The following is a 57,671-nucleotide window of genomic DNA, read 5'->3' as shown; positions in this document are numbered from 1 at the left end:
TCGCGGCGGATCTCCGCGATCACCCCGGTCACCGGGCTCACCAGGTGGCCGTAGCGCTCGTACACCCGCTCCGGCGTCTCGGCGCGGTGGCAGTCGGCGCCGGCCGCCTTCGGGCGGGCCACCGGGACGACCGGGCGGGCCAGTTGGGCCGCCATCAGGCCCGGGTCGCCGCACTCGGGGCACTGCGGGCGGCGGCGCACCTGGTGGCCGTTGACGGCCAGGCCGAGGCTGTCCAGCACCCGGATCTCCCGCTGGCCCGCGTGCCGGTAGCCGGCCAGCCACTTGGCGGCCTCCAGGGCGGCGAGCTGCGCGCCGAGCGCCCGGACGGCCGGCACCGAGGTGTCCGGCCGGGCCACCGGGCCGACCAGGCCCAGCGCCCGCTGCACCGGCACCTCGGAGCGCCGGTGGGCGCGCAGCCGGTGCGCCAGGCAGGTCCAGCAGGGGCCGTCGGCCTCGCCGAAGACCGGGCCCACCCAGGGGCTGGAACCACCCGGCTTGACCGCCAGCCAGGCCCGCCCGGCGGCCCGGTGGGCGGCGTCGATCTCCCGCAGGGCCGGGTCGAGGTAGTCGCCGCAGACCACGACCGACAGCGCCCCGGCGCCCGCGGTGGCGGCGACCGGCAGGCCGTTGTTCCGGCAGGCCTGCTCGACCTCCCCGGCGTCGGCACCGCCGACCGCGAGCACCGCGGCGCCCGCACCGACCCGCCCGAGCGCGGCGGCGCCGTCCAGGCCCGCCAGCTCCCAGTACGCCCGGGCCGAGCGGTGCGCCGGTTCGACGGCGGTCTCACCGTGGTAGCCGATCAGCCCGGCCCGGGCGAGCCGGGCGATCAGCTGCCGGGCCCGCCCGTCGGCGAGCCAGGGCGCGGCGTCCCGCAGCACGCCGGCGAGGTCGCGGGTGCCGTCGAGCAGCGGCACCAGCCGTTCGACGCCCTCCCCTTGCAGGGCGGTCACACCCTGGTCGGAGACCAGGTAGGCCGCGTCGCCGGGCACCACTTCGGTGCGCAGATGGCTGCGGAAGCCGATCAGGCGGGTGTCGGCGGCGGATGCGGCGGTCGAGGCGGCTCTGCGGGTCACCGGAAGACCCCCTACAGGCTGTCGGTCGAGAAGCAGACGCAGAGGTCGACCCGCCCGGCGGCGGCGTGGTCGAGGTCCACGATCGTCAGGTCCAGGTCCTGGTCCCCGGTCGCGGACATCAGGTCGGCCAGGTCCAGCGAGTCGACAAGAGCAGTTCCGAACACGTTTTCCCCCAGGTGTCGTGAATGGCCGTCAGATCTCGTGGCTCCGCTGCGGGGCGTCCCGGAGCGGCACGAGGATTCTGGGCTCACGACCGGAGCCGGGGACAGTGCCGCGCTCATCTCTCGCTCGTGAAATCCTCATGCCTCGGGCCGTTCTTGAGTCATCCTCGATCGGTGAGGCCGGCACTGGGTTCCGGACCGCCCCGGATGCCAAGGTGAAGACGCTGCGAGGCGCATCCCCGCTCCTGGGGTCCACGAGGCCCGAAGGCCTTCGTGAGCAGCGAGTTCGCGACCCACCTCGGTCGCGGCACCAGCGCCTTCGCAACGCAGCACGGAGCACGGAGCACGAAGGGAGACTCCGGTGGAGATCGGCATCCTGGGCCCACTGACCGCCAGGCTCGGACGGACGTCGGTGGTGCCGAGCGCGGGGAAGCCTAGACAGGTTCTCGCCCTGCTCGCCCTCCGATCCGGCACCAAAGTGCCGGTGGAGACGCTCTTCCACGAGTTGTGGTCGTACGACCCGCCGCGCAGCGCGGCCACCACCCTGCAGACCTACATCCTGCAGTTGCGCCGCATGCTGGCCAAGGGCCTCGCGCCGGACGGCGCCTGCCCCAAGTCGCTGTTGCGCACCCAGTACAACGGCTATCTGCTCGACATCCCGATGGAGCAGACGGACGCGGCCCGGTTCGACCGGCTGCGGGAGGCCGGCCAGTCGGCACTGCGGGCCGGCGACTGCGCGACCGCGGCGATCCAGCTGCGCGCCGCGCTCGACCTGTGGCGCGGGCCGGCCATGGCCGACCTGCAGCTCGGCGAGATCCTCTCGATCGAGGCCATCCAACTGGAGGAGAACCGGCTGAGCACCGTCGACGACCGGATCAGCGCCGACCTGGGCCTGGGCCGGCACGCCAGCCTGATCGGCGAGTTGGCCTCGCTGACGGCCCGCTATCCGATGCACCAGAACCTGCACGCGCACTACATGCTGGCGCTCTACCGCTGCGGGCGGGCCTCCAACGCGCTGGACGTCTACCGGCGGCTGCACGGCACGCTGGTCGAGTCGATCGGGCTGGAGCCCTCTCCCAAGCTGCAGCGGCTGCACCACGCGATGCTCAACGCCGATCCCCAACTGGACGTCGTCGAGCGCAAGCCGGACCTCGCCCGGGCGTAGGCGAGGCGGACACGGCGACGACCGCTGCCGAGGGGGCTCCGGCAGCGGTCGTCCGTCTTGAGGAGCCGGTAAGGGCCCGTCTCTTGGGTTGTGTCGGATCAGGCAAGGACCCGGGAGACAGGCCCTAGACCGGCTGGTTGCCGTGCTTGCGGCGGGGCAGCTCCGCGTGCTTGGAGCGGAGCACCGCCAGCGAGCGGATCAGTATCCGGCGGGTCTCGGCCGGGTCGATGACGTCGTCCACCAGGCCGCGTTCGGCCGCGTAGTACGGGTGCATCAACTCCTCGCGGTACTCCTGGATCAGCAGGTCGCGGGTGGTCACCGGGTCGGTGGAGCCGGCGATCTCCCGGCGGAAGATCACGCTCACCGCGCCCTCCGCGCCCATCACCGCGATCTCGTTGGTGGGCCAGGCGAAGGACAGGTCGGCGCCCACCGAGCGGGAGTCCATCACGATGTACGCGCCGCCGTAGGCCTTGCGCAGGATCAGCTGGATCCGCGGCACGGTGGCGTTGCAGTACGCGTACAGCAGCTTGGCGCCGTGCCGGATGATGCCGCCGTGCTCCTGGTCCACGCCGGGCAGGAAGCCCGGCACGTCGAGCATGGTCACCAGCGGGATGTTGAAGGCGTCGCAGAGCTGGACGAAGCGCGCGGCCTTCTCCGAGGAGTGGATGTCCAGCACCCCGGCCAGCGACTGCGGCTGGTTGGCGACGATGCCGACCACCGAGCCGTTCAGCCGGGTCAGCGCGCAGATCACGCTGTTCGCCCAGCGCTCCTGGAGCTCCAGGTACTCGCCGTCGTCGGCGATCGCCGCGATCACCCGGCGCATGTCGTACGGCTGGTTGCCGTTGACCGGCACCAGGTCGAGCAGCTCCTCGCAGCGGCGGTCGGCAGGGTCGCCGGAGAGCTCGACCGGCGGCATCTCCATGTTGTTCTGCGGCAGCAGCGAGAGCAGGTAGCGGACCTCCTCCAGACAGGTCTGCTCGTCGTCGTAGGCGAAGTGCGCCACCCCGGAGACCTCGGCGTGCACGTCGGCGCCGCCCAGGCCGTTCTGGCTCACCTTCTCGCCGGTCACCGCCTGGACCACGTCCGGGCCGGTGATGAACATCTGCGAGGTCTCGCGGACCATGAACACGAAGTCGGTCAGCGCCGGCGAGTACGCGGCGCCGCCGGCGCACGGGCCGAGCATCACCGAGATCTGCGGGATCACCCCCGAGGCCTTGGTGTTGCGCTGGAAGATGCCGCCGTAGCCGGCCAGGGCGGTGACGCCCTCCTGGATGCGGGCGCCGGCGCCGTCGTTCAGCGACACCAGCGGCGCACCGGCGGCCAGGGCCATGTCCATGATCTTGTGGATCTTCTGCGCGTGGGCCTCGCCCAGCGCGCCGCCGAAGATCCGGAAGTCGTGCGCGTAGACGAAGACCGTCCGGCCGTGCACCTCGCCCCAGCCGACCACCACGCCGTCGGTGTACGGCTTGCGGTCCTCCAGCCCGAGGCCCTGGGCGCGGTGGCGGCGCAGCGGCTCCAGTTCGACGAAGGTGCCGTCGTCGAACAGTACGTCCAGCCGTTCCCGGACGGTCAACTTGCCCCGGGCGTGCTGGCGTTCGGTGGCGTCCGCGCTCGGCCCGTCGTAGGCCTCCCGGTGCTTGGCGGCCAACTGCTCGACGGCGGAGCTCATCTGCGGCCCGACCGCCGCGGTCCGGGGGTGCACCGGGGCCCGGACCGCGGCGGGCGGCGGGGTCGGGCTGCCGACGACGGTGCCGAGACGATCGGCGAGTCCGCTCTGAAGGATGGTCAACGTACTTCCCCTCTCGTACTTCGGCTCTCGTGCTTCGGCTCTCGTGCTTCGGCCCGACATCGGCCCTCGTCGGTGGATCAGTCGGTGGATCAGTCGGTGGATCAGAGGCCGGCGGCCGTGCGCAGCTCCGCCGCGCGGTCGGTGCGCTCCCAGGTCAGCTCCTCCGACTCGCGGCCGAAGTGGCCGTAGGCGGCGGTCTGGGCGTAGATGGGCCGCAGCAGGTCCAGGTCGCGGATGATCGCGGCGGGGCGCAGGTCGAAGACCTTGGTGACGGCCTCCTGGATGGCCAGCACCGGGACGGTCTCGGTGCCGAAGGTCTCGACGAACAGGCCGACCGGCTCGGCCTTGCCGATCGCGTACGCGACCTGCACCTCGGCGCGGCGCGCCAGGCCGGCCGCGACGATGTTCTTGGCGACCCAGCGCATCGCGTACGCGGCCGAACGGTCCACCTTGGACGGGTCCTTGCCGGAGAAGGCGCCGCCGCCGTGGCGGGCCATGCCGCCGTAGGTGTCCACGATGATCTTGCGGCCGGTCAGGCCGGCGTCACCCATCGGGCCGCCGACCTCGAAGCGGCCGGTCGGGTTGACCAGCAGCCGGTAGTCGCTGGTGTCGATGGCGAGCGAGGCGAGCTCGGGCTCGACCACGTACTCGCGGATGTCGGGGGCGAGCAGGCCCTCCAGGCTGATGTCGGCGGCGTGCTGCGAGGAGACCACCACGGTGTCCAGGCGCACCGCGCGGTCGCCGTCGTACTCGATGGTGACCTGGGTCTTGCCGTCGGGGCGCAGGTAGGGGATGGTCCCGTTCTTGCGGACCTCGGACAGGCGCTTGGACAGCCGGTGCGCCAGGGCGATCGGCAGCGGCATCAGCTCGGGGGTGTCGTCGCAGGCGTAGCCGAACATCAGGCCCTGGTCGCCGGCGCCCTGCTTGTCGAGCTCGTCCTCGGCGCCCTCGACCCGGGACTCGTAGGCGGCGTCGACGCCCTGGGCGATGTCCGGGGACTGCGAGCCGATGGAGACGGAGACGCCGCAGGAGGCACCGTCGAAGCCCTTCTGCGAGCTGTCGTAGCCGATCTCCAGGACGGTGCGCCGGACGATCGCGGCGATGTCGGCGTAGCCGGAGGTCGCGACCTCACCGGCGATGTGCACCTGGCCGGTGGTGATCAGCGTCTCGACCGCGACCCGGGAGGTCGGGTCCTGGCCGAGCAGCGCGTCCAGGATGGCGTCGCTGATCTGGTCGGCGATCTTGTCGGGGTGGCCTTCGGTCACGGACTCGGAGGTGAACAGGCGGCGGGCCATGGGTGCTCCGTAAGTGGTTGGCGACTGGGACGGACAAGCGGACGGGCGGGGAAACGGCGGCCGGTCCCCGCCGGTGGGGCGGCGGGGACCGGCCGGGGGCTGATCAGCTCGCTTCGAGCAGCCGCTTGAGCTGGACGAGCTCCTCGGCCATCTCGTTGCGCTGCCCGACCACCACGTCCTCGTCGACGTGGGGCGGCAGGTTGACGGTGAAGCGGACGGCCACGTGCTCGGCGTGCTCCTGGAGGTCGAGCTCGGCCTCCTCCTCCTGGCCGCGGATCAGCGAGTGGATGACGTAGCGGCGGGCGCCGGCGCTCTCGGTGCCGGTGATCCAGGTCTCGATCGGGCCCATCACGGACTGCACCTGGAACCTGCCGTCCTTCTCGCCGTCGACGGCCTGGAAGAAGGTGGTCCACTCGGTCAGGTTGGGCATGTGCCCGAGGTAGGCGCCGACCGTGGCGAGGTCGCCCCTGATGTCGATGCCTCCGGTCACGGGGATCATTGCGGTTGTCCTCGCTCTCTTTCGTGGTGCGGGGCGGGCCGTTACAGCAGGCTGAACTGCTCGCGGACGCCGCCGATCAGCTCGCGCGGCGAGCCGGGCGGCTCCTCGGCGCTGCCCCGCAGGGTGCTCTGCAGCAGGGCGGCCAGCGGCAGCACGGTGGGCAGGTGCGGGTCGGCGAGGCCGATCAGCAGCTGCTGGTGGGCGCCGTCCGCGAAGGTGGCCTCGCCGGCCGCGTCCGCGCCCTTGATCAGCGCGCCGACCTTCTCCTGGTAGCCGGCGGCCACCGCGGAGCGCTCCTCGGCGCCCGGGGCGGCCAGGGTGTCGACGGCCGCCTGGCCGGCGAACAGCCCGGCCTGGACGGCGATGTCGATGCCGCTGCAGAAGAACGGGTCCAGGAAGGCCGCGGCGTCGCCCGCGATCGCGTACGACTCCCCCGCCAGCTCGGTGGCGCGGAAGCGCCGGTTGAGCGCGGGCAGCACCGGCAGCAGCTGGTCGGCACCGGCCAGCAGGGTCTGCAACGGGGCGGCCTCGTCGACCTCGGCCCAGAACAGCGACTCGATGTCGCCGCCGTAGCGCTGGGCGTGCTCGTCGCCGACCACCACGCCGACGCCGACCCGGCCGCCGCCCATCGGGATCACGAACACGTAGCCGTGGGTGATCCCGATGATGGTCATCGTGCCCTCGACCGCCAGCTCGTGCTCGCGCTCGGGCTTGAAGTGGCTGAACACCGCCTCTCGCGGGTCGAGTTGCTGCTCGGGCTCCTCCCGGGTGCCGAGCGCCCGGGAGACCAGGGCTGACTTGCCGCTGGCGTCGATGACGTACCGGGCGGAGAGCTCGGCGATCCCGGCCGGGGTGGCCGCGGTGAGCTTGACGCCGCTGCCGTCCGCCGCGAACTCGACGTCGGTGACGGTGTGCAGCGGGCGGTAGCTCGCGCCCTGGCGGATCGCGTTGTCCACCAGGATCTTGTCGAACTTGGAGCGGTCCAGCCGGACCACGGCCGGCAGGTCGCAGCCGGCCGCCCGGGACAGCGTCAGCTCCAGGCCGAAGCGGCCGGTGGCGTTGAGGAACCGCACGCCGGTGGCGGACCCGAAGGCCTCCTTGACGTCCTCCACGCCGAGCCCGCGCAGCAGCGGCAGGGTCTCCCCGGACCACGACTCGGGCAGGTGCGGGGCGGGCTGCATCGCCCGGTCCAGCAGCAGGACGCTCAGGCCCGCCTTGGCCGCGGCCGCCGCCGCGGTGGAGCCGGCCGGGCCGGCTCCGATCACGATCACATCGGTGGTCACGCGGCGGCTCCCAGGGCGGCGGGCGCAGGCTGCGCGCCCGCCTCGAAGTGGCTGACGAAACTGTCCAGGATCCGGCCGAGGCGGTCCTCGAAGCGACGCCGGTAGGCGTCCCGGTAGTCCTGGTGGGCGGGGTCGGACGGGCTGCCGCCCGGCTGGGCCGGGAGCAGCTCGTAGTTCCGCTCGGCGGTGACCAGGCAGCCGCCGTCCTGCTCGGTGAAGCGCCAGGCGCCGACGTGGTCGGCCATGCCGGGCGGCGGGGTGGGGCTGAAGAACTCGATGTCGCCGCCGGGGGCGAGGAAGCGGACGGTGCGGACGAACTCCGTCCGGCCGTCGCGCTCCACCTCCAGGTCGAACTCCTGGTGGGCGCCGTCGTCGTAGTGCACCCGGACCGAGGTGATCCGGTCCCACACGGCGTGCCAGGAGGCGATGTCCCAGAACAGCGCCCGGACCTCGGCCACCGGGGCGGCGACCGGTCGACTGACGCTCAACAGGTCGCTGCGGTCGGCCACGTCGACCGATTCGAGGGGGCCGGCCTGCTCAGCGGGCGACATCGGCCTCGACCGCCTCGCGGAACAGCTGCAGGTTGTGCTGCAGGTGGCCGGAGAGCCGGCGGCCGAACTCGGCCTCGTCCGGCACCGGCGCGGCGGCCGGGTCGCCGGCGGGCGGCGCCAGCAGCTCGAACTCGCGGGTGGCGGTGACGGTGGTGCGACCGTCCTGCTCGACGAAGTTCCAGCGCCCGGTCATCCGCTTCAGCAGCGGCGGCGGGGTCGTCTGCACCAGCTCCAGCTCGTACGGGGCGCGGCAGTAGCGCACGCCGCGGACGGTCTCCTGACCGCCGGGGCGCTCCACCGTCATGGTGAACTCCTGGTTGTAGCCGTCGCAGTAGAGCACCTGGACGTCCAGGGTGTCCGGCAGGATCGCGGGCCAGCGGTCCAGGTCGGCGAAGGCGCCGTAGGCGGCCTCGATCGGGGCGTCGATGACCACGGTCTCGGTGATGGCGGCCACGGCGGTCACTCCCCGCCCTTGCCGGTGAGCACCTTGCGCCAGGAGTCCAGCGCCAGCTTGGAGTGACCGGCCAGCATGGTCGTCACCTGCTCCTCGGTGCTCGCCTCGTCGGTGGCCGGGTAGACCAGCGGGGCGACCTCCTCGTGGAGGTTCCACACGTGGGTGACCTCGACGTGGGTGTGCTCCGGGTTGTCGGCGGCCTGGGTGAAGCGCCAGATCCCGCCGTGGTGCTTGAGGAACTCCGGCGGCTCGGGCTGGAAGAACTCGATCTCGCCCGGGCGGCAGTTGCGGATCGAGCGGACCCGCAGCTGGGAGCCGTCGGTCTCCGAGGCGACCGTCATGAAGAACTCCTGGTAGCGTCCGTCGTCGTAGCGGACGTCGATCTCCTGCACGTGCGGCAGGTACTGGGGCCACTCACGGACCTCGAACAGCGCCCCGTAGACGGCGTCCAGCGGCGCCTCGATCACGAGGGTCTGCACGGTGCGGTGGGCGAACCCGGGGTGGGTGTCGATGGTGAGCCCGGCCGTGGGGCTGACGGTGGTCATCTCTGCTTGCTCCTTGGGCTGTTGTGCGTACGGTCGGGTCTCAGGCGCCGAGCCAGTCCTCGCGGCGGCCGGCGAACAGGTCGACCATCGGGGTGTTCATGGCCCAGTGCGGGTGCTCCAGCGCGGTGGTCTCGCCCCAGAAGTCGGGGTTGGTGAACTCGAGCATCACGTTCATGTGCCACTCACGGCCCAGCTGGGTGAGCGTGAACTTGTCGTCGGCGAGCTCGGCCAGGCCGCGGCTGAGGATCCGCTCGACCTCGGGCTTGAAGTCCTCCAGGAAGCTGGAGCCGAACTGGAACTCGTACTCCTTCAGGTCGACCGCGAAGGCCTGCAGGATGTTCATCACGTAGCGCTCCTTGCGGACCCGCGGGCTCAGCTGGGAGGAGACGGCCGAGATGAAGTGCTCGCCGCGGTTGACGGCGGCGATGTAGCCCTCGACGTCCTTGCGGCCGCCGACCCGGTAGTCGTTGATGAAGCTGTAGGCGCTGGGGCCGACGCCGAGGATCTCGACGTTGTTCCGCAGGAAGGTCCACTCGTTGTAGACGTTCTCCCAGCCCGGCCGGCAGAAGTGGTCGAACATGTAGTTGTGGAAGCCCATGTTCTCGGTGGCCTCGACCAGGTCGCGGTACATGTTGCGGACGTACTCCGACTCCTTGTCCACCAGCGGGGCGACCTTGCCCATCTTGATGAACTTGTCCTGCGGGGTGCCGGGGTGGATCCGGTACAGGTAGGTGGTCAGGTGCTTGACGTCGAGGTCGCGCAGCACCTCCAGGTCGCGCTGCCAGATCTCCCGCCGGTGGCCCGGCAGGTTGTACATCATGTCCATCTGGATGTTGCTGAAGCCGCGCGAGGACAGCTCGTTGATGGTCTTGACGGACTCCTGGGCGGCGTGCGGGGAGCCGATGATCCGCAGGATGCTCTCGTCGAAGGACTGCACACCGAGGCTGACCCGGTTGATGTACGAGTCGGCGACGTAGTCCAGCTTGTCCGGGGTGTAGTCGCGGGCGTTGCCCTCAAGGGTGAGCTCGTAGTCCTTGGCCACCGGGTAGTTGGCGAAGATGGTGTCCAGGATCCGCTTCAGGTACGCGGTCTTGAGCAGCGAGCCGGTGCCGCCGCCGATGTAGATGGCGCGCAGGCTGCCGGTCTGGAAGCGCTTGTAGGACGCCCAGCGCTCGAGGTCGGCGACGATCGCGTCGACGAAGCGCGCCTCCTTGTTGCGCGGGTCGTGCGGGGAGAGCTGGTCGACGAAGTACGGGCAGGAGTAGCAGCGCACCCGGCAGAACGGGATCGACAGGTACATCACGTAGTCCTGGCCGGTCTGGTCGAGCGCCAGCTGCGGCAGGAACTCCTGGCCGGAGCGGTTCTCCCAGAGCGCCGGCGGATACAGGATGAACGGGGTGGTGTACTTCTGCGGGTACGGCTGCGTGGTGGCGGGCGCGGTCATGCTCGGGTCTCCAATCGGACGTTCATAGGCTGGGAAGCTGCGGCGACTTCGATCTCCCTGACGGTCCGTCAGGAACCGCTGCGCGGCTCGGCGTACATCGGCAGGCCGCCCTCGGGGCGGAGGGTCATCACCGGGCCGGCGACCACCCGGTGGCCCGGCACGGACCGCAGACGGAACTGCTGCACCACGGTGGTGAGCAGGAGCTGCGCCTCCATCAGCGCGAAGTGCACACCCAGGCACTGGCGTTGGCCGCCGCTGAACGGGACGTAGGCGTAGTGGTGCTGCTTGGCCTGGTTCTCCGGGGTGAACCGCTCCGGGTCGAAGCGCTCGGCGTCGGGCCAGTAGTCGGGGTGGCGGTGCACCACCCAGGGGCAGATGGTGATGCTGGCGTCCTTCGGCAGCGGCAGGCCGCCCACCTCGTCGGGGCCGTTGCCCCAGCGGGCCAGCAGGTAGATCGCCGGGTAGAGCCGCATCGCCTCCTGGATCACCATCCTGCTGTACGGCAGGTTCGGCAGGTCGGCGACCGTGGCGGTGCGGCCGGACAGCTGGGTGTCGACCTCGTCCTCCAGCCGCTCCAGCACCTCGGGGTGCTCGGCGAGCAGGTGGAAGGTCCAGGTCAGCGCGTCGGCGGTGGTCTCGTGGCCGGACAGCAGCAGGGTCATGACCTCGTCGCGCAGCTGCTGGTCGCTCATCCCGACGCCGCCGTCCTCGTCGGTGACGGCCATCAGCAGGGAGAGCAGGTCCCCGGTGTCGACGGGGTGCTCGCGGCGGCTGGTGATGATGTCGTGGATGACCTCGTCCAGCTCGGCGACGTTGGCGTTGAACCGCTTGACGCTCGGCAGGAAGGGCATGTTGACCATCAGCGGGCCGAAGGGGTTGCCGAGCAGCTTGGCGAACTGCTCACTGACCTCGCTGAAGGCCGTCCCGACCTTGCCGGCCTCGTTGATGATGTCCATGTTGAACAGCGTCTGGCCGACGATGTCCAGGGTGAGCCGCATCATCTCGGCGTCGACGTTGACCGGGCTGTCGTCGCCGCGGGCGTCGCGCTCGCGCCAGCGGTCCAGCATCCGCAGCGTCGCACCGGTCATCATGTCGCCGTAGGTGGCGACCCGCTGCTTGGTGAACGCGGGCTGGATCAGCCGGCGCTGGCGCTGCCAGAGGTCTCCGTCGCTGGTCACCAGGCCCTTGCCCATGACCCGGCCGAGCAGCAGGAAGGCCGGGTGCGGGGCCTTGCTGTAGTTGGCCGAGTTGGTGGCCAGCACGTGCCGGATGTGGTCCGGGTTGGAGAGGAAGTAGAAGTACTGGTTGGCCAGGAAGCGCACCTTGACGGCGTCGCCGTACTGCTCGAACACGTCGGTCAGCAGGGTGATCGGGTTCTTCGAGAAGCCGCGGGCGACACCGAGCGGGGAGCCGCCGGTGGCGACCGCCCAGGCCTTCGCGGGGCCGGCGGCGGCCCGCCGCTCCGGGGCGATGGTCATCGGTCCGCCCCCTTCCCGCCCTCGATGCCGACGGGCCGACCGATCAGGTAGGTGACCGGCGGTCCGCCACGGCCCTCGGGCTTCAGGACGCCGGTCTCCCAGGAGTAGTCCGACGCATCGAGGTCGTGCACCATCTCTCGAAGCTCCTCAGTGGTGTAGGTGCGCAGGTTGGAGGCGATGCCGTCCCACATGAACGCGAGCGGCACCAGCGGCACGAGGTAGCTGAAGAACAGCCGGCTGTAGCTGACCGGCCGCAGCCGGGCCGCCCATTCCCAGACCAGCAGCGGGCCGAGCGGGACGGTGAGCAGGATCGGCGCCCAGCGCCGCTCGGTGAACTCGAACACGGCGATGGCCTCGCGCCGCCGGTAGGCGTCCTTCAGCACCCGGCGGGCGGGGTGCGGCCGCAGGTGGTGGAAGCCGGTGAACAGGGTGCGCAGTCCGGACAGCCGCTCGGGCACCGCGGTCGCGTCGACCGACTGCGCCTCGAAGCGGGTCCGGCCGTCGCCGATCGCGCGGACCGCCGCGGCCAGCGCCTCCCGGTTGGGGTACTTGTCGGTGAGGACCAGCTCGACGTCGGCGTCCTCCTCGGCCAGCCGGCCCTTCAGCACCGTCCAGGGGCCGGAGCCGCCCGAACACAGGTCGACGATCCGGCTGATGTCGTGCTCGCGGACCAGCTTGGCCAGCAGCGGCACCACCGGCGCGTACACGTCGCCGCGCAGCACGATGGCCTCGCGCAGCAGGTCGGTGATCGGGTTCCGCAGCACCGCGGGAAACCAGGACAGATCCTCGAACTCGAACAGGTGACGCCGTTTCATCGCAACTGACCTCGCTCCACTGGATGGCGCCGTTCGGATTTCTCGGCGGTCGACGCCGAACAACCCCCATACTCCGCACTGGAATTCGAGCAGGCCATCCCCAAAACCATGCAGCGCTCCAGTCAAGCTCCGGCAACCCGCTGCATACCGACGCCGGATCGGCGCGCTTACCTCCTCTGAGCAGTCCATATGCCCGCATACAGAAGTCGCCGGCGGAGGCGCTCAAGTGGCGTTCAAGCGGGATTCGAGGGGGTCCCGCAAAAGCCGGTGAAGAATTGTCGGGCAGCAAATTCCCGATCGATGTGAATCGATTTATCACCGACGAAAGGACTTCCCCCATGTGGGAGTACGAGCACAGCGTGATCGCCGACGTCACCCCTGAGGCGGTCTGGGCCCTCTACAGCGACACCACCAAGTGGGAGAGCTGGGACCAGGGCCTGGACGCGATCGAGCTGCACGGCCCGTTCGAGGTGGGCACCAAGGGCCACCTGAAGCCCAAGGGCCAGGACGGCTTCCCGTTCACCCTGATCGAGGCCGAGCCCAACAAGCGCTTCACCGACGAGACCGTGGTCAACGGCCTGGTCCTGCACTTCATCCACATCCTGGAGGCGCAGGCGGACGGCCGCACCAAGATCACCCACCGGGTCGAGATCACCGGCCCGGCCGCCGCCGAGGTCGCCCCGCACGTCGGCCCGGCGGTCACCGCCGACATCCCGGCCACCGTCGCCCGCCTCGCGGAGATCGCCGCGGCCTGATCCGCCCCCTTCCACTCCACCCCAGGAGGCGCACGTGTCCATCATCGAGTCCAGGACTTCCACGGAGACGGCGCCTCCCGGGGCGCCGTCGCCCGCCGCGGCAGCCGGCCCGGGCCACCGGGCGGCCAACGGTATCGTCCTACTCCTGCTCTGCCTCAGCGAATTCATGATGTCGCTGGACTTCTCCATCGTGAACGTCTCACTGCCCGTGATCCAGGGCGCCCTCGGCTTCCGCGCCGGGGACCTGGTCTGGGTGGTCACCGCGTACGTCCTCGCCTTCGGAGGCTTCCTGATCGTCGGCGGACGGCTCGCCGACCTCTACGGGCGCCGGCGCCTGCTGGTGCTCGGCCTCACCGGCTTCACCGCCGCCTCGGTGCTGGCCGGACTCGCCGACTCGCCGGGGCAGTTGGTCGCCCTGCGGGCCGTCCAGGGCCTGTGCGCGGCCGCCGTCACCCCGGCCGCTCTGGCCACCCTGACCACCACCTTCACCGGCGAGAAGGAGCGCCAGCAGGCGATGGGCGCCTGGGGCGCGGTGCTCGGCGCGGGCTTCGTCTCCGGCGTGGTCGGCGGCGGCGTCATCACCCAGTACCTGAACTGGTCCTGGGTGTTCTGGATGAACGTGCCGATCGGCGCCGTCCTCGCCGTGCTCACCGCCCGACTGCTCGGCCCCGGCCGGGACGGCCGCCGGCCGCGCCGGATGGACCTGCCCGGCGCCGTCCTGATCACCGGTTCGGTGGTGGCCCTGGTCTTCGCGCTCTCCGAGAGCAGCGTGACGGGCTGGACCTCCACCCGGGTGCTGGGCGCGCTGGCCCTGGCCGCGGTCGGCGGGCTCGCCTTCGCCGCGGTCGAACTGCGCAGCACCGAACCGGTGTTGCCGCTCGACCTGCTGAAGCTGCGCCGACTGGTGGTGGCCAACCTGGCCAATGTGCTGATGATGGGCTCGTTCTTCGGCCTGGTCTACACCGTCACCCTGTTCCTGCAGGACGTGATGGACTTCTCCCCGCTGCGCACCGGCCTGACCTTCGCGGGCGCCGGGGTGGCGGGGCTGGCGGCCGGCGCGGCCTCCGAGCCGCTGGCCCGGAAGTTCGGCGCCACCCGGGTGCTGATCATCGGCGCGCTGTTCCAGGCCGCCGCCACCGGGGTGCTGGCCACCCTGCCGACCAGCGGCACCCAGCCGTTCGTATCGGCCTGCACCGTGGTGGTGAACTTCAGCGGTGTGGTGGCGATCGTGATGATCAACCTGGCCGCGACGGAGAACGTCGCCGACCAGGACCAGGGCGCCGCCGGCGGCCTGCTGAGCACCTGCGAGCAGATCGGCGGGGCGATCGGCCTGGCCGTGATCTCCACCGTGGCCACCTCGCGGGCACACCACCTGGCCGGTTCGGGGCACCCGGACACCCATGCACTGCTGGCCGGCGACCGCTGGGGCATGGCCACCGCGGCCGCCCTGGCCGTGGCCGGCGCGCTGACCGCCCTGGTCGGGCTGCGCAAGCCGACCAAGAGCTGACGTACCGTCAACAGCAGAGCGCCCCATCGCAGTCGGATCGCGGTGGGGCGCTCTGTCGTGGGTCCGGTCAGCCGCCGACGCGCAGGTAGTGCCCCCAGTAGCCCTGCCACGGCCCGTAGTGCTCGGCCAGCTCCTGGAACTCCGCCTCGTCGACGGGGCGGCCGTAGACCCGCTGGACCGCCCGGCTCATCTCCTTGTCGAGCACGATCCGCTCCATCCGGCCGAGCCCGCGGATCAGCAGGAAGGACGCCGACCACTCGCCGATCCCGGGCAGCTTCAGCAGCTGCTCGCGGACCTCCTGGTACGGCCCGGTGCGCAGGAACCGCTCGTCCAGCTCCGCCCAGAGCCGCACCGAGCGGTGCAGGTAGCTCGCCTTGCGCTGGTTGCCGATCAGGGCGACCAGCTCCGCCTCCTCGAAGCGGGCCAGCTGGTCGACGTCCGGGAACGCCCAGAGCCGCTCGTCGCCCACGTCGATCCGGTTGCCGACCGCCTCGACCAGCGCCCGCTTCATCTGACGGGCCACCGGCATCGGCGCCCGCTGGCACAGGATCGCCCAGCAGAGCAGCTCGAACGGCGAGGGGAACTTGACCTGGTGGTAGCCGTGCAGCCGCTCCACCACCCGGGCGAACGGCCCGTCCTGCCGGGCCAGCCGGTAGAACTCGGTCAGGTCGTCGGAGAGCCCGAGGTAGAAGTCGATCCGGTCGGTGACCGCCGCCACCGCCTCAGGAGTGATCGGCTGACCGGCGGCGAGCCGGCCGTCCAGCCCGGACGCCCCGGGCGCCGCCGTGAGGCGCACGCCCAGGGTCGTCCCGGCCTCCCGGACGGCCAGCGTGAGCGCCGCCTGCGCGGTGCCCTGCTGGCCGGCCATCGCCGGGAAGGAGCCGATGAAACCGAGCGAGGCCCGGAAGTCGAACGGCTCCCGGGCGGGCAGCCGGATGTCCGTCAAGTGCAGGGCCGCCGCCTCCGTGGCCATGGCTCAGTCCTCCTTGCGGTTGCTGGGCAGCCCGGCCGCGAGCGGCTGGCCCCACTCGTCGGACAGCGCGTACAGCACGGCGAGCGCGGCGTTGCGCGGGACGGGGGCGAAGAACTCGGCGTCGGCCTTCTCCACCGCGTACATCGCCTTCTCCAGTAGCGCGGCCCCGGCCTCGGTGACCTGCACCCGCTTGGCGCGGGTGTCCACCAGGTCCGGGATCCGCTCGACCAGGCCCTTGCTCTCCAGGGTGCGCAGCACCTGGCTGGTCATCATCGGGTCGGTGCCGGAGTGGTCGGCCAGGTGGCGCTGGGTGGGCGGGCCCTCCTGGGTGCCGAGCCAGCCTGCGCCGGCCAGCAGCACGAACTGCACGTGCGTCAGGTCGTGCGGCTTGAGGGCCGCGGCGATCGCCCGCTGCCAGGAGAGGGTGACGCGCCAGAGCAGGAAGCCCGGGCTCTCGGCCGGCTTGGCGGGCCGCTCGAAGTCGGCCTGCGGCTGGTTCTGCACTGCGGACTGGTTCATGGCGGTGCTCACTTTCCCTCCGTGACAGGGGTCTGCTCGGTGGTCTGCATGTACGGGATCCCCCACATCAGTGGGCCCCTCTCTCCACTTACTATGCGCGTTTACTATATCGGATACGAGTATCCTGGGCGACCCGGCGGCCGGGTCAGATCAGTGCCAGTTCCATCGCCCTGGCCACCGCCATACCTCGGCTGTTCACCCCCAACTTGACGTTGATGTTGGCCAGGTGGCGGGCCGCGGTGTGCTCCGAGATCCCCAGGATCCGGGCGATCGCCCGGTTGGAGAGCCCGTCCCTGGCCCGGCCGATCACCGCCAGCTCGCGGTCGGTCAACAGTCCCCGACCGGGGTTGGCGAACGCCGCGAGCTCGGCCAGCACCGTCTCCGGGTCGGTGAAGTACGGCAGCGAGGCCCCGCCCGGCAGGGTCCGGCTCACCGCCTCCGGAAGCGCCTCCACCATCCGGCGGGCGACCGCCGCCGGACACAGGTAGCTGTCCTCCCGACGCAGCAGCAGCGTGGGAACGGCCACCTCGGCCAGCTCCGACCACGCGTTCAGCGCGCAGGAGTCCAGGAACAACGCGGCGGCGGCCTCCGGCTGGGCGCACATCCGCTGGTAGTCGGCGTACCAGCGGACCTCGTCCGGCCTGGTCCCGGGCAGCAGCAGCTCGGCCACCAGCCGGGAGCCGAGGTGCCAGTCCGCCCGGACCAGCCGCTCCACCGCGCCGGGCAGGTCGTTCGCCAGCCCGTCCGGGTGGTCGCGGTCCGCGGTGAAGGACGGCGCGGTGCCGAACAGCACCAGCCGGCTCACCCGGTCCGGGTACCGGGAGGCGAACAGCAGGGCCAGCGGACCGGCCAGTCCGCTCGCCAGCACGATCACCCGCTCCTCCGCACACGCGTCCACCACCGCCACCAGATCGGCGAGTTGACGCTCCCGGGAGAAGTCCGGCTCCTCCTCCGCGGACATCCCCACCCCGGGCGGGTCGTAGCGGATCACCCGGAACGACTCGGCCAGCGACCGGTGGAAGTCACCCACCGGCCCGACCGACCAGTCAACCGACAGGTGCGAGACCCAGCCGGACAGGACCAGCAGCGCCGGGCCCTCGCCGCCGGCCGTCCACGAGATGTGCCGCCCGCCCTCGACCAGGCGGCGGCGGACCAGCGGTGCTTCCCCGCCTCTTGCTCCGGTCGGCCTGCTCATCCCTTGCTCTTCCCCCTTGCTCCAGCACCCACTTGCCGTTGCTGTGCTGTTCGCAGCGTAAGGAAGCCCGGGGCCTGGGAGCTTGAGCCGAACTAGACGCCGACAGGACCAAACCGCGGCCCCGGCGAAGTACGCAGGTCGGGGCGGAGCGCACCGGCCACCCTGCACAGTTCTGGGGATGGAGCACCCGTCGGCCGCCCCGCACACTGAGGTCCGGAAGGCAGGAGGAAGGAAGGCCGAGGATGACGACGACCGTCGAGGAGACCATCTGGACGTCCGTGGTGCACGGCGCCGTGCACGGCGCGACCGTGACCGACCTCGGCGGCCGCCACCCCATGTCCGTCTCCGCCTGCGGGTTCACCGCGGCGGAAGCCCGGCGCGGCGCACTCGCCCGCTACCACGCGGCGCGCGCCCTGCAGGAGGCCGCCAACGGCCCGACGGCCGTCGGGCCCGGCCCGGTCCGGGCGCTGTGCCCTGCGGACTTCGTCCCCGGCGGCGCCGAACCCGGCGCCGCCCCGCCGCTGCCCGCGCTCTCCGGCGTCGGCGCGGTCAGCGGGCTGCGCTACTTGGTGCCGGCCCGGATCTTCTTCTCCGCCCCCGTCCCCGCCGCTGTGCGCGAACCCGTCCTGGACGGCGCCGCCACACCCGGCCCGGCGCTCGCCGAGGTGCTCGCGCTGGACGTCGCGGCCCGCTGGTGGCGCCACCCGCACACCCGGCTGACCGACGCCACCGTGCTGCTGTCCGACCGGCTGCCGGAGGAGGTCCGCCGGGCGCTGCCCGCGCAGGGGCTGACGGCGGAGGCGTTCCTGTGGACCTCGGTCGGCTTCGCGCTCGGCATGGTCGTGATGCACCGCGGCGACGGTGAGGCGGCGAGCTTCGGGGTGAGCGGACGGGAGACACCCGGTGCCGCCCTGGAGAACGCCTTCCTCAAGGCGATGGCCGCCCGGTTGGGCCGCCCGCCGGGGCCCGGATCGGCCGGTCGAACGGCTCGGCCCGGTGCGCACCGCGCCCGGCGCACCCGCTTCGCGCCGCCCACCGGCCCGAGCGGCACCCGGGCGCTGACGGCCTGGCACCAGGGCTCCGAGCAGCTCGCGCTGCTGCGCCGCCATGCCGTCGGGCGGCTGCCCTCCGGCGCCTGGCCGGCCGTCGACTGGGTGGAGCTGGCCCACCGGCGGTTCGGCCACGAGCCGGTGCTGGTCACCCTGCCGACCGCGGGCGGCGGGCACACCGTCCAGGTCGCGTGTCCGGGGGCCGAGGTCTACCGCGCCTCGGCCGTCTCGGTGCCGAGCTTCCCGTTCTGAGTCTTCGGTGCTTGTGAGCTTCACGTGTCCCGGCGTCCGTGCGCCGGGCCTTCGTCATGCCACCGTTGCCTTCGTCATGCCACCGTTGCCTTCGTCATGCGGCCGGGGGCCTTCGTCACGCCGCCGTCGCCTTCGTCATGCCGCCAGCAGGTCGAGCAGCCGCTCCAGCGCGCCGCGGTCCGCGGCGGCCAGGCCGGCCAGCAGGTCCTCGTCCACCTGCCGTTCCAGCGCGGCGAGTTCGGCGGCGAGCCGGACGCCCGACTCGGTCAGCTCGATCCGGTAGGCGCGCCGGTCGGCCGGGTTGCGCCGACGGACCACCCAGCCCTGCTCCTCCAGCTGGTCGATCAGCCCGACCATGCTGGTCCGGTCGATCCCGAGCTGTTCGCCGAGGGCCTGCTGGGCGCTGGGGCCCTGGGCCACCAGGGTGGCCAGCACGGCGTGGTCCTTGGGCCGCACGCCGCGGTCCGCGAGCGCCTCGGCCAGCCGGTCGGAGAACCGGTCGGCCGCCAGGCGCAGCAGCCGGCCGGGTCCGGGCTCGGGCCGCCGGGCCGGGGCGGTGTCCGCCGTCTCAGGCATGGCCCGTCACCTCCTTGAGCAGATTGTCATGCGCGATGATAGTCAGCTCTAGAGATGATTTTCCAGACCCCGTGCCCGAATCACCGGGCCCGTTCCGCACCGGCGCCCGCGACTCCCGGGCAGCGGGCAGCGCCACCACAGCGGCCGCCAGCCCGGCACCGTGGGCCAGCGCCACCGGGACGCGCCGCCCGTCCACCGTGCGCAGCACCGGCGCGCCCGCCTCGGTACGGCCCCAGCGGGTGCGTCCGGCCGTCCGGCCGACGCCCGCGCACAGATCCTCCCAGGCCCGCCGTCCGGCCAGCCGGGCGGCCGCCGAGTGGGCCAGCTGCCGCTCCCGGCGCGGCAGACCGTCCGGAACCGCCACCAGGGCGGCCCGCAGCCGCGGCGGCGGACGGTGGCCGAGGCCCGGGGCCGCGACCACCGCCGCCAGCACCGAGGCCCCGACCTCCCGCACCGCGCCGCACAGCACCCTCGGAAAGCCCGGCGGGTGGCGGCCGCCCGCGATCCGGACCACCCGGGCCCCGCCCCTGGGCGGCGCCACCTCGACCCCGCGCCAGCCGATCCCGTCGAAGCCCGTCCCGAGCGCCTTGAGCACGGCCTCCTTGACCGCCCACACCTCGGTGAGCGCACGCGGGTCGGCCGCGGTGGCGGCGAGCTCTCGCTCGGTGAACGCCACCGCGGCCACCTGCGGGGTGCGCCGCAGCCGTACCGCCCAGTCCGCGACGTCCGAGACGTCGACCCCCAAGCGGACCACCACGGCTCAGTCCGCCTCTCGCCCGTCCGGCTGTCGCCCGTCCAGCCCGGCGGCGGGCCAGGCGGGGGCGGCGGTGTGCGCGGGGGCCTGCCCGGTCGGGCCGACCATCGCGACCACCCTGGTCCAGCCCGCGCCCGCGCCCGCCACGGCGACCGGGAAGCAGGTCACCATGAAGCCGGTCGCGCCGGGCAGTTCCTCCAGCCGGTTCAACTTCTCCAGCTGCAGGTACTCGCTGACCCGCCCGTAGATGTGGGCGGGCCACAGGACCTCGCGGTCACCGGTGCGGTGGTACTCCTCGACCATCGCGGCCATCGGGCGGTCGAGCCCCCAGGCGTCGATGCCGATCACCTTGACCCCGCGCTCCACCAGGAAGGCGGTGCCCTTCCCGGAGAGGCCGGCGTACTCGGTGAGGTACTCCGCGGTTCCCCAGTGCTTCGAGGCGCCGGTCCAGAGCAACACGATGTCGCCCGGGACCAGTTCGTGCTCGGCCTCGTCCAGCGCGGCGATCAGCTGGTCCACCGTGATCGCGCTGCCGACCGGCACATGGCGGACGTCCAGGCGCACGCCCGGCCCGTAGCACCACTCCAGGGGAACCTGGTCGATGCTCTTCGCGGGCGCACCGCCGGACTCCGGCCCGTAGTGCAGGGGCGCGTCCATGTGCGTCCCGGTGTGGGTGGTCAGCGTGACGGTCTCACTGGAGACCGCCATGCCGTCCGGGAACGCGTCCGGACCGAGTCCGAGCACGACGGCGCCGGTCTCGTGGTCGAGCACCTCGACCTCGACCGGGGTCGCCTCGCTCGGGGTGTCCTGGACGATGACGCTCAGGTCGATCAGCCGGAGCCCGGGCACCGCGGGCGGCGGGCCCTCGTGCTCTGTCATCTGATACCTCCGTGAATACCCCCGGCTTCAGCCGGGGGAGGAAACGGACTTCCCGCATGGCGGGGCAAGAGCCGGCGTTCAGCCGTCAAGGCGGACGGCCACTCCTACTCCTCGAGTCACTGTGTGTGATAGTTGCTCACGCTGATTCGGGACGAGAACCAAGTTTCGGATCGGCCTACCGCCGGGCTGGCGGGAAGTCAGGTCTGTGGAGCTGATGCAAGACCGATGGGCGGCACACCGTCCCTTGCTGGTGATCCCAGGTCGGCAACCGGCTGTGAAGCAGAAAGCCCGACCCGCGAGGGTTGGAACCTCCGGCTTCAGCCGGAGGGGGATGTCAACACGCCTCCTCTCCTCGGCGGTCGTCGGTCTCGCCCGCCAAGCGGGCGGGCTCGCGGCGACTCAGATCCGGCCGTCCAGGAACTCGACCAGCTGGGCGACCGTACGGACGTTCTTCAGCGCCTTGCCGTCGGGGGCCTGGCCGCCCACCAACGAGGCGACGGTCTCCACCAGTTCGGCGGAGTCGATGTCCAGGTCGGCGCGCAGCTGCGCCTCCGGGACGATCTCCTCGGCCTCGATGCCGAGTTCCACCAGCACGGCCTTGAGGCGGTCGAAGGTGGACAGGGTCTGGGTACTCATCTCGGGTTCTCCCTCGACTGGTTGAATGTGGTTTTCCTGACGTTGTTCTGACGCACCGTCAGTTCGTGTCGCCGGCCGGCCCGCGCAGCACCAGGGCCGCCACGGTGCCGTCCGCGCCGCGCGCGTTGACCAGCGCGGTGCGCACCGGCCGCACCCGGGGGGCGTCGACGATCAGGTCCAGCTCGGTGGCCTCCCGCTCCCCCGCGGTGATCCCCGCCACCGGCGGCACCGCCCCATTGCGGATCGCCAGCAGCGCGGCCAGCAGGTCCACGGCCGGGGCCGCGCCGAGCAGGTGGCCGGTGACCGGCTTGACGGTGGTGCACGGCACCCGGTCGACCGCGCCCGCGCCGAGCAGGTCCTGCACCGCCCGGACCTCGCCGGCGTCGGCGTAGACCGTGCCCTGCGCGTCCAGGGCGATCAGGTCGAGGTCCTGCGGGGCGACCTCGGCCTCCTTCAGCGCGGTCTGCGCCACATGGGTCAGCACATCGGTACCGGTGCGACCGAAGACCTGGTCCGAGCCGGCGTGCCCGGCGGCGAACCCGGCGACCTCGGCGAGGATCTCGGCGCCGCGCGCCCTGGCGCTCTCCTCGGCCTCCAGGGTGAAGACCACCGCGCCCTCGCCCACCAGGTAGCCGTCCGCACCGGCGCCGAACGGCCGGTAGTCGCCCGGGCTGAGCCGCCCGCTGGTCTCGCAGAAGGTGTAGGTGTACGGCGTGACCGGCGCCTCGGCGCCACCGGCCAGCATCGCGTCCGCGCGGCCCTCGGCGATCGCCCGCACCGCGTAGCCGATCGCCACGGCGGCGCTGGCGGTGTCCGCCGCGATGGTCTTGGAGAAGCCCTTGATCCCCCACTTGATGCTGATCTGGCCCTGCGGGGCGGTCGGGAACCAGGCGGAGGCGATGTACGGGCTGACGCCGGTGTAGCCGACCTGGCAGAGCCGGCGCATGCTCTCCTCGGTGATCTCCCAGCCGCCGAACATGTTGCCCAAGTAAACGCCGACCCCCTCGGGGGCCTCGGCCGGGTCCAGGCCGGAGGCGGCCAGCGCGTCCTGCGCGGCGACCAGGGCCAGCTGGCAGAAACGGTCCATCCGCTTGCGCAGCCGCAGCGGGATCGAGGCGACCGCCTCGTCCCCGGCGACGCCGGCGCGGTGCGCGGTGTACTGCTCGGTCGGGAAGCGGTCGATCTCGCTGACCGCCGGGCGGGCCGCGCCGACCAGCTCCCAGAACTGCTCCGCGGTCCGGGCGCCCGGGAGAGCCAGCCCCACCCCGGTGATGACGACCTTGCGCATCTCGTGTCCTCTCTTTCCGTTGGGTGGCTCAGGCGCGGCCGAGGACGACCGTCGAGTGGATGCCGCCGAAACCGCTGGAGAGGCTGGCGATGGCGTCCACGGTCGCCTCGCGGGCGGTGTTCGGGATGTAGTCGAGGTCGCAGTGCTCGCCGGGCTCGACGTGGTTGACCGTGGGCGGCAGCCGGTGCTCGTTCAGCGCGAGCACGCAGGCCACGAACTCCAGGGCGTTGGCGGCGGCCAGCGCGTGGCCGACCATCGACTTGATCGAGCTGACCGGCGTCCGGTACGCCTGCTCGCCGAGCACCAGCTTGACGGCGTTGGTCTCGCAGACGTCGTTCTGCGGCGTCGAGGAGCCGTGGGCGTTCACATAGCCGATCCGCTCGGCGGGCACCTTGGCGTCGTCCAGCGCGAGTTGGAAGGAGCGCGCGAGGTCGGTGCCGTGCTCGGCCAGGTCGGTCATGTGGAAGGCGTTGGCGCTGCTGCCGAAGCCGAGCACCTCCCCGAGGATCGCGGCGCCGCGCTTGCGGGCGTGCTCCCACTCCTCCAGCACCACGATGCCCGCGCCCTCGGCCAGCACGAAGCCGTCCCGGAAGCGGTCGAACGGCCGGGAGGCGTGCTCCGGGTCGTCGTTGCGCACCGACAGCGCGCCGATCACGTCGAAGCAGGCGACCACGAACGGGGTGATCGGCGCCTCGGCGGCCCCGGCCACCATCACGTCGGCCTCGCCGCGGCGGATGGCGTCGAACGCGAAGCCCACCGCGTCGTTGCCGCCGGTGCAGCCGGTGGTCAGGGTGACCGCCGGGCCGCACAGGCCGAAGGCGTCGGCGACCGCGGCGGTCGGGGTGTTGAAGGTCGCGGACAGGTGCAGCCGGCGGTGCGCGGCGGCCACGTCGATCGGGCCGGTGCCACCCGCCGTCAGGTCCGGGAAGTGCTCGGTCATGAACTTGGTGCCGCCGATCGCGTTGGCGATCACCACACCGGTGCGGAACGGGTCGACGTCACCCGTTCCGTCCAGCCCGGCGTCGGCCATCGCCTCGTACGCGGCGGCCAGGGCGATCCGGACCACCCGGTCGTCCCCGTCCGGCTCCTCGGCCGGGCTGCCGGGCAGTACCACCGGCGGCAACTGGCCGGCGATCTGCGAGTTGAATCCCGCGGCATCGAAGGAGCCGATGCGGGAGACGCCGTTGCGGCCCTCCCAGAGGCCTTCGGCGAAGTTCTTCCTTCCGATGCCATTGGGTGCCAGGACCCCCAGGCCCGTGATCGCGACTCGACGCATCGCGCTCTCCTTGTCCCTCTCGGTCGGTGAAGTGGTCGGTGCTCAGTGCTCGTTACGGCCGGTCGGGCCAGGTGCTAGGCGACCAGCAGGTGCTCGTCGCCCACGGTGAGTGCCATCGCGTCGCCCCACCCGGCGCAGGAGGCGGAGACCGCCTTGCGGTCGAACTGCCGCAGCAGGCCGCGCAGTACGGTGCCCGGGCCGACCTCGATGCAGGTGTCCACGGCCTCCGCGCGCAGCGTCTCCATCACGCCGACCCATTCCACGGGGGCGGCGATCTGACGGGCCAGCAGGCTGCGGTAGGAGTCGAGGTCGGTGACCAGTCGGCCGGTCATACTGCTGATCAGCGGGGTGTGGCCGGCGTGCAGCGGCAGGTCGGCGATCAGCGGGGCCAGCCGGTCCTCCGCCTGCGTCATCAGCGGCGAGTGGAAGGCGCCGTGCACCTCCAGCGGGATCACCGTCTTTGCGCCCCGCTCCAGCAGCACCGCGGACAGCAGCCGGACGGCCTCGCTCTCCCCGGAAACCACCGACTGACGCGGGCTGTTGGCGTTGGCGACCACCACCGTGCCGGACATCTCGGCGGCGGCCATCCGCACCGTCGCCGGGTCCATCCCCAGCACGGCGGCCATCGCCCCCGGCGTGGCGACACAGCAGTCCGCCATCTCGGCCGCCCGGTTGGCGACCACCACCAACGCGTCGTCCAGGTCGAGCCAACCGCCCGCCACCAACGCCGAGTACTCCCCCAGGCTGTGCCCGGCCACCACGGCCGGCGCCAGCCCGAGCAGGTCCAACTCGGCCGTCAGCGCGCAGGACAGCGCCAGCACGGACAACTGGGTCGGCACCGTCTCGGTCAGCCGTTCGGCCGGACCGACCAGCACCGCCTCCTCGATGTCCTGCCCGACCATCGCCCCGGCCCGTCGCAGCACTTGTCCGAAGAAGGGCGACCGCTCGTACAGGTCGGCCCCCATGCCCACGTGCTGGCTGCCCTGCCCGGGGAAGAGGAACGCGTACCGGTGCCCCATGAGCTGCCACCCTCTCTGTGCATCACCATTCTTGAAAGTCAGCATGACTGATGGTTTTGCAGACTGTCAATCAGCTCATCCGACCATCAGTTCCCCTCGCCCAGGCCTCAACACGCCCTCGAACACGCAAAAGGGCCCGGTCCGGACACTGTCCGAACCGGGCCCTTCTCGCCCGCTTGTCACTGTCTTCCCAGGTCAGGGTTCGTTCGCTGAGGCTCCTGACCGAGCCGACAGCCCGGCGCCTACCGAGCCTCCGGCACCGCGTGATGGATCGCCGTGATCGTCGCCGCGGCATCGAAGCCGAGTACCGGATCGGGCCGGCCGGAGAGCAGGCTGGCGTAGAGCGGGCGGTAGTGGGCAACCTTTCGCGCGGTCCGGCCGTCGTTGCCGAAGGCTGCCAGCAACTCGCCCTCCCGGGCAGCGAATCCGGTCATGGCAGTGTGGTCGATCCAGACCTCCACACTGGAGCGGCCGAGCACCAAGCTGCTCTCCTTACTGCTGGAACCGGTCAGCCAGCTGCTGCGCAGCCGGGCTGTGCCGGCCTCGCCCCGGGAGCGGAATCCCACCGTGCACCACGCGCTCGCGCCACCGTCCACCTGCTGGAAGGAGGTGAGTTCGGTGAGGTCCACGAAGCGGGTGAGCATGCTGAGTTGGTTCACCCCGGAGTCCATCCAGCTGGAGACGTACGAAGCGAAGGCTTCTGTGCCGCGAAGGACGTAGGGATCGTAGAAGGCCGAGGTGACGGCCGTGATCGGCCCCCAGTCCGGGTTCGCGGCGAGCAACTCCGCCGCCCAGTCGACCTCGGGCGAGAAGGCGAAGTGATGGGCGGTGAACACGCGGTTCTGCACGTCGGCCTTCCCGTCCAGCTCGCGCAGCCCCGTGAGGGAGGCCAGGTCATGGACGAGAGGCTTCTCCACGAGCACTCTGGCCGTTGAGTGAAGGAGGGCCAGGATCGCCAGCTCGGCGTGCGTCTCCGTGGGGGTGGCGAGGACCACCAGGTCCGGCTGGTGTGCGTCGAGCGCCTGGGCGAGGCTGCCGTAGTGAGGCGGCGTGGTGCCCCGGAACTTCACCGGCCCAACCGGCCGGGAGTCGACCGTGAACTCCAGGGCCACATCGTCCCGTTCGGCCAGGACGGCAAGGTGGGTTTCGGCGATGATGCCGACTCCGACCAGGCCGACACGTGCCGGCTCGACGCACACCGGATCGGTCATGTGATCTCTTCCCCTCGTCCGACACCGGCCCCGGGCCCAGCGTCCTCGCGTCTCATCGTCGCGCGGCCACCTCGGCCCACCGGCCCAGCGACACGGCCGCGCCGTCGACCCATTCGACCCGCGGGTCGAGCTCCACAGCCTGCGGGACGCCCTCGATCCAGCTGGTCACGATCGGGACCCAGTAGGTGTTGCCGCCCGACCTGCGGGTTCGTGCGTCGAGTTCGGCCCGCGTGCGGCGTGCGCCGTCGTGGTCACCGTCGATCACCCCGAGCAGGATCTGGGCCACATCGGCCAGGTTGTGGCCGCCGCGGTAGCCGATGCCGTCCGCCAGTTGCCGCGTACCTCCCACGGCCTCCACGGCGGCCACGGCGTCACCGGCCACCGCGTGCGCGACCGCCTCGGCGGAGCGGACCTTGACCAGCTCGACCGGGTTGGGCACCAGATCGAGCAGGTCCCGCGCCCTGATCGCCGCGTCCGACACCGTAGCCGTGTCACCGGACCAGCAGGCGGTCTGCGCCAGGTTGGCCAGTGCCTTCGCCTCCGCGGCGGCCAGGCCCTCACGCCGGGCCAGGTCGATCGCCTCGGCGTACGCGGCGGTCGCCTCGTCGAAGCGGGCGTTCACCCGCCAGATGTGCCCGATCAGCCGCAGCCGTTCGCCCTCGTCCTCCGGCCCGCGGCTGCGCTGCTCCCGCAGCGAACCCAGCGCCGTGCCGAAACGTCCGTTGAGGTAGTCGAAGTCGCAGAGCCAGTACCGGGCCACGGAGTCGAACTCGCCGCCCACCAGGGCACGGTAGATCTCCGCCGCCTTGGTGTAGTCGCCGTGGTTGCGCAGCGCGTGGGCGAGGTGGACCTGCACCAGCTGCGCCGTCGGACTGCCCTGCCGCACGCCCTCCGCCGCGCTGCCGAGCAGCTCTACCGCCCGCGTGGCGTGGCCCGTGCGGCGCAGCTGGACACCCCGTATGGCGGCGAGAACGGCCCGGTACTCCGGCGTCCCGGCCCGTTCGGCGGGAAGTCCGGCACCCAGCTCCGACCACTGTCCTGCTTCGACGAGGCGTTGCGTGGCGCGGGCCATCCAGTCGGCGAAGACCCCGTGCTCCGCCGAGAGCTTGAGGCCGGACTCAAGAGCCTGGGCGATGGCGGCCCGCCCGGAGGACGGTCCGAGGCGCTCGCCGAGCCAGGCGAGCAGCCGGGCCGCGGCCTCGCTGCGGTCGCGGTCGGACCAGCCGTCCGGGAGGGTCCGGTCCGCCTCGCCGATGGCGTGGCGCAGCGCCGCGTGCAGCGCGTACGGCAGGACGTAGGCGTCGTCGTGTGTCAGGAACGGTCGACGTAGGAACCGGGCCACGCTGCCGTCGGAGACGTTGGGTTGTCCGGCCCGCAGCAGATCGGCGCCGACCCGGTCGGTCAGCGCCGCGGTGCGGACGAGGTCGCGCTCCTCCCGGGGCAGGTCACGGATCGACCGGGTGGCCACCGCGGTGAACGATCCGCCGAAGTCTGCCGCCGACGGCTGCCCGCCGCGGGCGAGGAGTGCGGCGTAGTGCGACACCGACAGGTCCAGGTACAGGGGTAGACCCTGGCCGCCCGCGATGATCCGCCGACGGACCTCGGCGGGCATGGCGGGCTCGCCGTCCCGGGTGAGCGCCTCGCTGAGGTAGCTGTTGGCGTCGGAGTCCGAAAGATAGCCGACAAGGTGCTGGCGGGGCTCGACGGTATCGTTGCTGAAGTGCAGGTTCGGCCAGTGCTGCGGACCCGTGAAGTCCAGCTCACCGCCAACGCCGGCGTCGGCCCAGTCGATGCGGTTTCGGCCGGTGATCACGAACAGCACGTTGGGCATCAGGTAGACACAGCGCTGGATCAGGCGCTCCACCGTACGGTCGGCGCTGCCGTTGACCACCTCGAAGGTGTCGAGGAACACGCACACCGTGGGCCGCCGGGCCGGTCGGCCCCGCCAGGGCAGGTGGTCCAGGTCCCAGGCCAGCAGGTACGGGAAGTATGAGAGCGTCTCGTAGTCGGCGTCGGCCTCGATCAGTTCGGCGAACAGCTCACAGTCGGCGAGCAGGCGTCCCTCGCGGACCCGGTCCCGGACGGCGCGATAGGTGGCCAGGGCCGCGCGCTGCGCCAGCCCGGTCAGACCGCCGAGCCCTGCGGGGTCGACCTCCCTCACGGTCTCCGAGATCTGCTCGCCGAGCCCGATACTGTGGGAGGCTCGGCGCAGGGCCGGTGAGGCATCGAGGAAGTCCTGGAGGGCTTCCCCGGGGTGGGCACGGGCCCAGTAGGAGGCGAGCGCCAGGTCGAAGGCGGGCCAGCGGCTGCCCAGTTGTCCCAGCCCGGCCCGCAGACGTAGCAGCAGGCCCTCAATGTCGCAGGCGCCGTCCTCCGAGACATCGACCCGTACGGTCACGACGTCGTCGCGCCCTTCGGCCGCAGCGTCGGCGAGCAGTCGGCGCTCAAGCTCGTGGGAGAGCGTCGTCTTTCCTATGCCGCCGACCCCGTAGAGCGTCAGAACGTTGCGGCGCCCCTGCGCCCGGTCCACGACCGGCGAGACATCGGCCTCGTCCAGGGTCCGGCGCAGGCCCTCCACCGACCGGTTGAAGGCAGCCACTTCGTCGACCCGGTTGGTGAAGACCTGTTGCGCCGTGACGGTGGACGACAGCCCGCTCATGAACGCGGCCCGCAGGTTCACCCGTGCCATCCCGTCCCCTCTCCGCGCCTCCCCGGCGATGTCCTGTCCGCAACGCCCGGAGGGATGCCTAACTGAAATCGTGTCAGCTCCCAGTAAGGTGCCACAAGTTGCCCCGGCAGGACGGGAACGCCCAGATGCTCGTGTCCTGTTCTCATGGCAGCCAGCGGGCGGCCTGCTCCCGGGTGACCCGCTCGGCGTCGACGTGCCAGAGCCGGTTCAGCCCGTCCCACTGGGCCTTGAGGAGTGACTTGGCCTCGTTCTTCTCCCCGAAAGGGACCTTGAGGTAGAGCCGTCCATTGACGGTGTCCCCGGGCCGGATCCTCGCCGCATCGGTCGCACCGGGCTCAGTGGGCTCGGACGAAGCGGGGCTCGCGCTGTTGGTGCTTCCGCCAGCAGCCCGCGGGTTCCACGCAGCCCGTTCCTTGCGGGCCCGGTCGATGACCCGGCTGACCCGTTCGCAGGATGCGGGGTCCGTGAAGCGCATCATCAGGTCGGTCGGCCCGCTGCCCGCGAGCAGGTTGAGCGAGCCGTGCCAGAGCACCGAACAAGGCTGTCTCGCCACGGGCCAGGAGGCCGCGTCTCCCGATCCACCCGCTTGACCGCGCAGGGTCCACTACGGTGGCCACGTAGGTCTCCGATCAGCACCACGACGAGGACGGGCGTGCACACGACGACTCCCCTGAGCCCCGAGGACCCGCCCGAGATCGGCGGTTTCGAACTCCTCGCCCGGATCGGTCAGGGCGGCATGGGCCAGGTGTACCTCGGCGAGTCCCCCAGCGGGGAGCAGGCCGCGCTCAAGGTGATCAAGCCGTCGCTGGTCGACTCGGAGACCCGGCTGCGATTCGCCCAGGAGATCGAGGTCCTCAAGACCGTCTGGGGAAACCGGGTCGCGGCCTTCCTCGACGCGGATCCCGAGGCCGAACCGCCGTGGCTGGCCACGGAGTACGTGGAAGGCGCCGATCTCCGCAGGCACGTGGACACGTACGGCCCGCTGCCCGCAGTCCTGGTGGCCTCGCTCGGTGCGACCCTCGCCGAGGCCCTGGCCCTGGTGCACAAGCAAGCGCTGCTGCACCGGGACCTCAAGCCGGCGAATGTCCTGCTGGGGCCCAACGGCCCCAAGATCATCGATTTCGGCCTCGCGGTGTTCGCCGAGTCGGGTTCCTCCCTCACCGCCCCGAACACGGTCGTCGGCACGCCCATGTGCATGGCGCCGGAACAGGCCAACGGCGTGAAGCCGCTCACGGAGGCGGTCGACGCGTACGCGCTGGGCGCGGTCCTCCTCTTCGCGCTGACCGGCCGGTACCCGTACCAGGCGGCCAACGTCCATGTGCTCTTCCACATGGTCACCGATCCGGACACGCCCCCGGACCTGACCGGCGTCCCGGCCGAGCTGTCACCGATCCTGGCCTCGATGCTGGCCCACGAGGCCGAGGACCGGCCGACCCTGCCGTCCGTGGTCAAGGAGTTCCGCGCCGTCATCGAGGCCCAGGGGCTCAAGGTCGCCCAGGCCCGCCGACGGCTGACAGCTCTGACCGCAGCGCATCCGGCTCCCGGGCCTGAGTCGACGGCCCGAACCGTGCAGCTCCTCCCACCTGCCCCGGCCGACGCAACCACGGTTCCTGCCCCGGCGCTGGCCGTCGCCCCGCCGCCGGGTCCCACACCGGACGAAAGCCCCGGCTACACCCCCACGCTCAAGGACGTCCCCGCAGTGGCAGCCGCACCCGCCGACGCCCCCGGACCGGCGTCTGCCCCGCCGTCGGCATCAGCGCCCTGCACGCCCCGGCGATCGCTGCAGGCCCGTCGCACAGCCCAACAGCTGCGCGAGGTCTACGCGGCCAAGGCCCCGTTCTGACCGAGGCCCGGCCCTCTCCTCGCACTCGCCGTAAGCTCTTCACCTGGTGCGCTGTCCCGCGAGGGCGGCCGCGACCACCGCACAGCACGATGAACACAGGAGGCAGCGGGTGACCCCCGAGCTGAGCAGCGCCGAACCGACCGGGACCACGGAGGACCCGTATCCGGCGGGCGCCCAGGTCTTCGTTCGGGACGAAGTGTGGCTCGTACGGAACAGCTCGCTCACCGAGCACGACGGTGCCCGGGTCGAAGTGGTCGGCGTCTCGGACTTCGTCCGCGACCAGGAGGCGGTCTTCTTCACCGCCCTTGACGAGATCGAGCTGGTCGACCCCCGGCAGACGAAGCTCGTCGCCGACGACTCGCCGAACTTCCGCCGCTCCCGCCTCTTCCTGGAGGCCGTGCTGCGACGGACCGCCCTGCCCCAGTCCGAGCGCGGCCTCGCCCTCGCCGACTCCTTCCTGCTGGACCCCCTCCCCTACCAGCAGCGCCCGGCCCAACTCGCGCTGTCCGGGCGCAACCTGCGGCCCCGGATGCTGATCGCCGACGTGGTGGGCCTCGGCAAGACCCTGGAGATAGGGATCACCCTCGCCGAGCTGATCCGGCGTGGCCGCGGGGACCGCATCCTGGTCGTCACCCCGCAGCACGTGCTGGAGCAGTTCCAGCACGAGCTGTGGACGCGTTTCGCGATCCCGCTGATCCGGCTGGACTCGGTGGGCATCGAACGGATCCAGCGCGAGATCCCGGCCGGCCGCAACCCCTTCACCTACTTCAAGCGCGTGATCGTCTCGATCGACACGCTGAAGAACACCGACCAGTACAAGCACCACCTGGAACGGATCAGCTGGGACGCGGTCGTCATCGACGAATCGCACAACCTGATCAACCGCGGCTCGCTGCGCAACCAGCTCGCCCAGATCCTGGCTCCGCGTACGGACGCCCTGATCCTCGCCTCCGCCACCCCGCACAACGGCGACGCGAAGTCCTTCGCCGAGCTCATCGGCCTGCTCGACCCGGCGGCCATCCGCGACCCGGAGAACTACCGGGCCGAGGACATCGAGCACCTCTTCATCCGCCGTACGAAGATCAGCCAAGAGGTGCGCGAGCAGATGAAGGGGCAGTGGGCGGACCGCGGGCCCTCCCGATCGGTCCGCTGCGCGGGCACACCGGCCGAGGAGAAGATCTTCGAAGAGCTGGCCGAGGTCTGGCTGCCGTCCGACGGCCGGAAGTCGGTCAGCGAGGTACCGCTCTTCCCCTACACCCTGCTCAAGTCCTTCCTGTCCTCGCCCGCCGCGCTGAAGGCCACCGTCGAGACCCGGATCAAGACGCTGGCGAAGAAGGAGATCCAGTCCGCGGTGGCGGCGGAGCGGGAGGCGCTGCTCCGGCTGCGCGACCTCGCGGGCGCGATGTCCGACACGGATTCGGCGAAGTTCAACGCGCTCGTCTCCGAGCTGCGGGCGATCGGGGTGGGACCGGGCTCCGACACCCGCGTCGTCGTCTTCTCCGAGCGCGTTCAGACCCTGGAATGGCTGCACTCCGTCCTCCCTGCCGCGCTCGGCTTCAAGGGCCGGACAGCCCAGGGCGCCGTCCGCCTGATGCACGGCGGCCTCAGCGACGAGCAGCAGATGCAGTGCGTCGAGGACTTCGGCCTCGCCGACACCCCCGTGCGCGTCCTACTCACCGGCGACGTCGCGTCCGAAGGCGTCAACCTCCACCGCCAGTGCAGCCAGCTGGTGCACTACGACGTGCCCTGGTCACTGATCCGCATCGAGCAGCGCAACGGCCGCATCGACCGCTACGGCCAGGCCCGCTCCCCCGAGTTCCGCGCACTGATCCTCACCAGCGAGGTCGAGGGCGCCAAGGACGACACCCTCGTCGCCGAGCGCCTGCTCGACCGCGAACGCGAGGCCCACCAGAAGCTCGGCACGGCGGAGGCAGTCACCGGCCTCTACCGCGCGGAGGCAGAAGAGAAGTCGCTCATCCAGGATCTGCTGCGCGGCCGCACGGTGGAGGAGTCCCTGGAATCACACCGCCCGCAGGCCGACGAGGCCGACGGCATGGACGACTTCCTCGCCGACTTCTTCGGCTCGGTCGGTGAGGAGCCGAACGGCGAGGACACCTCAGTGCCGCGCGCCGACGTCCCGCGCCTGTTCGCCTCCACCCGGGAGTTCCTGGACGAGGCCCTGCGCGAGGTCTTCCCGGACGCCCAGAGCAGCCTGGAGATGGACCGCGACGAGACCTCCGGCCTGATCTCCTTCCGCCCGCCGGCCGACCTCGTCCACCGGCTGAAGGCCCTGCCCCTCGACTACGTCCGCGAGCAGCGGCTCCGCGAACGCCTGCTCGTCACCCTCAACCGCCGCCTCGCCGAACACTCCCTGCAGCGCGCCCGCGAGTCCTCCACCTCCAGCTGGCCGGAGATCTCGCTGCTCACCGACCTCCACCCGGTGGTGGAGTGGCTCACCGACAAGGTGCTCGTGCGCCTCGGGCGGCAGGAGGCGCTGGTCGTCACCGCAGATGTCGCCGAACCCACGTACCTGATCCAGGGCGTCTACTCCAACGCTCTCGGCCGACCGACGGTGGTCAAGTGGATGGCGGTCACGCGGGACGGCACCGTCGACGACGACATGGTGGCGATACTCCGCCGCTCCGGCGTCGGCCCCACCATGGCCAACCCGCTGAAGCACTGGCCCGTCGACCGGCTGCAGGACGGTATCCCCGCCGCACTGGAACGGGCGGAGGCGTTCCTGGAACACCACCGGGAGGCCTGGGACGAGCCGCTGCGCGAACCGATCGAGAACTACCGGCTCCGCCTCGGTGAGTGGGAGCAACCGACTCTGGCCGGCGAACGCACCAAGCAGCGGCTCGCCGGCATCGCCGACTCGCTGCTCACCACCGGCCGCCCGCTCCTGCGCGTCCTCGCCGTCCTCGCCCCCACGCCGCTCCAGGCCGTCTGACCCCTGAGAGAAGCAGTTATGACGTACGACTCCCTGGTGAACCGCGGCGACTACTTCTCCGCCCACTACCTGGCCGAGGTGCTGCCCAAGGACCTCAAGTCCGGGCTGCTGAGCGTGTGGAAGGAGCGCGAGGAGGCGGCGAAGGCCGCAGCCGCCCCCGACGACGCGGAGCAGGACCCGGACGCCCTGCCGGTCACCCCGCGAGCCGGCCTGCGCGCGCTGCGCCGCCCCTACTTCCGCTCGCGGGCCGGCTTCGCCCTGCCAGAGGCGGCGGATGACGATCGGACCGTGGCGGACGACGACACCGCCACCTACGGCTCGCCGGCCTGGCGCGAGCGGGTGCGCGCGCTCAACGCGCGGGTGCTGCTGGCCCTCGGCTACGACGCCAAGCCCGGCACCATCACCGTGGAGCGGGCCGACCAGGCGTACGAGGTGCAGGTCGCGCACAGTGAGAAGGGCCTGATCGCGCTGGATTGCGGCTGGGCCGCCGAGCCGGACGCCGCCCTGGACCCGGACGGCCCGGGGCGCCTGCTCGAACCGCTGGTGCTCGACGGGCAGCACACCATCACCACCGGGTCGAAGCTCGCCTCGTTCCTGTTCGCGTGCGAGGACGCGCCCCGGTACGTGCTGCTGCTGGTGGGCGGTGTGGTCGTCCTCGCCGACCGGATGGCCTGGGGCGAGGGCCGCTACCTCGCGGTGTCGCTGGACGGCGCGCTGGAGCGCAACGACACCAAGACCGGCGGCGAACTCGACACGGTGGCAGCCCTGTTCGGCGCGGACTCGCTGCGCACGCCGGAGGCGGGCGGCGAGAACCCGCTCGCGGAGCTCGTCGACAAGTCCACCAAGCACGCGGTGGGCGTCTCCAGCGACCTGCGCGACGGACTGCGGCTGAGCGTCGAGCTGATCGCCAACGAGGTGCTGGACCGCATCCGCGAGAACGAGGGCGTGCGGCCCGAGGACGTCATGGAACTCCCCGAGTTGGGGAAGCAACTGACGCGGGAGTCGTTGCGGTATCTGTACCGGATCCTGTTCCTTCTGTACGCGGAGGCCCGGCCGGAGCTCGGCATCCTGCCGGCCGACTACCCCGAGTACCAACAGGGGTACGGGCTGGGCCGGCTGGGCGAACTCGTCGCCGAGCGGGATCTGGTGGACGAGAAGTCGCGGCGCGGGTTCTACCTGTACGAGTCGCTGGACCTGCTGTTCAAGAAGGTCCAGGACGGCTACCGGCCGCGTCGGACCCACGGGGTCGTGGAGGAGAAGGCCTCGGAGGACGTGGGGCTGCGGTTCGAGCCGCTGCACTCCAAGCTGTTCGAACCCGAGTCCATCAAGCTGATCGGCGCGGCCTCGGTGCCCGACCCGCGCTTCGACGCCGACGAGACGGGCGAGGAGCGCTACCTCGACACGCGTCTGCGCAACGCGACGCTGTACAAGGTGCTGCGCCTGCTGATGCTCACCAAGGGGCGGAAGGGCGAGCGCGGCGGCTTCATCTCGTATGCGCAGCTGGGCATCAACCAGCTCGGGGCGGTGTACGAGGGCCTGATGTCGTACAGCGGCTTCGTGTCGGACAAGGAGCTGTACGAGGTCGCGAAGGGCGGCGACCCGAAGGACGGATCGTGGCTGATCCCGAGGTCGAAGGTCGACGAGTACCCGGACAACGTCTTCGTCCGGACGCGCGACGAGAACACCGGCGAGGAGGTGCCGGCCAAGTACGCCCCGGGCGAGTTCGTCTACCGGCTGTCGGGCCGCGACCGCCAGACCTCGGCGTCCTACTACACGCCTGAGTCGCTGACCAAGGTCACCGTTCAGCTCACCCTCCAGCACCGCCTGGACCAGGACGGCACGGTGACGGAGGCCCGCGAGCTGCTGGACTGGAAGATCTGCGAACCGGCCCTCGGATCGGGCGCGTTCCTCAACGAGGCGATCAACCAGGTGGCGGCCGAGTACCTTCGGCGGCGCCAGGACGAGCTGGGCGTCGCCATCGACACGGAGAAGTACCCGGTCGAGCTGCAGAAGGTGAAGGCGTACATCGCCCTGCACAACTCGTACGGCGTCGACCTCAACGAGACGGCGGTCGAGCTGGCTGAGGTTTCGCTGTGGCTCAACACCATGCACCCCGGCATGGAAGCGCCCTGGTTCGGCTTGCACCTGCGGCGAGGGAACTCGCTCATCGGCGGGCGGCGGGAGGTGTATTCGGCGGAGAAGCTCAAGAAGGCTGCCTGGCTAGGCACGACGCCGGAACGATTCCCGCTGACCGACGCCGAACAAGGCCTTCCCGTCACCGTGACGGAGCAGAAGACCCGCAGTGGGGATCTCCGGCGCCTGACCGAGAACGCTGTGCACCACTTCCTGCTGCCCGCCAAGGAGTGGGGTGCCGTCGCCGCCGAGAAGGAGGCCAAGTCCCTCGCGCCCGAGGAGGCGAAGGCGCTGGGCGCATGGCGAAAGGCGATCACGCGGACGCCGACCGCCAAGCAGTCCGAGCGCTTGCAAGCGCTGGCCCGCCGGGTCGAGTACCTGTGGGGGCTCGTGGCGCGGCGTCTGGAAATCTCCGAGCGCGACATCTCGCGCAGCATCGACGTGTGGGGCGCGGAGGACGACTGGCTGCGACGGCCGAAGGAGGCCGTCAAGCGAGAGGACGTGCTGGCCGACCTGCATGCGGTCGACACCCCGTACTGGCGGCTCAAGACGCTGATGGACGCCTGGTGCGCGCTCTGGTTCTGGCCAGTACAAGAGGCCGCAGTGCTGAATGGCACGGACGAGCTCGACTCGCGCACCACGGAACCTGCGGCTGCCGCTACATCGGCAGAAGAGTCGAATTCAGATGTCCTGATGACCTGGCAGGCCGAGGACCTCTTCGGCGGCCTCGGGGAGTCTGGTGAGCTGACCCGCCAGGCCGTTGATCGGCTTCGTCTGGGCCGCAGGAAGGAGGCCATCCGCGACGACCGGCACTCAGCCATTGCGCTGGCCTCCCTCGATGACTGGCTGGCGTTCGCCGAGGCGATGGTCGGCGTCAAGGATGTTGAAGCCAACACTCTGGTGGGCCACTTCGAGGGCCTCAAGGACTTGTCCAAGTATGAGGACGGCCTGCCCGGGTACATGGGCATGACGCGTTTCCAGGACCTGTTGCCCCGCTTCCCCTGGATGTCAGTCGCCCGGGACGTCGCGAAAGCGCAGGGATTCTTCCACTGGGAGCTGGAGTTCGCCCAGGTCTTTGCCCGGGGCGGCTACGACATCCAGGTGGGAAACCCGCCCTGGGTGCGACCCAGGTGGCAGGAGGATGTTGTCCTGGCAGAGCTTGAGCCGTGGTTCATGCTGGCCGACAAGCCGAGTGCAGCAGAGTGGCGACTGCGAAAAGAGGGTGCACTGGCCGAAAATAGGGCAGCCAACTACGAATACTTCCTTGGCGAGATTTCATCTAATGTTGGAATGGTTTCGACACTAGGAGGATCATCAACCTATCCCACACTTGTCGGCACTCAGCCAGATCTATATCGGGCCTTCATGACCCGAGTATGGAAAAATCAGTCAAAATCCGCCGCAACAGGTCTCATCCACCCGGACTCACATTTCGGAGGGGCCAGGGAGGCGCTTCTCCGCTCTGCCGCCTACCACCACCTGCGGGTCCATGCCAGCTTTGTCAATGCCGCAAACTGGGCGTTCGAGGATTTGAATCGATCCCAGGATTTCGGCCTACACATTTACGGCCCTCCCGGTCAAATTAACTTCGCGCACCTGAGTCAGCTATACGGCGCTGATACCCTCACAGGATCCCTTTCTCACGACGGAAGCGGAGCTGTCCCAGGGGTCAAACATCGAGGGCACTGGGATACCCGTCCTCACCGCGACCGCGTCGTACCCGTCAACGAGGAACGACTGACTAGCTGGCAGCGCCTGTCTGGCGAACTCGGACCTACCGACCAAACGCCGCTCCTCTACCCGGTTCTGAAAGCCGAGCAAGGAGCCATCGACGCCTTGGCCGCTTTTGGTGAGCGACTCAGCGGACTTGACCCCAAAATTTCCCGAGGATACGACGAGGCCAACGCCAAGCGAGATGGATACATTCGATGGTCCACCAGCGAGCCGGCCACCCTCCAAGAGCTCATTCTCCAGGGCCCTCATTTCACCGGCGCCACTCCATTTAACAAGAAGCCGAATAATCCATGCAGGAATAATCGCGAGTGGTCCCTGTTCGACTTCACCAGGATTTCTCGTAAAGAAATCCCCAGGACCAATTACACTCGCGCCTGCGATCTCGATCGCTACAACGCAGCCAAGGACGTTTGGGATGGGCGACCCTACACGGACCACTTCCGCCTTGCTTGGCGTCGAATGATCCCGTTCGATACCGAACGCAGCCTGTTCGCCGCGCTCATTCCGCCTGGCCCGGCGCACATCGACGCCGTCCACTCTCTGGCACTGGCAGACAATCATCTGACCGCGCTCAATGCGGGCTTTTGGGCTTCCCTACCTCTCGACTATCTACTACGCATCACTGGTCGAGCCGACCTTCGCATTGCGGATGCGCACAAGATGCCCTCAGCTAGTGTCGACCACCCCCTGGCACACCCTCTCCTCCTCCGTTCCCTGCGCCTAAATTCCCTGACTGAAGCGTATTCACCGCTCTGGGAAGAACTGTTCCATAATTCCTGGCCAGCGGACGAGAGCTGGGCGTACGAAGGATGGCCGAACCTCAAGCCCCTCGCTACGCAGCTCACCCCCGCCTGGGAGTACGACACTCCGCTTCGAACCGAGTACGAGCGACGCGCAGCCCTCGTCGAGCTGGATGCACTCGTCTCCGTCTGGCTCGGCATCACCGCAGATCAGCTCGTCGCGATCTACAGGACTCGCTACCCGATCATGGCGGATTACGAGGCGGAGATGTACTTCGACGCGAACGGACGCAAGCTCGCCCGCAGCTTCAATGCCTACGGACACGGCCAGACCAAGGAGACCTACCCGGCCCTCCTCGACCATCTGGCCAGCCCCACCACCACCTCACCGCCCGAGGGCTACACCGCGCCGTTCTACAAGGCCGACCGCGAGACCGAGATGCGCGCCGCCCACGCGCACTTCCAGGCACGCCTCGATGCGGAGATCGCTGCCGGCCGGTGGACCCCGCCGACGCCGACCTCCCCGCTGACGCCCAATGAGGATGGATCGTGACCGACACCGACAACGCCCCGGGCGGGAAGTCCAAGTACCCCGCCGCGGAAGCGCTCTTCGCACTCGACGAGCCGGGAACTCAGCTGCCCGTCGAGTTCGACGACGGCGGCAAGAGCTCCGGCGTCGAGTCCGAGGACATCGGTGAGCGGATCGCCAGCCCCTTCGATCCCAGCAAGATCGAGGTTCAGACCCGTACCCCCACGGTCTCACTCCTCCTCAACCGCATCCGGCGCGACACCATCGACCTCGCGCCGGACTTCCAGCGCCGTGCCGGCATCTGGACAGCGAAGGCGCAGAGTAGGCTCATCGAATCGCTCCTGCTCCGGATCACCCTTCCGACGCTCTACGCCGCCGAGGTGGACGAGGAGTCATGGGCGATCGTGGACGGCGTCCAACGCCTCACCACCATCGCGCGCTTCGTCGACCCCGACGCCATCGGTGCCGAGCCTCTCGTCCTCACCGGTCTGGAGTACCTGACCGAGTTCAACGGATGCTCCTTCGCCGACCTGCCGGGCCGCCTCCAGACCCGGATCGAGGAGACCGAACTCGTCGTTCTCCTCATCCGTCGCGGCACACCGGAGGAGGTCAAGTTCAACATCTTCGCCCGTATCAACACGGGCGGCCGTCCCCTGACCCGTCAGGAACTGCGCCACGCGCTCATCCCCGGCCGGGCCCGGACCTTCCTCTACGAGCTCGCCAACACCAGGCCGTTCCTCAGTGCGACGTCCTGCAGCGTGTCCCCCGAGCGGATGTCGGACCGCGAGATGTGCCTCCGCTTCCTGGCATTCAGCCTCAACTCACCGGAGTCCTATGCCTCACAGGATTTCGACGGATTCCTCCGCTCCGCCATGCATACCATCAACACCCTGTCCCCCGAGGAGCTTTCCGGGCTGGCGGGACGTTTCCTCCACGCCATGAACGCGGCCGAACGGATCTTCGGCATCCACGCCTTCCGGAAGCGGTTCCCCGGCTACAACCGCCGTTCTCCGGTCAACAAGGCCCTGTTCGAGACCGAGTCGGCATGCCTGGCCAACCGGACCCCCGCCGAGATCGACGCGCTCGCCGCCCGCCAGTCGGTCGTCGAGAAGAAGTTCATGGAGCTCATGGACGACTCCGCCTTCGTGGGCGCGGTGTCGGCCGGCACCGGCGATGTCGGCAAGGTCAGGCTTCGCTTCCGCGAGATGGACCGGATCTTCGAGGAGACACTTGATGCTTGAGCACATCGGCATCACCAACTTCAAGGCCTTCGCCCACCAGGACATCGCCCTGGCCCCGTTCACGCTTCTCACCGGGCTGAACTCCTCTGGCAAGAGCACGGTTCTCCAGTCCCTCGCGCTCCTCCGCCAGTCCCACGGGCTTCTCCATCTTTACGACGACAGCGGCGGTTTCCTCCTCAACGGTGAACTCGTCGAGCTCGGCACTGGTCAGGACGTGCGACACGACACGTACGTGCGACACGAGTCGGCCGCCGTGGACACTCGCAGCATCACGCTCGCCGTGACGTCCGACGGAACCCGCTACGACTGGACTGCCGCATACGGCCGTGAGGACGATCTGCTGAGGATGATCGACTGTCCGATGGGTCCGGACGCCTACGACGCAGATGAGTGCTCACTTTTCCAGCCCGGTTTCCAGTACCTCAAGGCCGACCGGATCGTCCCGGCCGTCAGCTATCCGCGCTCCCACCAGGCTGCCGTGGGCCGTGGATTCCTCGGTTCCCGGGGCGAACACACCGTCAACTTCCTGCGGGCTCACCAGGACGACCCCGTCGCGGCCGGGCCTCTCCGACTCGACGACAACCACTCCGCGTCGCTCCTCTCCCAGACCGAGGCGTGGATGCAGCGGCTCTGCCCGGGCGTCAACCTCCAGGCTGTGGGCATCGACGGGACGGACACCGTACGCCTCAGTTACGGTTTCGGCTCCGGCATCTCCGCCTCCAACCGCTACCGTCCGACCAACGTCGGCTTCGGGCTGACGTACGCCCTGCCGATCGTCGTCGCCTGCCTGTCGGCCCAGCCGGGTGCCCTGATCCTCCTGGAGAACCCGGAGGCGCACCTCCACCCGCAGGGGCAGACCTGGCTGGCGTACCTCGCGGTGGCCGCAGTCGCCGCCGGGGCTCAGGTCCTCCTGGAGACTCATTCCGACCATGTCCTCAACGGCCTTCGCATCGCCGTGAAGGACGGACGCATCCCTGCCTCGTCCACGGCCGTCCACTTCTTCCGGCGCCATGAGCAGACCGCCGAGGTGATCAGCCCCGTGATGGGCGAGGACGGCATGCTCTCCGAGTGGCCGACAGGGTTCTTCGACGAATGGGAGAACTCCCTAGAGAAGCTTCTCGACTGACCTCCCGCGCTACGTTCCTGAAATTGATCCTCAACAGAAATCCCAGGGGTGGGAGTGTCACTGACACTGTTTCTCAACGAGCTGTCCTGCGAGTCCGAGTCCAGTCCCAGGGAGGTGGACACCGCGATGGCCGGCTTCGTCGACACGCTGCGCCACCTCAAGAGCTGGCAGAGCATCGCGCTGATCACCAAGAGCCCGCTGCCGACGGCCGAGTTGGCGCGCGGGTACCTCTACCAGCAGTGGGTGAACGCGAACCCGCGGAACCGCGTCCGGCATCAGTACCTTCAGGCTCTGCGCAACCGCTCGCCGTTCAGGGAGGCCGTCCAGTTGGCACTCGACCCAGACGGAGTCGAGTACCAACACGACGGACGCGCGGTCGAGGGCATCGCCTTCGCGCACCTCACCGACGGACTTGCCGTCAGTCTTCCGGTGTCGACGAAGTGGTCGGCCTCGTGGCTTGACGTCGACATCCAGCACCTCACCGAGGACGGTATCGAGAGCAGCCGTGACCGCGCGCGGCACTGCTCCAGCCCGGACGAGGCCGACGAACACAAGACCTGGGCGCAGGACACGGCCACTGCCTCGCTCACCACCCCCACCGCGATCCTCGACGCCTGGGACGAGTTCTTCCCGCACCTCCAGAAGATCCCCCGCTTCGAGCGCTGCCTGCGCCGCCTCGACGTGAAGTGGCTCCGGCCGGTTCGCAAGCTGCTGATCGACCTGGAAGCAACGGCCGCCGGCTGGGACCCTGCAACCTCACCCGAGCCCAACTGGCAGCACCCGCACATCACTCCGGAATCCCAGAGCCGTCAGCACTTGTGCACCTTCACCGACCTCGACGGCCAGGACCGCTGCTTCTCGTGGCACGGCCGCTTCACCCCGGGGAAGGGGCGGTTGCACTTCCGACTCGTCCCAGAACAGCGGGTGATCCGGCTCGGTTACGTGGGCGACAAGCTCGGTAGCGACGCGGACTCTTGAGAGGAAGCCGTCCCGGGTGCACGCCCGGGACGGCACGTCGCATGCCCCCGGTCAGACGTGACTCTCAGAAGCGAACCGGACGAACGCCGCCCAGTCGGCCGGCTCGATACGGAGGACCGGCCCTGCCGGGTCCTTCGAGTCACGCACGTGGACGGCCGCATTCGCCACAGCCACCTCCACGCACTGACCGCCTTCCGCGCCACTGTGACTGCTCTTGAACCAGGCCAGGGCCTGCGATGTTGTGGTGCTCTCGTCGGCATTCATAGCTCTCCCAGCAACTTCTCAATGTAGGCCAGCGACTCACGGGGAGTCAGCGCCTGTGCTCGGATGATCCCGTGGCGCGACCCGAGGGCGCGGACCTCCTCGCGATCAGTGACCAGTGTGCTATGTCCCTGCGTCTCCATGTAACCGATCTGCTCACCACCCTTGCGAGTGAACAGCGTGAAGCCACCGTCGATGCCCGCGTTGTCCTCACGATCGAGGGGCATCACCTGCGCCTCGACGTTGCGCCGGTGCCCGACCAGGAGGATCTGTTCCAACTGGCCGCGCATCACCGCCGTGCCGCCAAGTCGCCGCAGCAGCACGGACTCCTCCATGACGAAGCTCAGCAGTGGAGAGATCCGCGATGCGAACAGCTCCTGCCGAGCCAAGCGGGCAGCCACCCGCTGCTCGATGACGCTTTCCTCCAGCAGAGGCCTGCGCATCGCGAGCAACGCCCGCATGTACTCCTCGGTTTGAAGCAGGCCGTTCACCACATGGATGTCGTAGGACTGCATCTCCACCGCCTCCGCCTCCAGCTTGGCGGCATCCCGGAAGAACGCGGGGTACCGGGCCCGCGCGACCTCGTCCTTCATCGCGATCAGGACGCCGCCCGCGTTCAGCTCGCGATCCGCCTTATCGATCAGCTCCGGCCGGGGAATCCGCCGGCCGAGCTCCACCGAGGCGATCTGGTCCTCTCCGTACCCCAGCCGCGCACCCAACTCAGCGCGGGTCAGTCCCTCCCGCTCACGCAGGAGCTTCAGCTGCCGCCCGAAGGCGCGCAGCAGGCCTGCCCCGTCATCCTGTTCCGCCACCTCGGCCACCTCCGACCCACCACCCTCAACGGCATCGCCCACCGCAGGACCCACCAGACATCCGCACACGATCGGCTACCGAAACGATACGGTCCGCAACCAGCCAGCGTGTCTGAAATCCAGCGAATTCACCCCCGCTACGCCGCAGATGCGACCACGGCACCGCGCAGCAGGCCGCGCGCGCGTTCGGCGCCTCGCCGGTTGCGTTCGACAGCGGCCACATCCGGCCCGACCTCAGGAGGTGCAACTCCCGTGCAGCGTCGGCAGATGGCGCCACCACCCGCCACCGGATCCGCACAGCGCGCGCATTCCCCCACACCACCGCCAGTGTCACCGACCGCGACCACCGCCACCGGCATCCGCCGCTCCAGGCGCGCTCGCACGAAGCCCGCCGGCGCGAGCACCTGCGAGGGCAGACCGCCCAGCAGCGCCTCCCGCAGCCGCCCCACGTCCGGATCCCGGGCGAGCCAGTCCGCCACCAGCGGTGCGAGGTCCAGGACTTCGGCCGCCCCCAACCGCAAGCGCCGGTCCCGGGCGGTCAACCTCCCGAGCAGCCCGGCCGCAGCGGTCCGGGCCTCCGCGCCAACGTCATCCGCCGCTACCGCCCCCATCGCCGCCTCGCGGGAGGAGGTGTTCCCCTCGTTCTTCTCCCCCTTGGGGGAAGTGCCGACCACCCGGCCCTCCCCCTCACCGAGTGCCGGGTTGCGGACCGAACCGCGCCACGCCGCCTCGATCTCGTCCGCCTCCGTCAGCGGCACGCTGCTGACGAGGACGCGGGTCGTCCACGTCCCCTTCGTCGGGTGCTGGGAGCGCCGGACGTGCAGGAAGCCCTCTTCGATCAGCTGTGCCCGCGCACCGGCAACGGCCGTACGCCCCTCGGGCATGCGCTTGCCGATGGTGAGGATGGTGTCCCGGCTGCCGGGCGGCAGCGACAGCGCCCACAGCAGCAGCGTCTTCGCCGTGGCCCGCAGACGCGCGTGGCGGACGATCTCGTGTGACGCCCGTACATAGCGTTCGGGCGCGATAAAGTGCACGTGCATGAGGAGTCCCAACTCCCTGTGCCTGACCCCGGGGTGTTAGCGCACCGCCGGGGTCACCTATTGATCTGTAGCCGGACGGTAGCACGCGGTGACCACCTCCCGCCCGCGAATCCGCGAACCGCCCGACTCGCAGCCAGGGTCGGCCGCGACGAGGGCGAAGGGTGGCCAGACCGGCACCGACTTCGACCGGCTCGCCAGCACCAGGGCGCGAACGGAGCAGCCCGCCAGAGTCAGCTGATGCCTGTCTGGACGGCCTGAGGCGGTGGACGATCGACGAGGATCGTTGCCATGACCTACGTGATCGAAGCCGCTCGCCCGGACGACTCCGCATGGTTGGGGCCGTTGCTACTGAGGACTTGGCTGCAGACATACCCCAACCCGGAGGCGGAGATCGACGAGGACTGGATCCGCGAGCATCGCGGCTCGTCAGCCACTGCGGAGGGCATCACCCAGTGGCGGGAGTTCATCGAGGCAGCGCACCAGCAACCGGATCTGCTGTTCTGCCGTGTTGTCCGTTCCGGAACCGAGATCGTCGGCGTCCTCTGCGGACGCCGCGACAAGGTAGTCACCCTCGGACCGATGTATTTGCTGGACCACGTCCAGGGCCAGGGACTCGGTGGCCGCATGATGACCGAGTTCCTCACCTGGGCCGGACCCACACGCATATGCCTGTGGGTCACCGACTACAACGACAGCGCGGTCCGCTTCTACCAACGCCACGGATTCGAGATCACAGGCGAGCGAGAGCTTTGGCAAGGAAAGCTGCCCAACATACGTATGACCCGCGAGGCCGCATCCAGCATCAATGACAGCTGATCTGCGCGGGACCGAACCCGTGTTGACCTGCTCCGCCTCCGCCCAGTCCCGCTCACCGCCGCGCACTTCGACGAGCGTCAGAACCCGCTGGTCGTACACCTTCGTTCCCATGCCTGTGTCCCTACTCGGAAGGATCTTCGCGACCCCCGCGTACACCACCGCCCAACCGCCGTACAGGGCCCGGCCGTACACGCGTCGCCGCTGGTCACAGCCCTTCCATCGCAGGCACGCTCCTGCCCATGACATCCCTGCACAACCCGAGCTCCACCGAAGCGACCGCTCCCCTCCGGGAGTTCGCCATGCGGTTCAGCTCCACCCCGCGCGGCGCCCGGCTCGCCCGCCGGCTCGTCTCCCACCGCCTCGACGACTGGGGGTACGGCTACGACTCCCCGCTCAACGACGCCCTGGCGCTGATCACCGCCGAACTCGCTGCCAACGCCGTCCGCCACGGCCGCGTCCCCGGACGGGACTTCGCCGTCCGGCTCGCCGAGCACCCCGACGTGCTGCGCATCGAGGTGTCCGACACCCGCACCGAGCGGATGCCCCCGACCGACCTCCCCACCCCGGCGGCCGACGCCGAGTCCGGCCGCGGCCTGCTCCTCGTCGCCGCCCTCGCCGACCACTGGGGTACCTCCCCGCGCCCGGCGGCCCCGGGCAAGACCGTCTGGGCGGAGTGCCGGCGCTGACTGATCGTTTCAGAATGCCGTCCGGAGTCGTCGGAGGCAGATGATGCTGCAGGCGAGTTCGAGCAGGCCCTCATGGAGTCGACGCGTCGCTCGTAGCGGATTCGGAGTCGCTTGAACTGGCGCAGCCAGGCGAACGCGCGCTCTACCACCCAACGCACCTTCCCCAGTCCGGAACCGTGGGCGACGCCGCGTCGGGCGATCAGCGGTTTGATGCCGCGCTTCCACAGCAGGCGGCGGTACTTGTCGAAGTCGTAGCCTCGGTCGGCGTACAGGCGCCGGGGCTTGCGACGGAGGCGTCCGCGCAGGCCGTGGATCGGCGGGACGGCGTCCAGCAGCGGCAGGAGCTGGGTGACGTCGTGGCGGTTGCCACCCGCTCTGAACGATCAGTCAGTCTGCGAAGGTGCCGACCAGCCGCTGCGGGGTGATCCTGACGACCACCCGAACCACCTTCGGCGGCAGTTTCAGGTACTCCGCGCCTGCGCCGGGCCCCTCGTACTGCTCGGCCAGTACGACGGCCAGCTTTCGACCCAGGTCCTCGGCCACCGTCGCAGTACCGCGTACCTCCAGGTATCGCAGCGGGTCGGCCCGGTCGTAGACCGTCAGGCTGACCCGCGCGTCACGCTCCACGTTGGTGACCTTTCGGCGGCCGGCTGCCGAAGACAGCAGCAGGTCGTCGCCGTCCCGGGCGACCCAGACCACCGAGGTCTGCGGGCTGCCGTCGGGATTCAAGGTGGCCAGCACCGCAGGATTCACATCGTCAAGAAGCCTGCGGGCGGCATCGTTCAACGTGATCGTCATGCCCGCGACTGTAGCCCGGTCGTCAGGTGGTGTCGACCGATAGATCGAGTGCCTGCACGCATGCAGGACACCCCGCCGACCAAGATCGCGAGCCGCAAGACCTGGGCTCATGTCATTCTGAAACGAGCAGCAAGTAGCACGATCTGCGCGCATGCCCGCGCCCGGCACTCGCTTCGGTGGCCCCGCCCCAGGCCACCTTCTTCAACCGCTTGCGTTCGGAAGCGGTCACGGATACCGGGCGGGCGACGGCAAGGGGCATGGCAGACAAGCCGATCACAAGAAGCGCCCGGATCGAGCAGGATGGCCGTCGAACCGTTCGGCGCGCTTCATCTCCTCGCGGGCGTACTGGGTGACACGCTCGGGCACCTCCTGGCGGTCCTTCGAGGGGTCAGGACGTGTCAGTGGTCGAGAGGGCGCCCACGGCGAACTTGTGCGTCTGTGCGGCTGCTTCGTCGATCGGTACGTGCTTGCCGTCCGGCGGGAAGAAGTCGACGACGCCGATCGCTCCGTAATTCGCCCAGAAGCAGGTCGTCATGGGGAAGGTGTCGCTGACGTTCTGCTGGCACTTCACCACCAAGTCCTTGGTGGTGAAGGTCTTGGGCTCGCCGACCGGGCTCCGGCCGTAGCCCTTCTCCAGGTCCATGGTGTGGGAGAAGACCTTGTCCAGCGAGGCGGCGGGGTCCGCGACCTTTTCGTACAAGCTCGTTCGGGTCGTGAGATGTGGCGCGGTTGCCCGCATCCCGCCCTTGCTGAGGGTGATGCGCGTCGCGCCGAAGCAGGAGACCTTGTCCTCCCCGGACTTCTGTTGGCTCTGCGGCAGGTCGTCGTCGCCGGCGACCATCATGTCCAGGTCGCTGCCGAAGTGGAAGCCTCCGTTGCCCTTGTCGCAGGTCATGCCGTCCAGTGCGGGCACGCGGATCGCCTTGTACCGCGCTCCGGTGTCGGCAGCGAGCTTTTCCACCTTCGGCAGAGCGTCCTTCTTGTCGCCGCCGTCGGATCCGCAGCCTGTGGCGAGCACGCCGACAGCAATGGCGGCGGCCAGAATCCCCCGCTTGCTCTTCATTGCCCATCCCCCTGATCAGTGATCACCAAGGGATCCTATGGCCCGGGGGACTTTCGGGATGTCACCAGCACCCCCGAAGACCCTCGGCTACGCCTGCCGGCTCCACCTCACCACTCCCGACATCTGACCGGACGCCACCCACGACAAGGGCTTCGGAGTCAACCCCCGAAGGACTTCCGGAGCCGACCACCAAGCATTCACGGGCGTCGGCCAACCTTCGGGCCCATGGTCACACTTGGGCAACCGCCTGGTGGGAACGGGGTCCGATAGGTCGGTGCCGCACTATACGGTGTGATCCATTGATCCACGCTCCGTGAAAGCGCACGTCGAAGGAGTCCGCCGTGAGGCCCACCCTGGCCGCCGCGCAGCTGCGCGGCAGTCTGACGCAGTACCTCACGACGACGTACGCCCTCGCGGACGAGGACACCCGCAGCGCGCTCGAACGCTTCCTCGGTCACCCGGAGTCCGGAATCTTCCGCGGGCCTTACCTGCGGATCAGGACGCCGTTCCACGTCGCGGACGAGGGCTGGCAACGGCACGTGGAGTGGCAGCCCGGATTCCCGCCGTACCGGCACCAGGCCAAGGCGTGGGAGCGGCTGAGCACCCTGCACAGCCCGGCCCTGCCGACGCTGGTGACGACGGGAACCGGCTCGGGCAAGACCGAGTCGTTCCTCGTCCCCGTACTCGACCACTGCCGCCGGGAGAAGGCGCGTGGCCGACGAGGAGTCAAGGCTGTCCTGCTGTACCCGATGAACGCCCTCGCGACCGACCAGGCAGGACGCATCGGGGACTACCTGGCGCAGCCGGAGCTGGCGGAGGTCACGGCCGGGCTCTACATCGGTGACCGTCCGGACACCGACTTCCGGCGGGTGATGACGCGCCGTGAGGAGATGCGGGTCTCGCCGCCCGACGTGCTGATCACCAATTACAAGATGCTCGACCTGCTCCTCCAGCGCGGCGAGGACCGCCCCCTGTGGGAGGGCGCCGAGATCACCCACGTGGTCCTGGACGAGTTCCACACCTACGACGGGGCGCAGGGCACCGACGTCGCCATGCTGCTGCGCCGGCTGGCTGCCACCGTCGGAGCCACCCGTCCGGACAGCCCGCTCGGGTCGATCTGCCCGGTGGCCACGTCAGCCACCCTCGGCGAAGGTCGCCCCGGTGCCCAGGCCGGCGGCATCCTCGATGTGGCATCCCAGGTGTTCGGAATGCCGTTCACCCCGGACACGCTCGTCGGCGAGGAGCGGATGACCGCCGAGGAGTTCACCGGTGCGGTGGACTACGAACTCCCCGAGCCGCCGACCCCGCAGGAGGTCATCACGGCCTCGGGTGGTCCGGGCGTGGAGTCGAATCCCAAGCTGCTGGACCTGAACGGCCTCGCGGCCCGCATGCTGGGGCGCGAGGGGCTCGACGCCTTCCAGATCGGCCGGATGCTCCGGCGCCACGACTTCACCCATGGGGTCCTGACCCTGCTCAACGGCGAACCGCTCGACGAGTGGGGTCTGCGGGACCGCTTGGCACGCTTCGGCTACGCATGGGGCCGTACCGCGCGGGAGAACCCCCGGCTCGTGCTGCAGGCGCTCTCCCGCTTCGTCGCGCTGCTGTCCGCCGCACGGGATCCGGATTCCGACGAGCGGCGGCCGCGCCCGCTGTTGCACGTCGAGGCCCACCTGTGGGTCCGGCCGGTGACCAGGGTGCTGCGTGGCCTCGGCGGCGCACCGGAGTTCCGCTGGTACGAGGACGACCGGGCGGCCGCCCGCCGGAGCGCGGCCGCCGCCCTGCCGGTGGACAGTGAGGACGACGAGTCCTCGTCCGGCGGCTGGCCGTCGAGCGGATCGCTGCGGCCCGCGGCCCTCCCCGGCGCGGACACCGCGGTTCGCCCGGCCCAGGTGCACCTCCCGGCCGTCTACTGCCGCACCTGCGGTCGCTCCGGGTGGGCCGCGCTCTCCCCCGAGGCCGATCCACAGCGGCTCGTAATGGCCCACGACAAGATCTGGCGGGCGGGCCTCGGACGGGACAAGCGGCGCATCCGCTACTTCATCTCCGCCACCCGGGCGGAGAAGCAGGAGGCGCTCGCCGCCCTCACCGGCTCCCGTCCGGCGAGCGGTGGGGCCGACCCGCTCTCCGTCGTCGTGCTGGACGGGGCGCAGGGCACCTACCGCATGCCGGTCGCCGCCGACGACGGGGACCTGCTGGACGCCTGGTTCGCGCTGGCGATCCTGGACAAGAAGACCGCCGACAAGGCGGCCACGGACGACCGCTGCCCGGCGTGCAACACCGACAACGGCATCCGCTTCCTCGGAACGGCCCTGGCAGCGCTCGCCTCGGCGACCGTCACCCAGCTGTTCACCGGCGGCGACATCGCCCTCGTCCCCGAAGAGCGCAAGACACTGGTCTTCAACGACTCCACCCAGGATGCGGCGCACCGGGCCGGGTACATCGCCAACGCCTCCTACAAGTTCTCCCTCCGGTCGCTGCTGGCGCACAACCTGGAGGACTCCGGCGCACCGCTCCCGCTCAACGACCTGATCGGGAACGTCCTGGACTCGGTGGACGACCCCGGCACGCTCGTCGCCGTCGTCCCACCGGACCTGCACGACGAGGCCGGCGTGGACCGGCTGCTGTCCGGACGCGGCACCGGTGACGCACGCACCTGGAGGCTGATCGGCGAGCGCCTGGCGTTCGCCACCGTCATGGAGTTCGGCCTGCGCTCAAGGCTCGGGCGCACCCTGGAGCTCACCAGGACGGCCGCCGCCGAGGTCGTCCTGGAGGATCCCGAACGCATCGCCGCTCTCGCGCGTGATCTGCACCTCGTCCTGCCGGGCCAGTTGGTCGCCGTGGAGTCGATGCCGACCTCCGAGCGTTACGTCGCCTATGTGCGCGGCCTGCTGGAACGCCTGCGACAGCGTGGTGGGGTGCGGCACCGCTGGCTGGAGCCGTGGATGAAGGACGCGGGCGTCGCCCGGTTCAAGATCTGGGGCGGCCGCCCCGACGGCATGCCGGCCTTCCCCGACGGGATGGCACCGCCCCGGTTCGTGCTCGACGGCCAGAAGGACAAGTCCCACTTCGACACGGTGTCGGGCCGCGGCGGCTGGTACCAGGACTGGACCCGGCGGTGCCTCGGACTGGACTCCGCGGGTGCCACCGAATACCTGCGCCGGCTGCTTCCCGCGCTCGCCGACGAGCAGGTCCTGGCCGTCCGCACGGCACAGGACCGCACCACGCGCGTCTACGGGCTTCAGCCGGGCCACATCGAAGTCCGGCTGCTCGGCGACCCGATCGTCAACAAGGCCTTCGTCAGCTGTGAGGACTGCGGCTGGCAGCAGGTCGTGCCGCCCGAGCGGCGCACGCGCTGGTACGGGCACCCCTGCCCGCGCTACCGCTGTAAGGGAATCCTGACCCCGCCCCAGTACGGCGACTCCCGCACGGGTGGCACCACGTCCGGCTTCGGCGGCGTCCAGGAGCGCGACTACACCGACGACTACTACCGGCGTCTCTACCTGACCGGCGGCACCTTCCGCGTGGTCACCGCCGAACACACCGGCATGCTCACCCGCCCCGAACGGGAGCGGGTCGAGCGGGCGTTCCGGTCCGGCACGCACTACACCGACCCGAACGTGCTGTCCTGCACACCGACGCTCGAACTCGGCATCGACATCGGCGACCTGTCCGCCGTCCTGCTCGGTTCGCTGCCCGACGGACCGGCGAACTACGTCCAACGGGCCGGTCGCGCCGGCCGGAAGACCGGCAACGCCCTCGTCGTCGCCTTCGGCGGCCGCCGGGCCCGCGACCTGTACTACCTCGACGATCCGCGCGAGATGATCGCCGGCGACATCGTGCCGCCGGGCTGCTACCTGTCGGCCGTCGAGATCCTCCGCCGCCAGTACACGGCACGCCTGCTCGACCTGGCCGCCGCCGGCCGGCTGACCACGGCCGACGGCGAACAACTGCAGCCCGTGCCCAGGCTGGTGTCGGCGCTGTTCGGCACCGCCGGTTGGTGCCAGGACCTGGCCGACGCGGCGCTCACCCACGGAAAGACCCTGGTGGAGGAGTTCCTGGCGCTCTTCCCGAGCGGGACCGGCCCGGACGACGACGCCGGCGTATCCGGCCACGCCGCCGACGAGTTGCGTTCCTACGCCACCGGTGGCATCGCCCGCTGCCTACAGGAGGCCGAGGAAGCGTGGGTCCTCCGCCGCGAGGAACTGAAGCGACGCCTCTCGGCCATCAACAAGGCCGTCGACGCCCTCGTCACGACCGACCCGGAACAGGACCGCGAACGGCGGGAACTGCGTGCCGAGCTACGGAGCACCGCCAACCTCCTGGGCACGCTGAACCGGGCAAGCGCCCACGGCACGCTGGTCGAGCTCGGGCTCCTGCCGAACTACAGCCTCGCCGACACGACCACCAAGCTCGAAGCCACCCTCTACTGGCGGGAGGACCCGTCCGAGCCGGATGGAGCCACCACGAGCCCGGGGGACTCGGCGGGCGGCACTTCACGGGTCTACCGCAGCGAGGTCCGCAGCTACGACCGCTCCCGTCGGCTCGCCCTCACCGAACTCGCGCCCGGCAGCAGCTTCTACGTCAACGGCTACCGGCATGTGGTGCGGGCCCTGGACATCGGCAGCCCCGAGCGACGGGCCTGGTCCGTCTGGCGGCTCTGCCCGTCCTGCGGGTTCGTCCGCACCGAGAATGCGCTCACCGACACCGATCCGTGCCCGCGCTGCGGCAGTCGTGCGATCGCGGACGCCGGGTGCGTGCAGTATGTGCTCCAGCCACGGCAGGTAGTGGCCCGCGACAAGCGGGACGACGCCCGGGTCCGCGACGACAAGGACGAACGGGAGCGCCGACGGTACTCCGTCATCACCGCCGTCGACATCGACCCGGACCAGCTCGCCCCCGGCTCATGGCGCCACGACAAGGCGACCTTCGGGGTGGACTTCGCCCGCCGTGCAGTCGTGAGAACGCTCAACCTGGGCGTCGACCGCCAGGACGGCAGCAGCACCGTGCCCGTCGCGGGTGAGGACGTCCGTCTCAACCCGTTCTTCGTGTGCACGAGTTGCGGAGGTGCGACGGCCGACGGCCGTCCCGTCGCCGACGCTCCGGCCGATGCCCTCACCCAGTCGCTCAGTGCTCCCTCCAAAGCCGGTGCTCATCACCTGCTCTGGTGCCCCCGCCGCAGGACACAGCAGCCCTCCGGATCCGGCCGGACCGAGCCACAGGACGTACCCCTGCTGCTCGCCCACGAGTTGACCACCGAGGCCGTGCGGATCCTGCTGCCCGCCTCCGTGGCACGTGCGAAGGAGCGCTTGGCGTCCTTCACCGCGGCGCTGTTCGTCGGCATAGCCGCACGCTACGGCGGCGACCCGGACCACATCGACATCGCGGCCGCCTCCATGCCCGACGGCAGCGACTCCGACTGGCCCCAGCGCTTCCTGGTCGTCTACGACCGCCTTCCGGGCGGTACCGGCTACCTGCACCGGCTGGCCTCGGCGGAGGGCTTCAAGGAGGTTCTGCTCCGGGCACGCGACGTCATCGAAAGCTGCCCCTGCCGGGAGAAGGGCCAGGACGGCTGTCACCGCTGCCTGCTACGCCGTGTCCCCGCCACGGACTACGACAAGGTCAGCCGCAGCGAGGTCCGTCAGATGCTCGACGATCTGCTCGGCGTGGACGGGGAACGCTGGCGGACCTCGCCGGTCGCGAACACGCGTCACATCTCCCTGGAGCAGCAGGCCGAGAGCGATCTCGAGATCATGTTCGTCGACACCCTCAGGGACTGGGCCCGGTTGCCCGAGTCACACGCGAGCGCGGACGCCTACACGACCTCCGCGGGGACGTACTCCCTCGAACTCCGCCTGACCGGCAACGACGGCTCCACCCTGAGCTGGCGGGTCTCCCAGCAAAGGGATTTGGACGGCACCCGCCCGGACGTCCTCTTCGAGCGGCTCGACGCCCCCGGTCCGCGCCTCGCGGTCTACCTCGACGGCTACGAGTACCACGCCGGTCCGCGGCACAACCGGCTGGCGGACGACGCCGTGAAGCGCGCTCGACTCCGGGCGGACGGCCTGCGCGTCTTCCAGCTCACCTACTTCGACGTCAAGGACTGGCGCCGCCTCGTCACCGACAACGGCCACGCCCACGCCCACGGCGGGCCGAACGCCCAAGTCTGGCGGCCCTACGGGCCGGACGGCGACGGGGAGGAGAAGGCGCGGAAGTACTACGCCAACGTCCGCGGCAGCCTGCCGGGCGAGCTCTCCGAAGCCGTCTGGGTCAACCCGGCCCACCTTCTGCTCACCTACCTGCGCTCGCCCGATGCCGCCCTGTGGCAGTGGCGCGCGGAGGCAGCCGTGGCGGGGCTGACCGGCGTCACGGGAACACGCGCCGCCGCACTGGCGGTCGACGCGGTCGGGCCGCAAGTCCTGGCCGCCCTCGGCGGCGGAGCGCCCGCCGGCCCCCGAGGACCGGTGCAGGTCATCACCGCTCGGGACGGCTCCGGCCTCCGGTTGGTCCTGGCAGCCGACAGCCGCCGCAAGCCACCGGTCTGGAGCGCGCTGGCCGTCCTCGACGACGGCCAGCTCGTCCACCATGACGAGGTGTCGCACAAGCGGCGCTGGCGTTCCTGGCTGTTCTGGACCAACCTGCTGCAGTTCCTGGAGCACGGCGGCGGGGACAGCGTCCAGCTCACGACGACCCTCCTCGACGGCTTCTCCGTCGAGGCCCTGGCGGCGATCGGCGGCGAGGGATGGTTGGCGTCGACCCGGCAGAGCCCGGTGGAACTACCACAGGGCCCGAAGGACGTCCCTGAAGGTCCGGCTCCTGCGGCTCCGGCTCCCGTGATACCTCACGTCGGCCCGGAACCCGCTCCCGAGGCAACGGTTCCCGCCGCGACGGCCGGTCCCGATGCGGGATGGACCCGGGTCCTCGAGTACCTCGACTCGGATGAGGCCGGCCTCGCTGACCTCGCCCATCTCCTCGCCGAGGCCGGCGTGCCCGCCCCGAAGGACGGCTTCGAGCTCGACAGCAACGGCTGGCAAGCCGAACTCGCCTGGCCCGAACGGAGGATCGGCGTCGTCCTCGCTCCGCGCGCGGTCGGCGGGGAGCTGGACTACGAAGCCCAGGACCGTGACAAGGCCTTCCGGGCCGCCGGCTGGGAGGTCCGCCCGGCCGTGGGCTGGGACGCCCGGGCACTCGCTGAGCGGCTCGGCCCGCGGGGCGGCGCCCGGAGCGCACCGCAACACCGACGAGACGACACGAGCACCGACGGAGAGTCAGAGCGATGAAGACCCCGGGAATCACCCTTCGCCTGCTGGACAAGGCGGACAAGGAGATCCTCAAACTCCCCCGCTCGGTCAAGGGCGCCCTCTACGACTTCCAGCACAAGTTCAAGGCGAACCCACACGCGACCGGCCTCAAGCTCCAGCAGCTCAAGGGTGACAGCAGGCTCTGGTCCGCCCGGGTCAACGACGACCATCGCGCCCTGCTGCTGCGCCTGGCCGACGACGACTGGCTGATCGTCGCGGTCAAGCACCGCAAGGACGTCTACGAGAACCTCGACCGACTCGCCTACGGGATCAACCACATCACCGGTGGTATCGAGTACGTCGACCTCCAGGTAGTGGAGGAGAGCATCATTCGCGGCCTGGCCCCGGCCCGGCCCACGACAGCTCCCGACGCGGTTGAACCGGCCGCGCCCCAGGGGCTCTTCACGGCTTGGTCCGACGAGCAGTTGAACGACCTCGGGGTCGCCGCGCCGCTCCTTCCCGTCATCCGCACGCTCACTACGGAGGACCAGCTACTCGGTCTCGTCGAATACGCCCCGCAGCTCACCGCGGAAGTGCTCCTGGCCATCGTCGACGGCAAGGACTTCGACAGCATCCTCGACCAGGTCACGACGCCGGTTGCGGCGCCTGAACCCGTCGACCCGGAGGACTTCCAGGCCGCCGCCGAACGACCGGCCACCATGGTCACCACTTCCGACGCGGCTCTGGAGGAGGTACTGAAGGGCGGAGACTTCGGGCGGTGGAAGGTCTTCCTCCACCCGACCCAGTCCAAGTTGGTGGAACGTACCTACTCGGGGCCTGCCCGAGTGAGCGGCGGCCCTGGGACGGGCAAGACGATCGTCGCCCTCCACCGTGTCAAGCACCTGGTCGACCGGCTGCCTCCGGGGCACACCAAACCCGTCCTCCTCACCACCTACAACAAGAACCTCGCCGCCGACCTGCGTTCGCGCCTCGTCGAACTGGGCGGGGAGGGGCTACTGGCCAGGGTGGACATCAGCCACGTCGACCAGCTCGCACTCCGGATCGTCCGGGAGGCCGAGCCCGGCAACTCCAAGCAGACGATCGACGACAACCAGGCTGTTCGGGAGTGGCAAGCGCTGCTGGACGAGCTCGGTGAGACCACGTGGGACGCCGAGTTCCTCCATGAGGAGTGGACGCAGGTGATCCTCGGGCAGGTAATCGGATCGCGCGCGGACTACTTCAGGGCCCGCCGGGCCGGCCGCGGCAACATCGGTCGTGCCGAACGCGCCGAAATCTGGCAGCTCGCCGAGCGCTTCACCCAGCGGCTGGACCGCTCTCGACGGCAGACCTGGGACCAGGTGACGGAGCGGGCGGCGCGCCTGGAGGTGGAGCGCGAACAGCGGATCGCGACGATCGAGGCTCATCGCGACGACGTCGGCGGTCTGGACAACATCCACCTCCAGGACGGTTCCGCGGGCTGGCTGCGGTACCGATACCGACACATCGTGGTCGACGAGGCGCAGGACCTGCGGCCAGCTCACTGGAAGATGCTCCGAGCGATGGTCCCGAGCGGTCAGGACGACATCTTCCTGGTCGGTGACACCCACCAGCGCATCTACCGGAATCAAGTGACCCTCGGAAGCCTGGGTGTCCACATCCGAGGCCGCTCGTCGAAGCTCACTCTCAGCTACCGCACCACCCGCCAGATTCTGCGCTCGGCCCTGGACGTCCTCACAGGGGAGTCCTACGACGACCTCGACGGTGGTGAGGAGACCTTGGCCGGTTTCCGGTCCGTCCTCAACGGTGCCGTTCCCCGGCTACACCCCTACACCGACTGGAACTCAGAGCGCGTGGGCATCGCCGAACACATTGCGGCCTGGGGCGCCCGCCCGGACGAGCGGATCCCCCTCGAACAGATCGCAGTCTGCGTCCCCACCAATCAAATGGCGGGAGAGGTCGCCTACACCCTGGCGCAGCACGGAATTCCCGCAGTGGAAATCGGCCCCGACGGCCCCAGGAATGGCGGCGGAGTACACATCGGCACGATGTTCAGGTTCAAGGGCCTGGAGTACCAGCGGATGGTCATCGCCGGAGTCCGCGACGGATTGGTGCCGCGCGACAACGTGAACCGCTTGAAGGGTACCGACCTCGCCCGGTACCGTCGGGAGATGCAGCGAGCCCGCTCGCTGCTCTTCGTCGCCGTCACCCGCGCCAGGGACAGCGTCGACATCTTCTGGCACGGCGAGCCGAGCCCCTTCCTGAAGCCCGTTCTCACGCCCTGAGCCACCTCACGACGCCAAGCCGGTCGGCGGCCCAGGCCTCGGGGCCGCCGACCGCTCACCAGCCTGGTCACAGACCCCGCAAACGACAGACTGTTCTGTCCGCTTGCGTCGCGAAAGCAGCGCAAGCGTTCGTCTGACCCGATCGGCCGGCACATACGAAGAACCCCCATCCGGAATCCGGATGGGGGTTCTTCTGAAGAATTGTTCGGCGGCGTCCTACTCTCCCACAGGGTCCCCCCTGCAGTACCATCGGCGCTGTGAGGCTTAGCTT

At 70.2% G+C, this 57,671-nt stretch carries 44 protein-coding genes and 1 pseudogene (1 of these 45 running past the window's edge); 14 read left to right on the top strand and 31 right to left on the bottom strand.

What is annotated here, in order from left to right; genetic code table 11:
• Together ACH4E7_RS29395 and ACH4E7_RS29390 are read right to left on the bottom strand one after the other, a co-directional pair.
• On the bottom strand, positions 1–1,073 hold the beginning of the coding sequence (locus ACH4E7_RS29395; RefSeq protein WP_396252084.1) for a TOMM precursor leader peptide-binding protein. The gene continues 1,240 nt to the left of window position 1, outside the view; only the first 1,073 of its 2,313 coding nucleotides appear in the window; it begins with the start codon at positions 1,071–1,073; the stop codon falls past the left edge of the window.
• An 11-nt stretch (positions 1,074–1,084) separates the two neighbouring features.
• The gene (locus tag ACH4E7_RS29390; RefSeq protein WP_355676670.1) at positions 1,085–1,237 is read right to left on the bottom strand and encodes a hypothetical protein; all 153 of its coding nucleotides are present in this window, start codon (positions 1,235–1,237) and stop codon (positions 1,085–1,087) included.
• 358 nt (positions 1,238–1,595) lie between these two features.
• Here ACH4E7_RS29390 and ACH4E7_RS29385 point away from each other — a divergent pair, with 358 nt between their 5' ends.
• On the top strand, positions 1,596–2,399 hold the full coding sequence (locus ACH4E7_RS29385; protein ID WP_396252083.1) for a BTAD domain-containing putative transcriptional regulator: 804 nt from the start codon (positions 1,596–1,598) through the stop codon (positions 2,397–2,399).
• Positions 2,400–2,523: 124 nt separating this feature from the next.
• On the opposite strand, the gene ACH4E7_RS29380 is transcribed toward ACH4E7_RS29385, so the two are convergent.
• From ACH4E7_RS29380 to ACH4E7_RS29335, 10 genes are all read right to left on the bottom strand, one after another.
• Positions 2,524–4,068, bottom strand: coding sequence for an acyl-CoA carboxylase subunit beta (locus tag ACH4E7_RS29380; protein ID WP_396252176.1), 1,545 nt, complete (start codon positions 4,066–4,068; stop codon positions 2,524–2,526).
• Positions 4,069–4,289: 221 nt separating this feature from the next.
• A complete protein-coding gene (gene metK, locus ACH4E7_RS29375) occupies positions 4,290–5,483 on the bottom strand; it encodes a methionine adenosyltransferase (RefSeq protein WP_396252082.1) in 1,194 nt (397 codons plus the stop codon).
• Between the two features lie 103 nt (positions 5,484–5,586).
• A complete protein-coding gene (locus tag ACH4E7_RS29370) occupies positions 5,587–5,982 on the bottom strand; it encodes a hypothetical protein (RefSeq protein WP_355676466.1) in 396 nt (131 codons plus the stop codon).
• 41 nt (positions 5,983–6,023) lie between these two features.
• The gene (locus ACH4E7_RS29365) at positions 6,024–7,265 is read right to left on the bottom strand and encodes an NAD(P)/FAD-dependent oxidoreductase (RefSeq protein WP_396252081.1); all 1,242 of its coding nucleotides are present in this window, start codon (positions 7,263–7,265) and stop codon (positions 6,024–6,026) included.
• A complete protein-coding gene (locus ACH4E7_RS29360) occupies positions 7,262–7,816 on the bottom strand; it encodes an SRPBCC family protein (RefSeq protein ID WP_396252080.1) in 555 nt (184 codons plus the stop codon). Before ACH4E7_RS29360 ends, ACH4E7_RS29365 begins: the two co-directional genes overlap by 4 nt.
• Positions 7,803–8,270 carry an SRPBCC family protein gene (locus ACH4E7_RS29355; RefSeq protein ID WP_355676469.1) on the bottom strand — a complete coding sequence of 156 codons (468 nt, stop codon included), beginning with the start codon at positions 8,268–8,270 and terminating at the stop codon, positions 7,803–7,805. The genes ACH4E7_RS29360 and ACH4E7_RS29355 overlap by 14 nt, the downstream gene beginning before the upstream one ends.
• 5 nt (positions 8,271–8,275) lie before the next feature.
• Positions 8,276–8,815, bottom strand: coding sequence for an SRPBCC family protein (locus tag ACH4E7_RS29350; RefSeq protein WP_396252079.1), 540 nt, complete (start codon positions 8,813–8,815; stop codon positions 8,276–8,278).
• 40 nt (positions 8,816–8,855) lie between these two features.
• On the bottom strand, positions 8,856–10,259 hold the full coding sequence (locus ACH4E7_RS29345; RefSeq protein ID WP_396252078.1) for a coproporphyrinogen-III oxidase family protein: 1,404 nt from the start codon (positions 10,257–10,259) through the stop codon (positions 8,856–8,858).
• A gap of 68 nt (positions 10,260–10,327) precedes the next feature.
• On the bottom strand, positions 10,328–11,737 hold the full coding sequence (locus ACH4E7_RS29340; protein WP_396252077.1) for a cytochrome P450: 1,410 nt from the start codon (positions 11,735–11,737) through the stop codon (positions 10,328–10,330).
• Complete coding sequence (locus ACH4E7_RS29335; protein ID WP_396252076.1) at positions 11,734–12,552, bottom strand: hypothetical protein; 819 nt, start codon at positions 12,550–12,552, stop codon at positions 11,734–11,736. Before ACH4E7_RS29335 ends, ACH4E7_RS29340 begins: the two co-directional genes overlap by 4 nt.
• 338 nt (positions 12,553–12,890) lie before the next feature.
• Between ACH4E7_RS29335 and ACH4E7_RS29330 the strand changes: the two genes are divergently transcribed.
• Positions 12,891–13,307, top strand: a complete 417-nt coding sequence (locus ACH4E7_RS29330; protein ID WP_355676474.1) for an SRPBCC family protein — start codon at positions 12,891–12,893, stop codon at positions 13,305–13,307.
• A gap of 34 nt (positions 13,308–13,341) precedes the next feature.
• The gene (locus ACH4E7_RS29325) at positions 13,342–14,814 is read left to right on the top strand and encodes an MFS transporter (RefSeq protein ID WP_396252075.1); all 1,473 of its coding nucleotides are present in this window, start codon (positions 13,342–13,344) and stop codon (positions 14,812–14,814) included.
• Between the two features lie 67 nt (positions 14,815–14,881).
• Here the strand turns inward: ACH4E7_RS29325 and ACH4E7_RS29320 are convergent, their stop codons facing one another.
• The 3 genes from ACH4E7_RS29320 to ACH4E7_RS29310 form a co-directional block, all read right to left on the bottom strand.
• Positions 14,882–15,787: a DNA-3-methyladenine glycosylase family protein gene (locus tag ACH4E7_RS29320; protein ID WP_396252074.1), complete on the bottom strand. Its 906-nt coding sequence runs from the start codon at positions 15,785–15,787 to the stop codon at positions 14,882–14,884.
• A gap of 3 nt (positions 15,788–15,790) precedes the next feature.
• On the bottom strand, positions 15,791–16,306 hold the full coding sequence (locus ACH4E7_RS29315; RefSeq protein ID WP_396252073.1) for a MarR family winged helix-turn-helix transcriptional regulator: 516 nt from the start codon (positions 16,304–16,306) through the stop codon (positions 15,791–15,793).
• A 145-nt stretch (positions 16,307–16,451) separates the two neighbouring features.
• Positions 16,452–17,501 carry an alpha/beta fold hydrolase gene (locus ACH4E7_RS29310; RefSeq protein ID WP_396252072.1) on the bottom strand — a complete coding sequence of 350 codons (1,050 nt, stop codon included), beginning with the start codon at positions 17,499–17,501 and terminating at the stop codon, positions 16,452–16,454.
• A 242-nt stretch (positions 17,502–17,743) separates the two neighbouring features.
• Here ACH4E7_RS29310 and ACH4E7_RS29305 point away from each other — a divergent pair, with 242 nt between their 5' ends.
• A complete protein-coding gene (locus ACH4E7_RS29305; RefSeq protein ID WP_396252071.1) occupies positions 17,744–18,802 on the top strand; it encodes a hypothetical protein in 1,059 nt (352 codons plus the stop codon).
• A 135-nt stretch (positions 18,803–18,937) separates the two neighbouring features.
• On the opposite strand, the gene ACH4E7_RS29300 is transcribed toward ACH4E7_RS29305, so the two are convergent.
• The 10 genes from ACH4E7_RS29300 to ACH4E7_RS29255 all read right to left on the bottom strand — a co-directional run bounded on the left by ACH4E7_RS29300 (position 18,938) and on the right by ACH4E7_RS29255 (position 29,662).
• Positions 18,938–19,378, bottom strand: a complete 441-nt coding sequence (locus ACH4E7_RS29300) for a MarR family winged helix-turn-helix transcriptional regulator (protein WP_396252070.1) — start codon at positions 19,376–19,378, stop codon at positions 18,938–18,940.
• Complete coding sequence (locus tag ACH4E7_RS29295; RefSeq protein WP_396252069.1) at positions 19,371–20,135, bottom strand: 4'-phosphopantetheinyl transferase superfamily protein; 765 nt, start codon at positions 20,133–20,135, stop codon at positions 19,371–19,373. Before ACH4E7_RS29295 ends, ACH4E7_RS29300 begins: the two co-directional genes overlap by 8 nt.
• A 3-nt stretch (positions 20,136–20,138) precedes the next feature.
• Positions 20,139–21,011, bottom strand: coding sequence for a cyclase family protein (locus ACH4E7_RS29290; protein WP_396252068.1), 873 nt, complete (start codon positions 21,009–21,011; stop codon positions 20,139–20,141).
• 399 nt (positions 21,012–21,410) lie between these two features.
• Complete coding sequence (locus tag ACH4E7_RS29285; protein ID WP_350743348.1) at positions 21,411–21,647, bottom strand: phosphopantetheine-binding protein; 237 nt, start codon at positions 21,645–21,647, stop codon at positions 21,411–21,413.
• A gap of 58 nt (positions 21,648–21,705) precedes the next feature.
• Entirely contained in the window at positions 21,706–22,935 is a 1,230-nt protein-coding gene (locus ACH4E7_RS29280) for a beta-ketoacyl-[acyl-carrier-protein] synthase family protein (protein WP_396252067.1), read from the bottom strand.
• A 28-nt stretch (positions 22,936–22,963) separates the two neighbouring features.
• Positions 22,964–24,211, bottom strand: coding sequence for a beta-ketoacyl-[acyl-carrier-protein] synthase family protein (locus ACH4E7_RS29275; RefSeq protein WP_396252066.1), 1,248 nt, complete (start codon positions 24,209–24,211; stop codon positions 22,964–22,966).
• A gap of 74 nt (positions 24,212–24,285) precedes the next feature.
• A complete protein-coding gene (locus tag ACH4E7_RS29270) occupies positions 24,286–25,230 on the bottom strand; it encodes an ACP S-malonyltransferase (RefSeq protein ID WP_396252065.1) in 945 nt (314 codons plus the stop codon).
• A gap of 242 nt (positions 25,231–25,472) precedes the next feature.
• Entirely contained in the window at positions 25,473–26,441 is a 969-nt protein-coding gene (locus ACH4E7_RS29265; RefSeq protein WP_396252064.1) for a Gfo/Idh/MocA family protein, read from the bottom strand.
• A 52-nt stretch (positions 26,442–26,493) separates the two neighbouring features.
• Complete coding sequence (locus ACH4E7_RS29260; protein WP_396252063.1) at positions 26,494–29,130, bottom strand: tetratricopeptide repeat protein; 2,637 nt, start codon at positions 29,128–29,130, stop codon at positions 26,494–26,496.
• A 142-nt stretch (positions 29,131–29,272) separates the two neighbouring features.
• On the bottom strand, positions 29,273–29,662 hold the full coding sequence (locus tag ACH4E7_RS29255) for a DUF5710 domain-containing protein (RefSeq protein WP_396252062.1): 390 nt from the start codon (positions 29,660–29,662) through the stop codon (positions 29,273–29,275).
• A 120-nt stretch (positions 29,663–29,782) separates the two neighbouring features.
• On the opposite strand from ACH4E7_RS29255, the gene ACH4E7_RS29250 reads away from it, so the two are divergent.
• The 6 genes from ACH4E7_RS29250 to ACH4E7_RS29225 all read left to right on the top strand — a co-directional run bounded on the left by ACH4E7_RS29250 (position 29,783) and on the right by ACH4E7_RS29225 (position 42,404).
• Positions 29,783–30,973 carry a serine/threonine-protein kinase gene (locus tag ACH4E7_RS29250; protein WP_396252061.1) on the top strand — a complete coding sequence of 397 codons (1,191 nt, stop codon included), beginning with the start codon at positions 29,783–29,785 and terminating at the stop codon, positions 30,971–30,973.
• Between the two features lie 109 nt (positions 30,974–31,082).
• Complete coding sequence (locus ACH4E7_RS29245) at positions 31,083–33,923, top strand: helicase-related protein (protein WP_396252060.1); 2,841 nt, start codon at positions 31,083–31,085, stop codon at positions 33,921–33,923.
• An 18-nt stretch (positions 33,924–33,941) separates the two neighbouring features.
• A complete protein-coding gene (locus tag ACH4E7_RS29240) occupies positions 33,942–39,083 on the top strand; it encodes a class I SAM-dependent DNA methyltransferase (protein ID WP_396252059.1) in 5,142 nt (1,713 codons plus the stop codon).
• Positions 39,080–40,300: a DUF262 domain-containing protein gene (locus ACH4E7_RS29235; RefSeq protein WP_396252058.1), complete on the top strand. Its 1,221-nt coding sequence runs from the start codon at positions 39,080–39,082 to the stop codon at positions 40,298–40,300. Before ACH4E7_RS29240 ends, ACH4E7_RS29235 begins: the two co-directional genes overlap by 4 nt.
• Entirely contained in the window at positions 40,293–41,426 is a 1,134-nt protein-coding gene (locus tag ACH4E7_RS29230) for a DUF3696 domain-containing protein (RefSeq protein ID WP_396252057.1), read from the top strand. Before ACH4E7_RS29235 ends, ACH4E7_RS29230 begins: the two co-directional genes overlap by 8 nt.
• Positions 41,427–41,480: 54 nt before the next feature.
• Positions 41,481–42,404, top strand: a complete 924-nt coding sequence (locus tag ACH4E7_RS29225) for a hypothetical protein (protein ID WP_396252056.1) — start codon at positions 41,481–41,483, stop codon at positions 42,402–42,404.
• Between the two features lie 51 nt (positions 42,405–42,455).
• Here the strand turns inward: ACH4E7_RS29225 and ACH4E7_RS29220 are convergent, their stop codons facing one another.
• The 3 genes from ACH4E7_RS29220 to ACH4E7_RS29210 form a co-directional block, all read right to left on the bottom strand.
• Positions 42,456–42,668: a DUF397 domain-containing protein gene (locus tag ACH4E7_RS29220; protein WP_396252055.1), complete on the bottom strand. Its 213-nt coding sequence runs from the start codon at positions 42,666–42,668 to the stop codon at positions 42,456–42,458.
• Complete coding sequence (locus ACH4E7_RS29215; RefSeq protein WP_396252175.1) at positions 42,665–43,477, bottom strand: Scr1 family TA system antitoxin-like transcriptional regulator; 813 nt, start codon at positions 43,475–43,477, stop codon at positions 42,665–42,667. The genes ACH4E7_RS29220 and ACH4E7_RS29215 overlap by 4 nt, the downstream gene beginning before the upstream one ends.
• A gap of 137 nt (positions 43,478–43,614) precedes the next feature.
• Positions 43,615–44,517, bottom strand: coding sequence for a hypothetical protein (locus ACH4E7_RS29210; RefSeq protein WP_396252054.1), 903 nt, complete (start codon positions 44,515–44,517; stop codon positions 43,615–43,617).
• A 288-nt stretch (positions 44,518–44,805) separates the two neighbouring features.
• On the opposite strand from ACH4E7_RS29210, the gene ACH4E7_RS29205 reads away from it, so the two are divergent.
• Complete coding sequence (locus ACH4E7_RS29205; RefSeq protein ID WP_396252053.1) at positions 44,806–45,333, top strand: GNAT family N-acetyltransferase; 528 nt, start codon at positions 44,806–44,808, stop codon at positions 45,331–45,333.
• Between the two features lie 239 nt (positions 45,334–45,572).
• Positions 45,573–46,019: an ATP-binding protein gene (locus tag ACH4E7_RS29200; protein WP_396252052.1), complete on the top strand. Its 447-nt coding sequence runs from the start codon at positions 45,573–45,575 to the stop codon at positions 46,017–46,019.
• 9 nt (positions 46,020–46,028) lie between these two features.
• Here the strand turns inward: ACH4E7_RS29200 and ACH4E7_RS29195 are convergent.
• The 3 genes and pseudogenes from ACH4E7_RS29195 to ACH4E7_RS29185 all read right to left on the bottom strand — a co-directional run.
• Positions 46,029–46,390, bottom strand: a pseudogene (locus ACH4E7_RS29195) (transposase); the annotation flags it as partial.
• Between the two features lie 16 nt (positions 46,391–46,406).
• The gene (locus tag ACH4E7_RS29190) at positions 46,407–46,817 is read right to left on the bottom strand and encodes a PPOX class F420-dependent oxidoreductase (protein WP_396252051.1); all 411 of its coding nucleotides are present in this window, start codon (positions 46,815–46,817) and stop codon (positions 46,407–46,409) included.
• Positions 46,818–47,205: 388 nt separating this feature from the next.
• Positions 47,206–47,880, bottom strand: a complete 675-nt coding sequence (locus ACH4E7_RS29185; protein ID WP_396252050.1) for a hypothetical protein — start codon at positions 47,878–47,880, stop codon at positions 47,206–47,208.
• Positions 47,881–48,221: 341 nt separating this feature from the next.
• Here ACH4E7_RS29185 and ACH4E7_RS29180 point away from each other — a divergent pair, with 341 nt between their 5' ends.
• Positions 48,222–55,157: a DEAD/DEAH box helicase gene (locus ACH4E7_RS29180; RefSeq protein WP_396252049.1), complete on the top strand. Its 6,936-nt coding sequence runs from the start codon at positions 48,222–48,224 to the stop codon at positions 55,155–55,157.
• Entirely contained in the window at positions 55,154–57,400 is a 2,247-nt protein-coding gene (locus ACH4E7_RS29175) for a UvrD-helicase domain-containing protein (RefSeq protein WP_396252048.1), read from the top strand. Before ACH4E7_RS29180 ends, ACH4E7_RS29175 begins: the two co-directional genes overlap by 4 nt.
• Positions 57,401–57,671 lie beyond the last annotated feature (271 nt).

This window comes from Kitasatospora sp. NPDC018058 (assembly GCF_044327205.1).
Taxonomy (GTDB): domain Bacteria; phylum Actinomycetota; class Actinomycetes; order Streptomycetales; family Streptomycetaceae; genus Kitasatospora.
Note: the sequence above shows the minus strand (reverse complement) of the source record. Positions and strands in the feature narration are given on the sequence as shown.

Bases quoted from the DNA above. Each gene is read 5' to 3' on its own strand.
- ACH4E7_RS29345 (WP_396252078.1), bottom strand. From the start codon at position 10,259: ATGACCGCGCCCGCCACCACGCAGCCGTACCCGCAGAAGTACACCACC.
- ACH4E7_RS29380 (WP_396252176.1), bottom strand. From the start codon at position 4,068: ATGAGCTCCGCCGTCGAGCAGTTGGCCGCCAAGCACCGGGAGGCCTAC.
- ACH4E7_RS29240 (WP_396252059.1), top strand. From the start codon at position 33,942: ATGACGTACGACTCCCTGGTGAACCGCGGCGACTACTTCTCCGCCCAC.
- ACH4E7_RS29275 (WP_396252066.1), bottom strand. From the start codon at position 24,211: ATGCGTCGAGTCGCGATCACGGGCCTGGGGGTCCTGGCACCCAATGGC.
- ACH4E7_RS29285 (WP_350743348.1), bottom strand. From the start codon at position 21,647: ATGAGTACCCAGACCCTGTCCACCTTCGACCGCCTCAAGGCCGTGCTG.
- ACH4E7_RS29280 (WP_396252067.1), bottom strand. From the start codon at position 22,935: ATGCGCAAGGTCGTCATCACCGGGGTGGGGCTGGCTCTCCCGGGCGCC.
- ACH4E7_RS29370 (WP_355676466.1), bottom strand. From the start codon at position 5,982: ATGATCCCCGTGACCGGAGGCATCGACATCAGGGGCGACCTCGCCACG.
- ACH4E7_RS29260 (WP_396252063.1), bottom strand. From the start codon at position 29,130: ATGGCACGGGTGAACCTGCGGGCCGCGTTCATGAGCGGGCTGTCGTCC.
- ACH4E7_RS29265 (WP_396252064.1), bottom strand. From the start codon at position 26,441: ATGACCGATCCGGTGTGCGTCGAGCCGGCACGTGTCGGCCTGGTCGGA.
- ACH4E7_RS29360 (WP_396252080.1), bottom strand. From the start codon at position 7,816: ATGTCGCCCGCTGAGCAGGCCGGCCCCCTCGAATCGGTCGACGTGGCC.
- ACH4E7_RS29330 (WP_355676474.1), top strand. From the start codon at position 12,891: ATGTGGGAGTACGAGCACAGCGTGATCGCCGACGTCACCCCTGAGGCG.
- ACH4E7_RS29270 (WP_396252065.1), bottom strand. From the start codon at position 25,230: ATGGGGCACCGGTACGCGTTCCTCTTCCCCGGGCAGGGCAGCCAGCAC.
- ACH4E7_RS29335 (WP_396252076.1), bottom strand. From the start codon at position 12,552: ATGAAACGGCGTCACCTGTTCGAGTTCGAGGATCTGTCCTGGTTTCCC.
- ACH4E7_RS29210 (WP_396252054.1), bottom strand. From the start codon at position 44,517: ATGCACGTGCACTTTATCGCGCCCGAACGCTATGTACGGGCGTCACAC.
- ACH4E7_RS29220 (WP_396252055.1), bottom strand. From the start codon at position 42,668: ATGAATGCCGACGAGAGCACCACAACATCGCAGGCCCTGGCCTGGTTC.
- metK (WP_396252082.1), bottom strand. From the start codon at position 5,483: ATGGCCCGCCGCCTGTTCACCTCCGAGTCCGTGACCGAAGGCCACCCC.
- ACH4E7_RS29300 (WP_396252070.1), bottom strand. From the start codon at position 19,378: ATGCCTGAGACGGCGGACACCGCCCCGGCCCGGCGGCCCGAGCCCGGA.
- ACH4E7_RS29315 (WP_396252073.1), bottom strand. From the start codon at position 16,306: ATGAACCAGTCCGCAGTGCAGAACCAGCCGCAGGCCGACTTCGAGCGG.
- ACH4E7_RS29185 (WP_396252050.1), bottom strand. From the start codon at position 47,880: ATGAAGAGCAAGCGGGGGATTCTGGCCGCCGCCATTGCTGTCGGCGTG.
- ACH4E7_RS29205 (WP_396252053.1), top strand. From the start codon at position 44,806: ATGACCTACGTGATCGAAGCCGCTCGCCCGGACGACTCCGCATGGTTG.
- ACH4E7_RS29190 (WP_396252051.1), bottom strand. From the start codon at position 46,817: ATGACGATCACGTTGAACGATGCCGCCCGCAGGCTTCTTGACGATGTG.
- ACH4E7_RS29310 (WP_396252072.1), bottom strand. From the start codon at position 17,501: ATGAGCAGGCCGACCGGAGCAAGAGGCGGGGAAGCACCGCTGGTCCGC.
- ACH4E7_RS29290 (WP_396252068.1), bottom strand. From the start codon at position 21,011: ATGACAGAGCACGAGGGCCCGCCGCCCGCGGTGCCCGGGCTCCGGCTG.
- ACH4E7_RS29230 (WP_396252057.1), top strand. From the start codon at position 40,293: ATGCTTGAGCACATCGGCATCACCAACTTCAAGGCCTTCGCCCACCAG.
- ACH4E7_RS29340 (WP_396252077.1), bottom strand. From the start codon at position 11,737: ATGACCATCGCCCCGGAGCGGCGGGCCGCCGCCGGCCCCGCGAAGGCC.
- ACH4E7_RS29350 (WP_396252079.1), bottom strand. From the start codon at position 8,815: ATGACCACCGTCAGCCCCACGGCCGGGCTCACCATCGACACCCACCCC.
- ACH4E7_RS29175 (WP_396252048.1), top strand. From the start codon at position 55,154: ATGAAGACCCCGGGAATCACCCTTCGCCTGCTGGACAAGGCGGACAAG.
- ACH4E7_RS29305 (WP_396252071.1), top strand. From the start codon at position 17,744: ATGACGACGACCGTCGAGGAGACCATCTGGACGTCCGTGGTGCACGGC.
- ACH4E7_RS29200 (WP_396252052.1), top strand. From the start codon at position 45,573: ATGACATCCCTGCACAACCCGAGCTCCACCGAAGCGACCGCTCCCCTC.
- ACH4E7_RS29320 (WP_396252074.1), bottom strand. From the start codon at position 15,787: ATGGCCACGGAGGCGGCGGCCCTGCACTTGACGGACATCCGGCTGCCC.